This window comes from Burkholderia sp. AU15512, from assembly GCF_002223325.1.
In the GTDB taxonomy this organism is placed as follows: Bacteria; Pseudomonadota; Gammaproteobacteria; order Burkholderiales; family Burkholderiaceae; genus Burkholderia.
The window spans coordinates 57,294-113,181 of sequence record NZ_NKEX01000003.1; the positions used below are offsets into that span (position 1 = coordinate 57,294).

The following is a 55,888-nucleotide window of genomic DNA, read 5'->3' on the forward strand; positions in this document are numbered from 1 at the left end:
GGTAGCGGCGCGAGGTGCGCCGGCTACCGACTTGATTTGGCGCGCGAGGCCGAGTGGCCACGCGCGCCATACCGTATTCATTAGCGTAAGCGCGTGGTATCCGCGTACGCCGATGAATAGCCCGCTTCGAAGCGCACGTCCTGAACAGCGTCCGCGGGAAGCGGGTTTTGACGAAGGGTGTAGTTTGAACTGACTCTCATCTGAACCTGAAGGAGAACAACATGGCACTTGCCAAGAAGAAACCGGCTGCAAAGAAGGCCGCAGTGAAGAAGGTCGCTGCGAAGAAGGCTGCTGCTCCGGCGAAGAAGGCCGCTGCAGTGAAGAAGGTTGCTGCGAAGAAGGTCGCGGTGAAGAAGGTTGCCGCGAAGAAGGCAGCACCGGCGAAGAAGGCAGCAGTGAAGAAGGTTGCTGCGAAGAAGGTCGCAACGAAGAAGGTTGCAGCCAAGAAGGTCGCAGTGAAGAAGGTTGCCGCGAAGAAGGCAGCACCGGCGAAGAAGGCCGCAGCGAAGAAGGTTGCCGCCAAGAAAGTCGCAGTGAAGAAGGTTGCTGCGAAGAAGGCCGCACCGGCTAAGAAGGCTGCTGCGAAGAAGGCCGCGCCGGCGAAGAAGGCTGCTGCGAAGAAGGCTGCGCCTGCGAAGAAGGCTGCCGCGAAGAAGGCTGCGCCTGCTGCGAAGAAGGCTGCCCCTGCGAAGAAGGCCGCTGCTCCGGCGAAGAAGGCTGCCGCTGCTGCTCCGGCTGCCGCTCCGGCTCCGGCGAAGAAGGCCGCGGCTCCGAAGAAGGCTGCTGCTCCGAAGAAGGCCGTCGTGAAGAAGGCTGCGCCGGCAACGACCGCGTCGACCGCATCGGTTGCGCCGGCATCGGGCGTGAAGACCGCGCTCAACCCGGCAGCGGCATGGCCGTTCCCGACCGGCAGCCGTCCGTAATCGAGGCTGACCTGCACCACCCGGACACTCACGTGGTGTCCGTGGGTTGAGTAGCGCTACTCAATCAGTCCCGCCATCTGGCTCAGGTGGCGGGATTTTTTTCGTCCGTCGTTGCCGATGTGCCCGCATCCCGGACACCCACAAGCCAGCTGCGGCGAGCACGGACGAAAAAAAACGCATGTGCAGCTTCGCACATGCGTTCGACCGCGGCTTGCGCCGCGTGCTGAGGTACCTGTTAGTGCGTGACGCGCGTGACGCCGCCGCTCGACAACAGTCGCACGCGTTCGCCGGCGCGGAACGCTTCGCCGCTTGCAGCCTGCGTGATCGAGCGCAGATCGCCGTTGTCGAGGCGCACGGTGATTTCGACACCGTTCGCCGTGCTGAGGTTTTCGCCGACCGCGTTGCCCGCGACCGCGCCGACGAGGCCGCCGGCGATCGCGGTCAGGATCGACCCCTTGCCGCCGCCGATCGCGCTGCCTGCCACTGCGCCGAGCGCGCCGCCGCCGAGCGTGCCGATCGCGCTGCCGCCGCCGTCGGACTGGATGCGCACCGCGCGGACGCTTTCGACGGTGCCCATGCGGACCGTCTGTTCGCGCTGCGCCTGGCCGACGCTATAGACATCCGCCGAACCGGGTGCGGTGAAGCAACCGGTGAGCGTCAGCGAGGCCGTCAGCATGGCCGCGAGCGTGAGGGTCTTTTTCGTCAACATCTTTGCTCTCCCACAAAATTCATTTGAGACTGTAACCGAATGCAGTCTCGAAGCGTGCGTCGATTTCGGCGCGCGTCAGTACGTAAGTCTGGGGCCCCTGGTGGGCGATCTTGATCGAGCCCATCAGGCTCGCGAGGCGGCCCGTGGTTGCCCAGTCGAGGCCATGCTCGATGCCGTACAGCAAGCCACCCCGGAAGGCGTCGCCGCAGCCGGTCGGATCGGAGATCTGCTCGGCCGGCACGACAGGAATCTGCTCCGTGCCCTGTTTGTGGCGGATGGTCGCGCCGTGCTCGCCGCGCGTAATGACGAGGGCATCGACCCGGCTGGCGATTTCATCTTCGGACCATCCCGTCTTGTCGCTCACCAGCTTGGCCTCGTAGTCGTTGACCGCTACAAAGGTCGCAAGTTCAATGCTGCGGCGCAGCGTCGCACCGTCGAACAGCGGCAGGCCCTGGCCCGGATCGAACACGAACGGCACGCCGGCCTTGGCGAGTTCTTCCACGTGCTGCACCATCCCGTCGAAGCCGTCGGGGCCGACGATGGCGAGCTTGATGCCCGGCGCGTCGCCCGCGTGGTTCAGGTGCGACTGCATCATCGCGCCCGGGTGGAACGCCGTGATCTGGTTGTTGTCGAGATCGGTCGTGATCATCGCCTGCGCGGTATACGTGTCGGGCAGCACGCGAACGTGGTCGCGGCGCAGGCCGAGCTGGTCGAGCCGGTCGAGATACGGCTGCGCGTCGAGCGCGCCGATCGTCCCCATGATGCGCGCATCGCCGCCGAGCAGGTGCAGCGCGTACGCGATGTTGCCCGCGCAGCCGCCGAATTCGCGGCGCATCGTCGGCACCAGGAAGCTCAGGTTGATGAGGTGCACCTGGTCGGGCAGGATGTGCTCGCGGAACCGCCCCTCGAAGGTCATGATGGAATCGTAGGCGATCGAGCCGCAAATCAACGTAGCCAAGGTGTGCGTTCCTGTAGAAATGAGGAACCCTGCGCGACAACGCCGCGCGAAAGGCGCGGCGCGGCAGGGGAAAGCGAAAGAAAGCTTACTTCAGTGCGGCGAGCGCGGCATCGTAGTTCGGCTCGTCCTTGATTTCGCCGACGAGTTCCGCGTGGATCACCTTGTCCTGCGCGTCGAGCACGACGACCGCACGTGCGGTCAGGCCGTTCAGCGGGCCGCTCGTCACGTCGACGCCGTACGCGTTCGCGAACGCGCGGCCGGTGCGGAACGTCGAAGCCGTCACGACATTCTCGAGGCCTTCGGTCGTGCAAAAGCGCGTCGCGGCGAACGGCAGGTCGGCGGACACGACGACGACAACCGTGTTGTCGAGCGACGATGCGGCTTGGTTGAACTTGCGGGTCGACGTCGCGCAGGTCGGCGTGTCGAGGCTCGGGACGATGTTCAGCACCTTGCGCTTGCCGGCGAAGCTGGCGAGCGACAGGTCGGCGAGGTCCTTGCCGACCAGCTTGAAATCGGCGCCTTGCGCGCCGACGGCCGGGAACGTGCCGGCGAGATCGATCGGGTTGCCACCCAGCGTAACTTTGCTCATGTTCGTGCTCCGAAATAGCGCGCCGCTCGGGCGCGCGGGTTGAGACGGGCGCGCAGGCGCGCGCCGCGACGCGTCACGGATAGAAAATCTGGACGCGGAAATTCGAGGCGGGTGTGCCGCTCGTTTCGACGCGGACGACCATCGTCTGCGTCGTGCCGGGCGGCAGCCCGGCGTCGATCGGCGTGCCCGGGCGCACGTAGTCGCGCGGCGCGAGTACGCGGCGCACAGTCACGTGGTTGGTGTCGTCGAGCAGCGTCAGCTCGAGCGACGGGTAGGCGAGTGCGACGCGGTAGCGGTTCGTCAGCGGCACCTTCAGCTCGAGCTCGCGCGGGCCGTCGAGCTGGCGCAGGTCGGTCGCGTCGAGCCGCAGGCCGTCGATCGCGCGCGGCGGCGCAACCGTGCAGCCGAGCGGCGCGCAGGCCTGCCGGAACCAGCCCTGCGTGACGGGCCAGTAGATCATCAGCGTTTCGCGCTGCCACCATGCGAGTTGTCCGACGAGCAGCACGGCGAGCGCGGCAGCGACGAGGCCGCCGAAAAAGCCGCCGAGCATGCCGCGCCGCTGCGGCGCGCGCGTTTCGCGCGTGACGGCGAAATGCGGACGATCGTCGTCGGTCAGCGCAGCGGGGAAGGGGGCGGCCGGAGCGTGGGTCGTGGCGGCGGGCGTCTCGTCGTGCCGGGTAGCGCCGGAGTCGGGCTCGGACCCGGCTTCGGTGACGGCTGGCGCAGGCGCGAACGCAAAGCGCGGTTCGCGCGGCGCGCGTTCGTCGTCCTGCACGGCGAAGTGCGCGGTTCCGACGGGGTCGGCGGCGTCGCGAGCGGTCTCTGCGTCCGACGGAAGGTGCGCGACGAAGCGGGGCTCACGCGGATCGTGTTCGACGGGCGCGGCCGATGGTTCGGTATCCTGCGGCGTTTGCGTTTGCGTCCGAAGCGATTCGGCCGGCTGTTCGACGGCAGCGGACGGGGCCAGCTCGGCCGGAGAGGGCGCGAACGGTGCGGGCGTACCCGACAGGTGCACGACGCCGGCTTCGATGGACGGAAGGGCAAGCGGGATCAGCGGCTCGGTGCGCACGGTCCGCACGCTGTGCTGCAGCGACGGGTCGACGCCGGCATCGAGCCACGGCGCCCACATGTCCCAGCCTTCCGGCTTGTAATCGGTGTCGGAAGGTGACCCGGCCGGCGCCTCGGCAGCGAACAGCCGAGGCGGGGCCGGATGATGCGCATCACCGTCATCCTGCGCGGCAGCCGGTTCGGTCAGGACCGGCTCGGGCTGCTGCGCGTACTCGGGAACGAGCGACTCGGATGCGTTGAAGACTTCGTGGCAATGTCCGCAGCGCACGAGCCCTTGATGCAGCGAGAGCTGTTCCTGCTGCAGCCGGAAGACGGTTTCGCAATGAGGGCAGCGCGTCGCAAGAAGCATGTCGAGCCGGGCGGCCTGCTGGCCAGAGTGAAGGACAGCGCTATTCTAATGGCTTTCGCGGCGGGTTCCGGCGAGGCATACCCAACCTTCGTGCTCACGCCAGACCGAGATGTCGACATAGCGTGCGTAGACGGCCGCCACTTCGTCCGCCTGGCGCGCGAGCACGCCTGACAGCGCGATGCGCCCGCCCGGCTTGACCTTCGAGGCGAGCATCGACGCCATCAGCTTCAGCGGATTCGACAGGATGTTCGCGACGACGATGTCGAATTCACCGTCCGGGCACGCATCGGGCAGCCCGTACGTGACTTCCGCATGGTTGCGTTCGCTGTTCTGCCGCGCCGATTCGACTGCCTGCGGATCGATGTCGATGCCGATGACGGGGTTCGCCCCGCATTTCTTCGCGAGGATCGCGAGAATGCCCGAGCCGCAGCCGTAGTCGAGCACCGACTGGCCGGGCTTCACCGACTGCTCGAGCCATTCCATGCACAGGCGCGTGGTCGGGTGGCTACCGGTGCCGAAGGCGAGGCCCGGATCGAGTTCGAGGATGAGCGCGTCGGGATCGGGCGCATCGTGCCACGACGGCACGACCCAGATCCGCTCGCCGATCGGGATCGGCTCGAACTGCGATTGCGTGAGACGCACCCAGTCCTGCTCTTCGACTTCGCGGACGGTGAATGCCGGTGTCTCGGCGACGCCGATCTCGTTCGCGGCCGCCGCGAGCAGCACGGCCGGCTCATGGTCGGCCGCGAGCAGCGCGACCACGCGCGAGTGCTGCCACGCGGTGCGGTCGGGCACGAGGCCCGGCTCGCCGAAGAGCGGCTGTTCGTCGGGCGTGTCGGCGTCGGCATCCTCGACCGACACCGACAGCGCGCCGAGTTCGAGCAGCGCGTCGGACAGCGCCTCCGCATGCTCACGGGCCAGTTCGACGACGAGTTCGCGATAGCTCATGCTTACGCTTCTTCCGGTGCGACCTGCTGCTTCTGGGCGAGCCGGTTTTCGAGGTAGTGGATGCTGGTGCCGCCTTCGACGAACTTCGAGTCGATCATCAGCTCGCGGTGCAGCGGGATGTTGGTCTGGATGCCTTCGACGACCATTTCCGACAGCGCGATGCGCATCCGGCTGATCGCCTGCTCGCGCGTCGCGCCGTAGGTGATCAGCTTGCCGATCATCGAATCATAGTTCGGCGGCACGAAATAGCCATTGTAGGCGTGCGAATCGACGCGCACGCCGGGGCCGCCCGGCGTGTGCCACGACGTGATCCGGCCCGGCGACGGCGTGAACTTGAACGGATCTTCCGCGTTGATCCGGCATTCGATCGCATGACCGCGGAACTGGATGTCGCGCTGGCGCAGCGTGAGCTTCTCGCCGGCCGCGATGCGGATCTGTTCCTGCACGATGTCGACGCCCGTGATCAGCTCCGATACCGGGTGCTCGACCTGCACGCGCGTGTTCATCTCGATGAAGTAGAACTCGCCGTTTTCGTACAGGAATTCGAACGTGCCCGCACCGAGGTAGCCCATCTTCTTGCAGGCGTCCGCGCAGCGGTCGCCGATGCGGTCGATCAGGCGGCGCGGAATGCCGGGTGCCGGCGCTTCCTCGATCACCTTCTGGTGGCGGCGCTGCATCGAGCAATCGCGCTCGCCGAGCCAGATCGCGTTCTTGTACGCGTCGGACAGCACCTGGATTTCGATGTGGCGCGGGTTCTCGAGGAACTTCTCCATGTACACCTGCGGGTTGCCGAACGCACGGCCGGCTTCCTCGCGGGTCATGTTGACCGCGTTGACGAGCGCGGCCTCGGTGTGCACGACGCGCATCCCGCGCCCGCCACCGCCGCCTGCCGCCTTGATGATGACCGGATAGCCGATCGCGCGTGCAATCTTGACGATCTCCTTCGGATCGTCCGGCAACGCGCCTTCCGAGCCCGGCACGCACGGCACGCCGGTCTTGATCATCGTCTGCTTCGCGGTGACCTTGTCACCCATCATGCGGATCGTTTCCGGGCGCGGGCCGATGAACGTGAAGCCCGACTGCTCGACACGTTCCGCGAAATCGGCGTTCTCCGACAGGAAGCCGTAGCCGGGGTGGATCGCCTCGGCATCGGTGACTTCCGCGGCGCTGATCAGCGCCGGCATGTTCAGGTAGCTCAGGTTCGACGGGGCCGGGCCGATACAGACGGCTTCGTCCGCGAGGCGCACGTACTTGGCTTCCTTGTCGGCTTCCGAGTAGACGACCACCGTCTTGACGCCGAGCTCACGGCACGCACGCTGGATGCGCAGCGCGATTTCACCGCGGTTGGCAATGAGGATTTTTTCAAACATAGCGAGTATTCGTCTCTTCGAGGGGCGCGCGAACGGCGCCTGGCGGGCATCGGCGGCGCGCGGCCCGCAGGCCGCGCGGCGGACTTAGCCGATCACGAAAAGCGGCTGGCCGTATTCGACGGCCTGGCCGTTCTCGACGAGGATTTCCTTGATCACGCCGGCCTTGTCCGACTCGATCTCGTTGAGCAGCTTCATCGCTTCGATGATGCAGATCGTCTGGCCTTCCTTGACCGTATCGCCCACCTGGACGAACGGGTCCGCGCCCGGCGACGGTGCGCGATAGAACGTGCCGACCATCGGCGACGTCACGACGTGACCCTGCGGGACAGCCGGAGCGGCTGCGCCGCCTGCGGCCGGCGCGGCGGCGCCTTCGGTCGGCAGCGCGGCCGACGGGGCGGGCGCGCTGACTTGCGGGGCATACCCAGCCGTCGGCTGCACGTAGACCGGCGGCGCGTTCTTGACGATGCGCACCTTGCCTTCGCCTTCCGTCACTTCCAGCTCGGAGATGCCGGATTCGGAAACGAGGTCGATCAGAGTTTTCAGCTTACGAAGATCCATCGGGAATTCCCCTTTCAATACGTGAAAGCGCCGGTTAGGGGCCGGCGCTGAATCTAGATCGCGAAATCAGCCGCGCGACGTGCCTTGCAGCTTGTCCAGCGCGTACTCGAGCGCGTACAGATAACCTTTCCAGCCGAGCCCGCAGATCACGCCTTCGGCCTGGTCGGAAAAGTAGGAGTGGTGCCTGAACGCTTCGCGGCGATGCACGTTCGACAAGTGAACCTCGACGAACGGGATGCCAACGCCGGCGATCGCGTCCCGGATCGCGACACTCGTGTGCGTGTACGCGGCCGGATTGATCAGGATGAAATCGGTCTGTTCCTCCCGCGCGGCCTGGATGCGGTCGACCAGCGCGCCTTCATGGTTGCTCTGGAACGACGACAGTTCGGCGCCGGCTTCCCGGGCACGCGCGGCAAGCGCCTGATCGATCTGGGCGAGCGTGACGCGGCCGTACACCTCCGGTTCCCGGGTGCCGAGAAGGTTCAGGTTGGGGCCGTGCAGCACCAGCAATCGTGTCATGGTCGCTTCTATTTCTGCGGAATTGCGCGAACTTTAGCGCTATTTAGAGAAATTTGTCTAGTTTTGCCGAACGGCCGGGCGCACGCGATCTGCAAGAATTACCGGCGCGCATCCAAAGTGTCGGCGAATTCACGCGAAATTGCGGTGATCGACGGGCAAATTGCCGCCAACGTGCGGGCCGCCGTTCAGGCAGGTTACAGCGCGTCGAGCGTCTTTTTCAGCTCGGCCGGCTGGATTTGTCCCAATTTTGTCTCGCGAATCTTGCCGGTTTCGTCGATGACGACCGTAAACGGCAGCGCACCGGCCGTATTTCCGAAATTGCGGGCCAGATCGGCGCCCGCATATCCGCTGATGAATACCGGGTAATCGACCTTCACCTTCTGCAGAAAGTTCTTCACGTTCTGTTCGGAATCGACGCCGATCCCGATGAAACGGATGCCCTTCTGCTTGTATTGGTGCGACAGCGCGACGAGCTCCGGCATCTCCTCGACGCACGGGCCGCACCAAGACGCCCAGAAATTGACGACGACCTTCTGGCCCTTGAACGCGGACAACGTGGCCGGCTTGCCGTCGGTGCCCGTCAGCGACGCCGCCCACAACTGTTCGACCGGGCTGCCGTGTGCGGCGGGCGCCGCGACGGCGACACCGTCGTCGGCCGGGCCGCGGAACCAATGGCCGGCGGCGAGCCCGCCGGCAACGGCGGCGGCCGCGACCACCGCGAGCGCCAACATGCGTTTCATCATCATCGTTGAATCATTCCGGTTCGGAAGGGGTCTTGCCTGCTTCGACGAGCGCGCGCAGCGCGGCGGCATCGGCACGGGCGACCCGGCCGCGCGCGTCGGCCTTGACCGCGCCGCGCAGGTCGTCGCTCGCATAGAGCGCGAGGTGGATGCCGATTGCATCGACGTCGCGCCGCGGGCGCCACAGGAAACTGAGCGTCTCGACGTCGGCGCGGCCCGCGAAGTGCCGCGTCTCGGAGACGTCGTACTGGACGTTCTGGTTCAGCAGGTAGATCGCGACGTCCTTCGGGTTGTCGGTGAATGCCTGCAAATGGATATCCGAATGCGCGTTCGCGGTGCCGTTCAGCACGGCGCCCGTCACATAAGGATGGAACTCGGCGAGCCGGCGCATCCAGTCGAGCGCGATTTCGCGCAGGCGGCGCAGTTCGTCCGGCTGCGTGTCGCTCTGGAACAGGGCCAGGTACTCGCGCAGTTCTTCCTCGATCTGGTCGTTATCCGGCAGCCATTCGCCGGCAACGCGCGTATCGCCCAGCAACTGGCGCGCGGCCTTGCGCTTTGCGCCGGCATAGTCCAGGCCGTCCTCCGCGATCAGGCGCGCGGCGGACTGGGCGATTTCCTCGCGGACGCGCCGCGGGTCGAGAAGGGTTTTACGAGACATGATCCGGCAATCATACTCGATCGCCGCAGGGCCCGAGCGCGGGTGCGGCGGCCTGCCGCCCGGCGTGCCGGCACCGTCCGCGCGCAGCGTTCGGGCCGCCGGGCACGGCAGGCCGTCAGTTACAATACTGTTCTTTGTGTCGCGGCAAAAGCCGTTGGCCGGTCGCCGGCCGCACGGCCTGTCCGCCGCGCCGCACACGCATCCTTTCCGAATCGACGGCGCCCGGCGGCGCGAAAGCATTCATCTATGCACATCCACATTCTTGGCATCTGTGGCACCTTCATGGGCGGTCTCGCCGTACTCGCGCGCGAGGCGGGCCACACGGTGACGGGTTGCGACGCGGGCGTCTATCCGCCGATGAGCACGCAGCTCGAGGCGCAGGGCATCACGCTGATCGAGGGCTACGGCGCCGAGCAGATCGACCTGAAGCCGGACCTGTTCGTGATCGGCAACGTCGTCACGCGCGGCAATCCGCTGATGGAGGCGATCCTGGATCGCGGCCTGTCGTACGTGTCGGGCCCGCAGTGGCTCGGCGAGCACGTGCTGGCCGGCAAATGGGTGCTCGCGGTGGCGGGCACGCACGGCAAGACGACCACGTCGTCGATGCTCGCATGGCTGCTGGAAGACGCGGGCCTGAATCCGGGCTTCCTGATCGGCGGCGTGCCGCTGAACTTCGGCGTGTCGGCGCGGCTCACCGATTCGAGCTTCTTCGTGATCGAGGCCGACGAATACGACACGGCGTTCTTCGACAAGCGCTCGAAGTTCGTCCACTACCGGCCGCGCACCGCGGTGCTGAACAATCTCGAATTCGATCACGCCGACATCTTCCCGGATCTCGCCGCGATCGAGACGCAATTCCACCATCTCGTGCGTACCGTGCCCGGTGTCGGCCGGATCGTCACGAACGGCCGCTCGGACGCGCTCGAGCGCGTGCTGGCGCGCGGCTGCTGGAGCGAGGTCGAGCGCTTCGGCGTCGACGGCGGCTGGCAGGCGCTGCCGGCCGAGGACGGCGTGCCGGTCGACGAGCGCTTCGCGGTGTATTCGCACGCGGAACGCGTCGGCGAAGTCGCGTGGCAGGTGCAGGGCGATCACAACCGGATGAACGCGCTCGCGGCGATCGCGGCCGCGCGCCACGTCGGCGTGCCGCCCGCGCAGGCGGCCGAATCCCTCGCGTCGTTCCGCAACGTGAAGCGCCGGATGGAAGTGCGCGGCAGCGTGGACGGCGTGACCGTCTACGACGACTTCGCGCACCATCCGACCGCGATCGACACCACGATCGCCGGACTTCGTGCCCGCATCGGCCGTCAGAATGCCCGCATCCTCGCGGTGCTCGAGCCGCGCTCGAACACGATGAAGCTCGGCGTGATGAAGTCGCAATTGCCGGCGAGCCTGGCCGACGCCGATCTCGTGTTCGGCTACGGCGCGCCGACCGGGCGCGACGCACTCGGCTGGAACCTGGTCGAAGCGCTGGCGCCGCTCGGCGAGAAGGCGCACGCATTCGACGATCTGCACCTGCTGGTGAAGTCCGTCGTCGCAGCCGCCCGCCCGGGCGACCACGTGCTCGTGATGAGCAATGGCGGCTTCGGCGGCGTGCACCAGAAACTGCTCGATGCGCTCGGGAGCCGCACGTGATCCTGTACCTGCACGGCTTCCGGTCGTCGCCGGAATCGCAGAAGTCGCGCCAGCTCGCCGCGCGCATGGCCGAACTCGGCCGGATTGACGAGTGGCGGTGCCCGTCACTGTCGGTGTCACCGCTCGAAGCAATTGCAGTCGCGGAAGCCGAGGTGGCCGGTGCGCGCGACGTGACCGTCATCGGTAGCTCGCTCGGCGGCTATTACGCGACGTGGCTAGCCGAAAAGCATGGCTGGAAGGCCGTGCTGCTGAATCCGGCCATCGTGCCGCAGCGCGATCTCGAGCAGCATCTCGGCGAACAGCCGCTGTATCACGGCGGCGGCACGATCGTCGTCGAGCGCCGTCACCTGCATGAGCTCGATGCGCTGCGCGTGCCGGCGATCACGCGTGCCGAACGCTACTATCTGTTCGCGGCGACCGGCGACGAAGTGCTCGATTACCGCGAGATGCTTGCGCATTACCCGGGCGCGAAGACGCGCGTGATCGAAGGCAGCGATCACGGGATCAGCGAATTTGCCGACTATGTCGACGACGTTCTCGCCTTTTGCGACGGAAAGACGTCTTAAACCGGCCATGTGCCGATCGAATTCCCATCATCATGCGGCGCCGCCGATGCGGCGCCCGGCAGTCTGAACGAGAGTACTGAGTGAACGTTTTCTTCGAGGAATCGGGCAGTTTCAAGGCGGGCAGCGTGCTGTCGCGCCAGGGCGACGCGTTTCAGGTCGAGTTGCCCGGCGGGCGGCGGGCGAAGGTGCGCGCGAAAGACGTGCTGATCGAATTCGACAAGCCGGCCGCAAGCGAACTGATGCAGGAGGCCGACACGGCCGCGCAGCAGATCGATCTGGATTTCCTGTGGGAATGCGCGCCGGCCGACGAGTTTGCCTATACGGCGCTGGCCGCGGAATATTTCGGCGCGTCGTACGGCCCGGTCGAGCGCGCGGCGCTCGTGTTGCGCCTGCACGGTTCGCCCGTCTACTTCCGCCGCAAGGGGCGCGGCCAGTACCAACGCGCGCCGGAAGAGCAGCTCAAGATGGCGCTCGCATCGCTCGAGCGCAAGCGCCAGCAGGCGCTCGTCCAGGTGCAGTACGAAGAGGAACTGAAGGCCGGCAAGCTGCCGGAGGCGTTCGCGGGCAAGGTGCTCGGGCTGCTGACGCGGCCGGACAAGAACTCGATCGAATACAAGGCGATGGAAGCGGCGGCCGGTGCGCGCGGCGTGTCGCCGGCGCGGTTGATGCTCGACTGCGGCGGTATCGCGTCGCCGCGTGCGCTGCACGAGGCGCGCTTCCTCGCGGAATTCTTCCCGCACGGCACGGGCTTCCCGGCCGTCACGGTCGGCCCGCTGCCGGACGACCTGCCGCGTGCGGACGTCCAGGCGTTCTCGATCGACGACATCACGACGACCGAAATCGACGACGCGTTCTCGGTCGAGCACCTCGCCGACGGCCGCGTGCGGATCGGCGTGCACATCGCGGCGCCGGCGCTCGGCATCGTGCGCGGCGACCCGGTCGACGCGATCGCGCGCACGCGCCTGTCGACCGTCTACATGCCGGGCGACAAGATCACGATGCTGCCGGACGACGTCGTCGACGTGTTCACGCTGAAGGAAGGCGATTATCGTCCGGCGCTGTCGCTGTACATCATCGTCAATCGCGAAACCCAGGAGATCGTCGCGAACGAGACGCGCGCCGAGCTCGTGTTCGTGAAGAGCAACCTGCGGCACAACCACCTCGACGAGCTCGTCAACGAAGAGACGCTTGCGGCCGGCACCGGCGAGTATCCGCACAAGGACGACATCGCCGTGCTGTGGCCGCTCGCGCAGGCGCTGTTCGAGAAGCGCCAGGTCGCGCGCGCGGGCTACGGCCTGAAGCGCGAGGTGCAGCGCAACACCGATTACAACTTCTACGTCGACGGCGAGCACGTGTCGATCACGCCGCGCCGTCGCGGGTCGCCGCTCGACCTGATCGTGTCGGAGCTTGCGATCCTCGCGAACTCGACCTGGGGCGCCTTCCTGCACGACCACACGGTACCGGGCATCTACCGCTCGCAGCGCGGCTTCGGCGCGCCGGGCCCGAAGCGCACGCGGATGCAGACGACCGCCGCGCCGCACGAAGGCCTCGGCGTCGCGCAGTACGCGTGGAGCACGTCGCCGCTGCGCCGCTACGTCGACCTCGTGAACCAGTGGCAACTGCTTGCATGCGTGCAGCATGGCGTCACCGCGAAGCTCGCCGCGCCGTTCAAGCCGAAGGACGCCGACCTGTACGCGGTCGTGCAGGGCTTCGACGACACCTACACGGCCTACGCCGACTACCAGCGCCGGATGGAGTATTTCTGGTGCCTGCGCTGGCTCGCGCAGGAACAGAAGAAGCAGGTCGTCGCGAGCGTCGTGAAGGGCGACCTCGTGCGCCTCGAGGAAATTCCGCTGCTGCTGCACGTGCCGGGGCTCGGCGTGCATGCGCGCGGTACGCGCGTGCTGCTCGACGTGATGGCGCTCGATGAGCTGACGATCGAGGCGTCGGTGCGGTTGCTGAACGTGCTCGACGCGCCGACCGTGACGAGCGGCGACGCGGCCGAGGAAGAGGATGACGCCGAAGGCGGCGACGACACGCTGATCGACACCGAAGACGCAACCGCCGAAACCGAAGCCGAAGCACTGGCGGAAGCGGATGGCGCGGCGGCCGGTGAAGGCGGCGAAGCCGCGAACGGCAACGTCGGCGAAGAGGGGCGCGCATCATGACCGCGACTGCGTCGACGAGCGGCGCCGACCGCTATGTGGTGTTCGGCAACCCGGTGGCGCACAGCAAGTCGCCGTTCATCCACGCGCAATTCGCCGCGCAAACGGGCGAGCCGGTCGAATACACGCACCGGCTCGCGCCGCTCGACGGTTTCGACGCGGCCGTGCGCGCCTTCGTCGCCGAAGGCGGTCGCGGCGCGAACGTGACGGTGCCGTTCAAGCTCGAAGCGCATGCGCTCGCCGACACGCTGTCGCCGCGCGCGGCGGCGGCGGGTGCCGTGAATACGCTGCGCATCGACGCCGACGGCCGCATCCACGGCGACAACACCGACGGTGTCGGCCTCGTGCGCGACATCGAAGCGAATCTCGGCGTGTCGCTGGCGGGCGCACGCATCCTGCTGCTCGGCGCGGGTGGCGCGGCGCGCGGTGTCGTGCTGCCGCTGCTCGACCGCGCACCGCTGTCGATCGGAATCGTGAACCGCACCGCGAGCAAGGCCGAAGCGCTCGTCGGCCAGTTCATGCAGGCCGCGCACGATGCGGGCTGCACGCTCGCGGGCGGCGGCCCCGACGTCGTGCGCGCGGAGCCGTACGACGTGGTGATCAACGCGACGGCCGGCAGCCTCGATGCCGCGCTGCCGGAGTGCGATGCGGCCGCGTTCGGCGCGGGCACGCTCGCGTACGACATGATGTACGGCGCGCAGCCGACGGTGTTCATGCAGCATGCGGCGTCGCTCGGTGCGCGCACGGCCGACGGCCTCGGCATGCTCGTCGAGCAGGCGGCCGAATCGTTCTTCATCTGGCGCGGTGTGCGGCCGGACGGCGCGCCGGTGCTGGCCGCGCTGCGCCAGGCGCTCGCGGCGAGCTGAACGGAGCGCGGCACGTGGTGGCGGTGAGCGGCACGCAGCCCACGCGCACGGTGAGCCCGACGCGCTGGTTCGTCTATGCGGGATCGGTGTTCGCGGGGGCGTGGCTCGCGACGCAACTGTTCTATCTCGCGCAAATCGCGCTGTGGTCGTTCGTGAACCCCGGGTCGACCGCGTTCATGCGTACCGACGCGTGGTGGCTGTCGCGCGACAAGCCGCCTGCGCAGATCCAGCATCAATGGGTGCCGTACGACCAGATCTCGCGCAACCTGAAGCGCGCGCTGATCGCATCGGAAGACTCGACCTTCGCGACCAACAACGGCTACGACGTCGACGCGATCCTGCAGGCGTGGGAGAAGAACAAGGCGCGCGGCCGGATCGTCGCGGGCGGCTCGACGATCACGCAGCAGCTCGCACGCAACCTGTTCCTGTCGCGCGAGAAGAGCTACATCCGCAAGGGGCAGGAGCTCATCATCACGTGGATGCTCGAAACGTTGCTCGACAAGGAGCGGATCTTCGAGATCTACCTGAATTCCGTCGAGTGGGGGCGCGGCGTGTACGGCGCCGAAGCAGCCGCCCGCTATTACTACAAGATTCCCGCAAGCCGGCTCGGCGCGTGGCAATCGGCGCGTCTCGCGGTGATGCTGCCGAAGCCGCGCTGGTTCGACGCGCATCGCGGCTCGGCGTACCAGGCGCAGCGCGCGGCGATCATCGCTCGCCGGATGGGGGCGGCCGCGCTGCCGCAATCGGAGTGAACGGCGCGCTCGCGCCGTCGCATTGACCGTTTCGTCGCCCGTGCGCCCGCAACGGGCTGGTTGTGCGCTGCAGCGCATTCATGTCGCGATCATTTCGGGCCACATCCTTTAGACGAATCCGTCTATTTCGTTTTGCTGAGCAATACCGGGCGTCGTGTGATTTTGTTGCCCGATATGGCGCGAAATTCGGAGATTTTTAGTCTCCCCGGATAAACACGAAAGTCCGTGAAAGGCGGGTGAAATGTAATGTTTCGCAAACCGAAGCATTCCTGAAAGGTGTGCGCCGCACCGGCTGCTCGCCAAATATTTCAAAATTTTTCAAAGCTGACGGCCTCGCGTATATTGGCCAGCGCCTCGGCCTATCGGCCCCAATCGAGGCGGGGGGTGGCTTACCCGGCTGCTCGACACAAAAAACATCCGAGAGAAGGAAAGCAACGATGCCAGCAAGCAAAGCGAAGCTGTTGTTGGGAGTGGTGTTTTCTTCGCTGATCCTGACGGCCTGCAACGACGACGTGACATCGTCTTCCGCTGCGAGCGCCGACAATTCAGCCGATCCCGCCAGTCAGGTGGACAGGGCGTACAACGATCCGAACAGTTATTCGTCGAGCGCGAACGCGTCGCTCGACGCCTCCGCCGCGGTCGAAAAGGCCGCCGTCACGCATCACCAGATCACCCTCAACGGCAAGACGATCCGCTACACGGCCACGGCCGGCCACCTCGTCGCGCGCAATCCGCAGACCGGCGCGCCCGAAGCATCGTTCTTCTATGTCGCCTATACGGCCGACAACCAGCCCGCGGCGAAGCGGCCCGTCACGTTCCTGTACAACGGCGGCCCCGGCTCGGCATCGGTGTGGCTGCACCTCGGCTCGTTCGGCCCGCGCCGGATCCAGACGGGCGACCCGAACGCGAATACGTCGACGTTCCCGTTCGTGGACAACCAGGAAAGCCTGCTCGACACGACCGACCTCGTGTTCGTCGATGCGATCGGCACCGGCTTCTCGGAAGCGATCGCGCCGAATACGAACCAGACGTTCTGGGGCGTCGACCAGGACGGCGGCGCGTTCCGCGATTTCGTGACGCGCTACCTCACCGTGAACCAGCGCAACGATTCGCCGAAATACCTGTTCGGCGAGTCGTACGGCACGCCGCGCACCGACGTGCTCGCGAACCTGCTCGAGACGGCCGGCGTGAAGCTCGACGGCATCGTGCTGCAGTCGTCGATCCTGAACTACAACGTGAACTGCGACATGGCGAGCGACTACATCGGCAACTCGAACAACGGGTCGAGCCCGGTGAGTTGCGCGGGTTTCGTGCCGTCGTATGGCACCGTCGGCGCGTACTACCAGCTCGACAACCCGAACCCGTCGAGCCTGCCGCAGTATGCGGACCAGATGCGCCTGCTGACGGCCGGCAGCTACGCGCCGGCCGTGAACGCGTATCTGGCGAGCCATACGCCGCCGCCGCCGACCCTCGTCACGACGATGGTGAATTCGACCGGCGTGAAGCAGTCGCTGTGGAATGCGAACTTCAACGTGATCCCGACTTTCTTCGACAACAGCTTCCAGCTGTCGCTGATCCCGGGCACGCTGATCGGCCGCTACGACGCGCGCGTGAACGTGCCGGTGTCGAGCCCGCTGGCGGCCGACGGCGACCCGTCGAGCTCGTTCATCACGAAGCCGTTCACCGACACGATCGGCAAGTACCTGCCGAACGAGCTGAAGTACACCGCGCAGTCGGCCTACTCGGTGAGCAGCAATGCGATCAACACGTGGGACTGGACGCACGACGGCCTCGCGATGCCGGACACGATCCCCGATCTCGCCGCGGCGCTGTCGCTGAATCCGCAGCTGAAGGTGTTGTCGCTGAACGGGTATCACGACATCGCGACGCCGTTCTATCAGACCGAGCTCGACCTCGCGCGGCTCGGGACGCAACCGAACCTGACGATCAAGGACTATCAGGGCGGACACATGGTCTATCTCGACGATACGTCGCGTCCGCAGGAGAAAGCCGACCTCGTGACCTTCTACAACGCGGCCGCGCACTGATGCTGCGCCAGGCAGGCGACGCGCGCCCGCGGTGGCGCCGCGCCTGCCGTCGACGACCTCATTCCAGACTGGAGCCTGATATGAAGAATCGTTTCATCGTCGTTGTCGCGGCGCTCGCCTGTGTCGGCGCCGCAACATCCGTATCCGCGTTCGCGCAGGCGAGCGACGCCGCCGCGCCGGTGCGTGCGCGCCAGGCGCAGCTCGGCGATCCGTACGTACCGCCGGCCGCGCGCAAGCCGACCGCCGGCACGCAGACGACGGGCGCCGCGCTGCACGCGCAGGTGGTGCGCAAGCTCGCGCGGCAGTTCAGCGCGGCCGACGCGCAGAACACGGGTTCGATCACCGAGTCGCAGGCACGCGCGGCCGGCCTCGGCTATGTCGCGAACCACTTCCGGCAGATCGACTCGTCCGGCAACGGCCGCGTGTCGTTCGCGGACGTGCAGCGCTACATGCAGGCACGCAGCACGAGCAGCCAGCAGTAAGCGCGGCGCGCGGTGAACAAACGGGGGCGGAACCTGCTGCACGGCGGGTTCCGCCCCCGTGCACATGAAGCCGCCATGACGTCGAAGACGGGCGGATTCACGCCGAATTCTCATTATCTGGGCAACGCACTCAAATATTGGAGACGAGTGCGTGCGCTCCTACAATCCGAAGCACATCACAGCTTCGGACCCACGCATCGCGCGGCGCCCGACGCACACGGAGACACCTTCCATGAAGTTCGCCGGGCGCTTTATTCGGTGCATCGACCGCCGCCTCGTCGCGACGCCGGACGCCATGCCGGCATCGTGCGAACGGCTTCACCGGTTCCGTTGAAGAAGCCCGCCCCATGACCAAGATGCCCGACATCCTTGCCCTCGACGCCCGGCGTGCGACGCCGGACGATGCGTCGCTGACCGACAGCATCGGCGCGACCAGCACGCCGCTCGATCTCGCCGCGCAGCAGGCCGGTACGCAGACGCTACTGCGCGGCCTTGCGATCCTCGAGGCGATCGCGAACGGCGCGCGCGACATGCGCGCGATCGGCGCGGCGCTCGGCACGACGCGCAGCACCACGCACCGCCTCGTCAGCAGCCTCGTGCAGGCGCGCTACCTGCGCCAGGTGCAAGGCGGCTATCTGCTCGGTCCGAAGCTGATCGAACTCGGCACGATCGCGCTCGAGCAGATGCCGCTCACCGCGGTGGCGCGCCCGCACCTCGAAGCGCTCGCGGAAGCGACGCTCGACACGATCCATCTCGGCGTGCGCGATGGCGACGACGTGCTGTACATCGACAAGATTCCCGGCACGCGCGGCCTCGAGATGCGCTCGCGCGTCGGCCACCGGATGCCGCTCGCGTCGACCGGCATCGGCAAGGCGATGATGCTCGACACGGATCCCGACACGTGGCGCGCGCTGTTCGAGGCCGCGCGGCGGGCGCTTGCCGGCGTCAATTTCAAGCCGGACAACCGGCCCGAGACGAGCGCGTTCCTGCAGCGCATGGCGCATTACGCGGCCGGCGGCTATACGTTCGATCTCGAGGAGAACGAGGCGTCGATCCGCTGCGTGGCCGCGCCGATCCGCGATGCCTCGGGCGCGATCGTCGCGGCCGTGTCGGTCGCGAGCACGATTCCGTACATGCCGCACGACCGGATGGACGAACTGATTCCGCTCGTGCAGCGCGAAGCGCGAGCCATTTCCGCGGAACTGGGCTGGAGCCCGCCGCAGGGTACCCGCAGGATCAAACGATGACGACTTCGACCCGGCCCGTTCCGGATGCCAGTTCCGCCACCCCGTCGCTGATCGCGCTCGACTGGGGCACGACGTCGCTGCGCGCTTACCTGTACGACGCGCGCGGCGCGCTCATCGACACGCGCAGCCGTGCGGCGGGCGTGATGCATGTGCCGGGCGGCGGCGCACGCGCGTTCGACGCGGTGTTCGAGGAAGCGTGCGGCGACTGGCTCGACCGCACGCCGGGCCTGCCGGTGCTCGCCGCCGGAATGGTCGGCAGCGCGCAGGGCTGGCGCGAGGCGCCGTACGTCGCGGTGCCGGCCGGCGCCGACGCGCTCGTCGCGGGCCTCATCACGGTGACGACGGCGCGCGGCACGACGATCTCGATCGTGCCGGGCGTCATCTCCACGGGCGAACTGCCCGACGTGATGCGCGGTGAAGAGACGCAGATATTCGGTGCGCTCGCGAGCGATCCCACGCTTGGCACCGATCGTTCAGGGGTACTGATCGGCTTGCCGGGCACCCATGCGAAATGGGCGTGGGTGAGGGACGGGCTGATCGAGCGCTTCCAGACCTTCATGACGGGTGAGCTGTTCGCGGTGCTGCGCGACCACACGATCCTCGGCCGCACGATGCGCGCCGGCGCGTCGCCCGATCGCGCGGCGTTCGTGCGCGGCGTCTCGGTCGCGCGCGGCGCGCAGCGCACCGGGCTGCTCGCGACGATCTTCAGCACGCGCACGCTCGGCCTGACCGACCGGCTCGCGCCCGATGCGCAGGGCGACTACCTGTCCGGGCTGCTGATCGGCCATGAGCTCAACGCGCTCGACGCGATGCTCGCGGAGCGCGGCATCGCGCTCGCGGACCAGCCGCTGCTGCTGATCGGTGATGACGGCCTATGCGCGCGCTACGCCGACGCGCTCCAGGAATTCGGCCACCCGCCCGCCCGCGTCGTCGCACACGCGACCGACCGCGGCCTGTGGCGGATCGCGTCGCGCGCCGGGCTCGTGCGCGCGGATGGCGAGCCCGTCTGCGCCGACCAATGAACTGATTGCCGAGGAACCTTCGATGCCGTCCGACCTGACCTTGCCCGCACCCTACGCGCCCCACGCCGCGTTGATGCGCGCGTTCGACGCGTGCCCGCTGATCGCGATCATGCGCGGGATCACGCCCGCCGAAGCGGCCGACCACGGCCGTGCGCTCCATGAAGCCGGCTTCCGGATCATCGAGGTGCCGCTCAACTCGCCCGATCCGTTCGACAGCATCGCGGCGCTGCGGCGTGCGCTGCCGGACGACGCGATCGTCGGCGCGGGGACCGTGCTGCGCGCCGAGTATGTCGACCGCGTGCAGGACGCGGGCGGCGCGCTGATCGTGATGCCGCACAGCGACGCGGCCGTGATCCGCCGCGCCCGCGAGCGCGGCCTCGCGAGCGCGCCGGGCGTGGCGACGCCGACCGAAGCGTTTGCGGCACTCGCGAACGGCGCCGACGTGCTGAAGATGTTCCCGGCCGAGCAGCTCGGCGTGCCGGTCGTGAAGGCGTGGCGCGCGGTGATCGACCGCGCGGTGCCGCTGATCCCGGTCGGCGGCATCTCGCCCGACAACATGGCGCCGTTCCTCAATGCCGGCGCGAACGGTTTCGGGCTCGGCTCGGCGCTGTACCGCCCCGGCCAGTCGGCCGACGCGACCGCGGCGAACGCGCGCGCGTTCCAGGCCGGCTTGCGCGTCGCGCGCGGCGGAGCCGCATGATGGGCCGCCTCGCGGACAAGGTCGCGATGGTCACGGGCGCGGGCCGGGGCATCGGCGCCGCGATCGCCCGCGCGTTCGTTCGCGAGGGGGCGGCCGTCGCGCTCGTCGATCTCGACTTCCCGCAGGCGCAGCGCACGGCCGCCGGGATTGCGCACGAGGTCGCCGGTGCGCGCGTGCTGCCGCTGCAGGCGGACGTCGCGCGGCAGGACGCGGTGCGCGACGCACTGGCACGGACCGAGGCGGCGTTCGGCCCGCTCGACGTGCTGGTGAATAACGCGGGCATCAACGTGTTCGCCGATCCGTTGACGATGACCGACGACGACTGGCGGCGCTGCTTCGCGGTCGACCTCGACGGCGTGTGGCACGGCTGCCGCGCGGCGCTGGAGGGGATGGTCGAACGCGGCCGCGGCAGCATCGTGAACATCGCGTCGACGCACGCGTTCAGGATCATCCCGGGCTGCTTTCCGTACCCGGTCGCGAAGCATGGCGTGCTGGGCCTCACGCGCGCGCTCGGCATCGAATACGCGGCGCGCAACGTGCGCGTGAACGCGATCGCGCCGGGCTACATCGAGACGCAGCTCACGCGCGACTGGTGGGACGCACAACCCGACCCGGCTGCCGCGCGCGCCGACACGCTCGCGCTGCAGCCGATGAAGCGGATCGGCCGGCCGGAGGAGGTCGCGATGACGGCCGTGTTCCTGGCGTCCGACGAGGCGCCGTTCATCAATGCCGCGTGCATCACCGTCGATGGCGGGCGCGCGGCGCTGTATCACGACTGACACGATTGACGTAACGATTCGAAAGACCGCACGTGCGACGGCCGCGCGCACGCTGCGTCGAAACCAACAAGCGGCTGCATCCTGTTCGATGAAAACAAGGAGACACTGGAGATGAAACGCAGAACGTTCGTAACGCTGGCGGCCGCGGCCGCGGTGGTGATGGGCAGCCCGGTCGCGCACGCGGCCGATCCGGTCAAGATCGGCTTCCTCGTGAAGCAGCCGGAAGAGCCGTGGTTCCAGGACGAGTGGAAGTTCGCCGAAATCGCGGCGAAGCAGAAGGGCTTCACGCTCGTGAAGATCGGCGCGCCGTCCGGCGAAAAGGTGATGAGCGCGATCGACAACCTGTCCGCGCAGAAGGCGCAGGGCTTCATCATCTGCACGCCCGACGTGAAGCTCGGGCCGGGCATCGTCGCGAAGGCGAAGTCGCACAACCTGAAGATGATGACGGTGGACGACCGCCTCGTCGACGGCGCGGGCAAGCCGATCGAGGCGGTCCCGCACATGGGGATCTCCGCGTACAACATCGGCAAGCAGGTCGGCGACGGCATCGCGGCCGAGATCAAGAAGCGCGGCTGGGACATGAAGGACGTCGGCGCGATCGACATCACCTACGAGCAGCTGCCGACCGCGCATGACCGCACCAGCGGCGCGACCGACGCGCTGGTGGCCGCCGGCTTCCCGAAGGCGAACGTGATCGCGGCGCCGCAGGCGAAGACCGACACCGAGAACGCCTTCAATGCGGCGAACATCGCGCTCACGAAAAACCCGCAGTTCAAGCACTGGGTGGCGTACGGCCTGAACGACGAAGCCGTGCTCGGCGCGGTGCGCGCGGCCGAAGGGCGCGGCTTCAAGGCGGACAACATGATCGGCATCGGCATCGGCGGCTCCGATTCTGCGCTGAACGAGTTCAAGAAGCCGCAGCCGACGGGCTTCTACGGCACCGTGATCATCAGCCCGAAGCGTCACGGCGAGGAGACCTCGGACCTGATGTACACGTGGATCACGCAGGGCAAGGCGCCGCCGGCACTGACGCTGACGACCGGCATGCTCGCGACGCGCGACAACGTGTCGAAGGTGCGCGACGAGATGGGGCTCGCGTCGAAGTAAGCGGCTTGCCGGCTGCGGCGGCCACGCGGCAGCCGGCGATCGATGGATCTGCAAGAGTAGGGAGACGACGTGTCAGCGGCACTGCGTTTTGACAATATCGGCAAGGTCTTTCCCGGCGTGCGCGCACTCGACGGCATCTCGTTCGACGTGCATGCGGGCGAGGTGCATGGCCTGATGGGCGAGAACGGCGCGGGCAAGTCGACGCTGCTGAAGATTCTCGGCGGCGAATACCAGCCCGATGCGGGCAGCGTGCTGGTCGACGGCCGGCCCGTGCAGTTCGCGAGTGCGGCCGCGTCGATCGCGGCCGGCATCGCGGTGATTCACCAGGAGCTGCAGTACGTGCCCGACCTGACGGTCGCGGAAAACCTGCTGCTCGGCCGCCTGCCGAATGCGTTCGGCTGGGTGAGGAAGCGCGAGGCGAAGCGTTTCGTGCGCGAACGGCTCGCCGCGATGGGCGTCGACCTCGATCCCGATGCGCGGCTCGGGCGGCTGTCGATCGCGCAGCGGCAGATGGTCGAGATCTGCAAGGCGCTGATGCGCAATGCGCGCGTGATCGCGCTCGACGAACCGACCAGCTCGCTGTCGCATCGCGAGACCGAAGTGCTGTTCAAGCTCGTCGACGACCTGCGTGCGCAGGGCCGCGCGCTGATCTACATCTCGCACCGGATGGACGAGATCTACCGGCTGTGCGACGCCTGCACGATCTTCCGCGACGGGCGCAAGATCGCGTCGCACGAATCGCTCGCCGACGTGCCGCGCGAACGGCTCGTCGCCGAGATGGTCGGGCGCGAGATTTCGGATATCTATCATTACGCGCCGCGTGCGCTCGGCGACGTGCGCTTCGCGGCCGAAGGCATCGACGGCCCGGCATTGCGCGAACCCGCGAGCTTCTCGGTGCGCGCGGGCGAGATCGTCGGTTTCTTCGGGCTCGTCGGCGCGGGCCGCAGCGAGCTGATGCGGCTCGTGTACGGCGCGGATCACCGGCGTGCGGGCGTGCTGACGCTCGACGGCGCGCGCATCGACGTGAAGCGCACCGGCGACGCGATCCGCCACGGCATCGTGCTGTGTCCCGAGGACCGCAAGGAAGAGGGGATCATCGCGATCGCGTCGGTCGCGGAGAACATCAACATCAGCTGCCGCCGCCATTCGCTGCGCGCGGGGCTCTTCATCAATCGCAAGGCCGAAAGCGAAACGGCCGACCGTTTCATCCAGCGGCTCAAGATCAAGACGCCGAGCCGGCGCCAGAAGATCCGTTTCCTGTCGGGCGGCAACCAGCAGAAGGCGATCCTGTCGCGCTGGCTCGCGGAGCCCGACCTGAAGGTCGTGATCCTCGACGAGCCGACGCGCGGGATCGACGTCGGCGCGAAGCACGAGATCTACGACGTGATCTACCGGCTCGCGGAACGCGGCTGCGCGATCGTGATGGTGTCGTCGGAGCTGCCGGAAGTGCTCGGCGTGTCCGACCGCATCGTCGTGATGCGCGAAGGCCGGATCGCGGGCGAACTGCCGCGCGAGCAGGCGAACGAGCACGCGGTGCTGAACCTGGCGCTGCCGCAGACGAGCGCCGTCGAGGCGGCCTGACGCAGCACACGACAATCGAATCGGACAGGCACGGCGCGGGCCGTGCGATGCAGGAGCAGGAGACTCAATCATGCAAGTCAACGAAAACCTTGGCAGCGCCGCCGTGAAGCCGTCGGCCGACGCGCTGGTGCCGCAGCAGAGCGACCGCCAGAAGTGGTGGCAGCATCTGACCGAATACAGCCTGATCGCGATCTTCGCGGTGATGTTCATCACGATGTCGCTGACCGTCGATCACTTCTTCTCGATCGACAACATGCTCGGCCTCGCGTTGTCGATCTCGCAGATCGGCATGGTCGCGTGCACGATGATGTTCTGTCTCGCGTCGCGCGACTTCGACCTGTCGATCGGCTCGACCGTCGCGTTCTCGGGCGTGCTGTGCGCGATGGTGCTGAACGCGACCGACAACACGTTCGTCGCGATCGTCGCGGCGGTCGTGGCCGGCGCCGCGATCGGCTTCGTGAACGGCGCGGTGATCGCGTACCTGCGCATCAACGCGCTGATCACGACGCTCGCGACGATGGAGATCGTGCGCGGGCTCGGCTTCATCGTGTCGAAGGGGCAGGCGGTCGGCGTGTCGTCGGATACGTTCATCGCGCTCGGCGGGCTCACGCTCTTCGGCGTGTCGCTGCCGATCTGGGTCACGCTGCTGTGCTTCATCGCGTTCGGCGTGCTGCTGAACCAGACGGTCTACGGCCGCAACACGCTCGCGATCGGCGGCAACCCGGAAGCCTCGCGGCTCGCGGGGATCAACGTCGAACGCACGCGCGTGTACATCTTCCTGATCCAGGGCGCGGTGACGGCGCTCGCGGGCGTGATCCTCGCCTCGCGCATCACGTCGGGCCAGCCGAACGCCGCGCAGGGCTTCGAGCTGAACGTGATCTCCGCGTGCGTGCTCGGCGGCGTGTCGCTGATGGGCGGCCGCGCGACGATCTCGGGCGTCGTGATCGGCGTGCTGATCATGGGCACCGTCGAGAACGTGATGAACCTGCTGAACATCGACGCGTTCTACCAGTACCTCGTGCGCGGCGCGATCCTGCTCGCGGCCGTGCTGCTCGACCAGCTGAAGAACCGCGGCGTCCGCGACTGACCCGATCCGCTCTCACGGAGACGAACCGCATGACCATCGACACTTCCGCGCATGACCCGCACACCGCGAGCCACGCGCGCTTTGCACGCTACCCGAGCCTCGAGGATCGCGCGGTGCTGATCACGGGCGGCGCGACCGGCATCGGCGCGGCGTTCGTCGAGCACTTTGCCGAACAGGGGGCGCGCGTCGCGTTCGTCGACCTCGACGCGGCGGCCGGCGCCGCGCTCGCGGAACGCCTCGCGCACGTACGCCATGCGCCGCTGTTCCTCCCGTGCGACCTGACCGACATCGACGCGCTGCGCCATGCGATCGACGCGATCCGCGCGCGCATCGGCGCGATCGCGGTGCTCGTGAACAACGCGGCGAACGACACGCGCCATGCGATCGGCGACGTGACGCCCGCATCGTTCGACGCGGGCATCGCGGTGAACCTGCGCCACCAGTTCTTCGCCGCGCAGGCGGTGATCGACGACATGAAGCGGCAGGGCGGCGGCGCGATCGTCAATCTCGGCTCGATCAGCTGGATGCTGAAGAACGGCGGCTATCCCGTCTACGTGATGGCGAAGGCGGCCGTGCAGGGGCTGACGCGCGGCCTCGCGCGCGACCTCGGCCCGTTCGGCATCCGCGTGAATTCGCTGGTGCCCGGCTGGGTGATGACCGACAAGCAGCGCCGGCTGTGGCTCGACGACGCGGGCCGCGCGGCGATCAAGGCCGGCCAGTGCCTCGATGCCGAACTGCTGCCCGCCGATCTCGCGCGGATGGCGCTGTTCCTCGCGGCCGACGACAGCCGGATGATCACCGCGCAGGACGTGATCGTCGACGGCGGCTGGGCCTGACCGTCCGCACGACCCGCATCGATTCTTCGACGAAGGAAAGGAGTTCACCATGACCGCCACGTCCTCGAGCGCATCGTCGTCCACCAGCCAGTCGCGCCGTGCGCGCCTGGCCGCCGCCGCGCAGCCGGTCAGCGCCGGCCCGCAGACAGCAGCCTTCGCGCAGGGCGTCGGCGCCGCGCATGCGGCGGCCGTCTCGCTGTCGAACGCGTCGCTGCGGCTCGACGTGCTGCCGCATCTCGGCGGCGGCATCGCGCGCTTCGACTGGCGTGGCGACAACGGCGCGCTGATGCCGGTGTTCCGCCGCTGCGAGCACCCGGAGACGGCGACGGACCCGAACGAGCTCGCGTGCTATCCGCTGCTGCCTTACTCGAACCGGATCGGCGACGGGCGGTTCGAGTGCGACGGGCGCAAGGTCGCGGTGCCGCGCAACCGCCGCGACGAGCCGCTGCCGATCCACGGCGACGGCTGGCTCGCGCGGTGGCAGGTGGACGATGCGACCGGCACGTCGCTGCAACTGTCGCTCGATCGCACCGCCGGCGCGCCGTATGCGTTCCGCGCGATCCAGTCGTTCGAGCTCGACGACGCGACGCTGTCGATCGCGCTGACGATCGAGAACGCGGGGCGCGCGCGGCTGCCGTTCGGGCTCGGCGTGCATCCGTTCCTCGTGCGCGATACCGCGACCGAACTGGCAGCGGCTGCCGGCGGGCTGTGGCTGTCGGGCGCGGATTTCCTGCCGGTGCGGCACGTGAGCGTGCCGCCGGCCTGGCAGTTCGGCGTCGCGTATCCGCTGCCGGCCGCGCTCGTCAATCATGCGTTCACCGGCTGGGGCGGCCACGCGACGGTGAGCTGGCCGCGCCGCGGGCTGTCGCTGACGGTGGCGGCCGACGCCGACGCGTACGTGCTCTATACGCCGCCCGGCGAGGATTTCTTCTGCTTCGAGCCGGTCGATCATCCGATCAATGCGGTGAACCTGCCGGGCGGTGCGACCGCGCACGGGATGACGCTGCTCGCGCCCGGCGAGCGGCTCACGCGGCGTTTCGCGTTCACCGTCGAGCGCGCCGATGCGCGCGGCAATGCGGCTTCGCGCGAGGCGCGCCGGCGACGCGGGTAAAATACGCGGTCTACCAACGGTTTGCCGCGAGTACCCGCCATGTCTTCCCCGCTTACTTTCATCGAATCGCTGCGCGCCGCGTGGCAGCGCACCAACTCGCTGCTGTGCGTCGGCCTCGATCCCGAGCCGTCGCGCTTTCCCGTGCAGTTCGACGGCCAGCCCGATGCGATCTTCGAATTCTGCCGGCAGATCGTCGACGCGACCGCGCAATACGCGAGCGCGTTCAAGCCGCAGATCGCCTACTTCGCCGCGCATCGCGCGGAAGACCAGCTCGAACGGCTGATCGCGCACATCCACCTCCAGCATCCGGGCCTGCCGGTGATCCTCGACGCGAAGCGCGGCGACATCGGCAGCACGGCCGAGCAGTACGCGCGCGAAGCGTTCGAGCGCTACCGCGCGGACGCCGTCACGGTGAATCCGTACATGGGCTACGACTCGGTCGAGCCGTACTTCGAGCACGAAGGCAAGGGCGTGATCGTGCTGTGCCGCACGTCGAACCCGGGCGGCTCCGACCTGCAGTTCCTCGACACGAACGGCCGGCCGCTGTACCAGGTCGTCGCGGATCTCGCGGCGAACAAGTGGAACGCGAAGAACGGCCAGCTCGGCCTCGTGGTCGGCGCGACGTTCCCGAAGGAAATCGAGATCGTGCGCGGGATCGTCGGCGACATGCCGCTGCTGATCCCCGGTATCGGCGCGCAGGGCGGCGACGTGCAGGCGACCGTCAACGCGGGCCGCACGGCCGACGGCACCGGCATGATGATCAACTCGTCGCGCGCGATCCTGTACGCGAGCAAGGGCGAGGATTTCGCCGAAGCCGCGGCGCTCGCCGCGCAGAAGACGCGCGACACGATCAACGCGCATCGTTGATGGGTTGCGCCGGTTGCCCGTCCGGGCAGCCGGTTCCGGCGGGCTCCCACGCGCGAGCCCGGCGCTTTCCTCCCGTTTTTCCGCTCTTCCGCCTGCCCGGCCCGCACTGGCGCACGCGGACAACTTCCCGTCGCTTCCGCACCGCATCCCCGCGCGCCAATCGCGCGATGCTGCCGCTTGTCATCGATCCGTCACGAAAATGTCAAGAAAGGAGCGACGCCATGCCCAAGCTGTCCCGACGTCTTCTGAGCGCGCTTGCCGCATCGTTGTGCTTGAGCTTCGCCCATGCGGCGGATCTCTCGCACTGGCCGGCCGATAGCGCGAAGGCGCTGAACGAGATGATCGCCGCGCACGCGCACCGCGGCGACTACGCGGTGTTCGACGCCGACAACACGACCTACCGCTACGACCTCGAGGAGTCGCTGCTGCCGTACCTCGAGCGTCGCGGCGTGCTGACGCGCGACACGCTCGACCCGTCGCTGAAGCTGATCCCGTTCAAGGATTCCGCCGACTACCAGGAATCGCTGACGAGCTATTACTACCGGCTGTGCGAAATCGACGACCTGGTCTGCTACCCGTGGATCGCGCAGGCGTTCGCCGGGCAGTCGCTGGCCGACCTGAAGCGCCACGTCGACGCGATGCTCGCCGACGGCCAGCCGATCCCGATCCGTTACTGGCAGCGCGACAAGGTGGTCGACGGCACGGTGAACCCGCCGCGTTTCTTCCGCGGGATGCAGGAGCTGTACAACGCGCTGCGCGAGAACGGGATCGAGGTCTACGTGATGACGGCCGCCCATGAGGAGCTCGCGCGGCTCGTGCTGTCCGACCCGAAGTACGGCTACAACGTGAAGCCGCAGAACGTGATCGGCGTGACGACGCTGCTGCGCAACCCGGCAACCGGCGCGCTGACCACCTCGCGGCTGCAGATCAAGGCCGGCAAGTACGACGAGGCCGCGAACCGCAGCCTGGTGATCACGCCGTTCCTGATGAACCCGATGACGTGGTACGAGGGCAAGCTCGGCTCGATCGTCGGCTGGATCGACCAGTGGAAGAAGCCGGTGCTCGTCGCGGGCGACACGCCGACGTCCGACGGCTACATGCTGCTGAACGCGACCGACGTCGCGCGCGGCGGCGTGCGCGTGTGGGTGAACAAGAAGGACAAGCAGATGGCGCAGATCCGCGCGTGGTCGGACGAATCGGCCGCGCGGCAGAAGTCGCTCGGCCTGCCGGTGACGGCGGACAAGAACTGGATCGTCGTGAAGCCCGACGCGATCCAGTAAGCGGGCAGGCGGGGGCGCGGCGTGCGCCCCCGGCCCGATCAGCCCTCGCGCTCGTCGAGCAGCTTCAGCAGCCCGCGCAGCGCATGCGCGGCCGCCTGCGTGCGGATCTGTTCGCGGTCGCCCTTGAACACGAGCGTCTCGACGTCGGTATGCAGCCGGTTGCTCCAGCCGAACGACACCGTGCCGACCGGCTTCTTCTCGCTGCCGCCGGCCGGGCCGGCGATCCCGGTGACGGACAGCGCGACCTGCGCGCGGCTGTTGCGCAGCGCGCCTTCGGCCATCGCGCGCGCGACGGGCTCGCTGACGGCGCCGTGCTTGTCGATCAGGTCGGGCGGCACGCCGATCATCTCGATCTTGGCCTGGTTCGAGTACGTGACGAAGCCGCGCTCGAACCACTGGCTGCTGCCGGAGATGTCGGTGATCGCCGCGGCGATCATGCCGCCGGTGCAGGATTCGGCGGTGGCGAGCGTCAGGTGCTCGTCACGCAGCTTGTTGCCTGCGCGGATCGCAAGCTGATGGACGACGGAATCGGTTGGCATGCGCGTCGGGAAACGGGAGTCGGAAAATCGGTCAGCCGACGACGGAGCGCCACAGGGCGATCACGAGCAGCGTCATGAACGCGGCGACCAGGTCGTCGACCATGATGCCGAGCCCGCCTTTCAGGCGGCGCTCGACATAGCGGATCGGCGGCGGCTTGAGCATGTCGAAGAAGCGGAACGCGACGAACGCCCACAACTGGCCGACGAAGGTCGCGGGCGTGACGAACAGCATCACGAGCCAGATCGCGACAATCTCGTCCCAGACGACGGCGCCCGGATCGGCCGAGCCCATCTTCCTCGCGGTGAAACCGGTCAGCCACGTGCCGGCCACGAAGCCGGCCGCGATCAGCGCCCACCATTCGGGCACCGTCAGGTAACGGTTGAGCACGACGAACGTCAGCCAGCCGAACAGCGAGCCGAACGTGCCGGGCATGATCGGCGCGAGCCCGCTGCCGAAGCCGATCGACACGATGTGCGCCGGGTGCGACAGCATGAAGCGCGCGGTCGCGCGCCGCGGCGCGTTGCCGCCGGATGCGGCGCCGGGCTCGGCCGCGGCGTGCGCGGGCGTCGGGTCAGTCTGCATGGAAGTGGTCGAAGCCGTGCAACGTGAGAGCGAGGGGCGCGCCGGCAGCGTCGCGCCAAGTGATCGCGGGCTGCTCCGACGGCGCGGACAACGCGCGTATTGTACCGATTCGGGTAACCGCCACGCCGGCCGTCACGCCCGCCGCCTCGACCGCCGCGCGGGCCGCCGCCGGCGCGGTGAAGCACAGTTCGTAATCGTCGCCGCCGGCCAGCGTGCAGCGGCGCTGCACGTCGGGCGCCAGCGTCGCGAGCGCGGCCGAGCGCGGCACCGCGTCGGCATCGATCTCGGCGCGCACGTTCGAGCGGGCCAGGATGTGCTGCAGGTCGCCGGCGAGGCCGTCCGAGAGATCGAGCGCCGCGTGCGCGATGCCCGCGAGCGCGAGGCCGAGCGCGATGCGCGGTTCGGGGTACTCGAGCGCGCGCCGGAACGCGGCTGATTCGTTTGCGCCGGCCGTCCATTCGCCGCGCGCGACGCCGAGGCCGGCGCGCGCATCGCCGAGCGTGCCGGATACCCAGACATCGTCGCCGTCGCGCGCGGCGTCACGCCGCAGCGCCGCGTCGGGCGCGACTTCGCCGAACACGGTCACGCACAGGTTCAGCGGGCCGCTCGTCGTGTCGCCGCCGATCAGCTCGCAGCGGTAGCGCTCGGCGAGCGCGAACAGCCCGTTGCTGAACGCTTCCAGCCACGCGGCGTCGGCCCGCGGCAGCGCGCACGCGAGCGTGAACGCGCGGGGCTCGGCGCCCATCGCCGCGAGGTCGGACAGGTTGACCGCGAGTGTCTTGTGGCCGAGCGCGTCGGGTGCGACGTCGGGGAAGAAGTGGCGGCCTTCCACCAGCATGTCCGTCGAAATGGCCAGCAATTTCCCGGATCGGGGCGTGATCAACGCGCAGTCGTCGCCGATGCCGAGCGTCGACGCACGGGCGCCCTGCGCGGCGCGGCGCGTGAAGAAGCGTTCGATCAGCGAAAATTCGGAGAGGGCGGCTGGCACGGCGGATGGATCCGAAACGATGGAAGGAACGGCATTGTACGAGGCGAGCGGCGGCGTTCCTGCACCGTTCAGTACAATTTTGTCGCGGCTGTTGCACCCGAATCGCCGGTCTGGCGGCCGATGATTGGCGCTACAATGCCGTCGAAGAGTCATTCTAATCCGCCCGCCAAGAGACACATGTCTACCCAAGCCTCCTCCAAAGCCAAACTTCGCGAAGCCGCGCTCGACTATCACGAATTCCCGACCCCCGGGAAAATCGCGATCGCCCCGACCAAGCAGATGATCAACCAGCGCGACCTCGCGCTCGCGTACTCGCCGGGTGTGGCGTACGCGTGCGAGGAGATCGTCGAGAATCCGCTCAACGCGGCACGCTTCACCGCGCGCAGCAACTTGGTCGGCGTCGTCACGAACGGCACGGCGGTGCTCGGTCTCGGCAACATCGGCCCGCTCGCGTCGAAGCCGGTGATGGAAGGCAAGGCGGTGCTGTTCAAGAAGTTCGCGGGCATCGACGTGTTCGACATCGAGCTGAACGAGTCGGACCCGCACAAGCTGGTGGACGTGATCGCCGCGCTGGAGCCGACCTTCGGCGGGATCAACCTGGAAGACATCAAGGCGCCGGACTGCTTCATCGTCGAGCGCGAAGCGCGCAAGCGGATGAAGATTCCGGTGTTCCACGACGACCAGCACGGCACCGCGATCGTGGTGGCCGCGGCCGTCACGAACGGGCTGAAGGTCGTCAACAAGGACATCAAGAAGGTTAAGCTCGTCGCGTCCGGCGCAGGTGCGGCCGCGCTCGCGTGTCTCGACCTGCTGGTCGACATCGGCCTGCCGCTCGAGAACATCATCGTGACCGACCTGGCGGGCGTGGTCTACAAGGGTCGCACCGAGCTGATGGATCCGGACAAGGAGCGTTTCGCCCGCGAAACGGAAGCGCGGACGCTGGCCGAAGTGATTGACGGCGCGGACATCTTCCTCGGCCTGTCGGCCGCCGGCGTGCTGAAGCAGGAGATGGTGAAGGGCATGGCCGAGCGTCCGCTGATCCTCGCGCTCGCGAACCCGACGCCGGAAATCCTGCCGGAAGCGGCGCTCGAAGTGCGCCCCGACGCGATTCTCGCGACCGGCCGCACCGACTATCCGAACCAGGTCAACAACGTCCTGTGCTTCCCGTTCATCTTCCGCGGCGCGCTCGACGTCGGCGCGACGACGATCACGCGTGAAATGGAGATCGCGGCCGTCAACGCGATCGCCGAGCTCGCGCAGCACGAGCAGAGCGACATCGTCGCGACCGCGTACGGCATCCAGGACCTGTCGTTCGGGCCCGAATACCTGATTCCGAAGCCGTTCGATCCGCGCCTGATCGTGAAGATCGCGCCGGCCGTCGCGCAGGCCGCGATGGACGGCGGCGTCGCGACGCGCCCGATCGAGGACATGGACGCGTACAAGCAGCACCTGCAGCAGTTCGTGTACCACAGCGGCACGACGATGAAGCCGATCTTCCAGATTGCGCGCGCCGCGCCGGAAGAGAAGAAGCGCGTCGTGTTCGCGGAAGGCGAAGAAGAGCGCGTGTTGCGCGCCGTACAGATCATCGTCGACGAAAAACTCGCGAAGCCGATCCTGATCGGCCGCCCGTCGGTGATCGAGCACCGTATCCAGCGCTACGGCCTGCGCCTGACGCCGGGCACCGATTTCACGGTCGTCAACACCGAGCACGACGAGCGCTACCGCGATTTCTGGCAGACGTACTACAAGATGATGGCGCGCAAGGGCATCAGCGAGCAGCTTGCGCGCGTCGAGATGCGCCGCCGCACGACGCTGATCGGCTCGATGCTGGTGAAGAAGGGCGAAGCGGACGGGATGATCTGCGGCACGATCAGCACCACGCACCGCCACCTGCACTTCATCGACCAGGTGATCGGCAAGCGCCCGGGCTGCAGCGTGTACGCGGCGATGAACGGGCTCGTGCTCCCGGGCCGCCAGATTTTCCTCGTCGACACCCACGTGAACGTCGACCCGACCCCGGAAGAGCTGGCCGAGATCACGATCATGGCGGCGGAAGAAGTGCGCCGCTTCGGCATCGAGCCGAAGGTCGCGCTGCTGTCGCACTCGAATTTCGGCACGAGCAACGCCCCTTCGGCGAAGAAGATGCGCGATACGCTCACGATCCTGCAGGAACGTGCGCCGGAGCTGAAGGTGGACGGCGAGATGCACGGCGACGTCGCGCTCGACGCGGCGCTGCGCAAGGAAATCCTGCCGGAGTCGACACTGGAAGGCGAAGCGAACCTGCTGATCCTGCCGAACATCGACGCCGCGAACATCGCGTACAACCTGCTGAAGACGGCCGCGGGCAACAACATCGCGATCGGGCCGATCCTGCTGGGCGCGGCGCAGCCGGTGCACGTGCTGACCGAATCGGCGACCGTTCGCCGCATCGTCAACATGGCGGCGCTGCTGGTCGCCGACGTGAACGCCACGCGCTAACGCCAAAACGAACGCGCCAGGCCGGTCGAACCGGCGTGGCGCGTCGGGAAAATTGTAAACAAAAGCAAAAAGAGGCGTGCCCACAATGGGCACGCCGCCGGGCAGGGCGCATACGCGCTTCCCGCAAGCAACAAGCAGCATCTCTCCACTCCAGACAGCGAGCAAGGCAGGGAGGCAGTTCCCACCATTGGCGAGATGCCGTCCGGATTTTATCCTATGTAAGATAAATGTAGTGTAATTTCGGTAAGAAATGCGCGATTCCGGATATCACGACGCTTTCGATTCCCAAACGGACATTGATTCGCGCGGCCAATAACGCTACGCTAACGCCTTTGTTGGTCGTCAACTACTTGATTTAACAGCGGGAACCCTGGTTCATGGCACGCAAGTGGCTCCGCAACGGCGCGCTCGCGTCCGTCTTCGCGATGTTCGCGATGGGTATCGTCGGCACGCCGACGGGCAGTCTGGTTTCCGCCGCTTACGCACGGGAGGCCGTTCCGGCCGACGTGGCGGCGAGCGGGCTCGATACGATTCCGACCGCCCGTCTTCCGCGCGAGGCCGTGACCACGCTGGGCCTGATCGGCGCTGGCGGTCCCTATCCGTACGAGAAAGACGGCGTCGTGTTTGGCAACCGCGAGCGGATCCTGCCAAAAGCGAAGCGCGGCTACTACCATGAGTACACGGTGCCGACGCCGCGTGCCCGCAATCGCGGTGCGCGCCGGATCGTCTGCGGCGGGCCACTGCGCCGGATCGACAACTGTTATTACACGGGCGACCACTACAACAGTTTTAAACGTATTGTTGAATGACTTCGGGACGAATGGCATGAGCGACTCCATCTACGCGCACGAAACGGCGGCGGCGGAACTGTTCGCGGCCGGCGACGGCAATCTGTTTCAGCGCGTGATCCAACTGCACGCGGCGGCGCAGGCTGGCGGCACGCCGGAGCAACAGGAAGCCGAGCCCGGGCTTTCATCGAACGAGGAGCCTATGAGCCTTTTCACGACCGTGCGACCCAATCTCGTGCAGTCGATCCGCGCGTTCCGCGTGCAGGATCTTGCCGACGAAGCCGGCCGGCTCGGCCAGCATTTCCTGTATGCGTTTTGCGGCGCCGCGCAGTCGAAGCAGGAAGTGATGGAAACGATCGCGACGTCGTTCCTGTTCCCGAAGCATTTCGGGAAGAACTACGACGCGCTGTACGACTCCCTGACCGACCTCGTCGCGAAGGCCGGCGCGCAGCCCGGTTTCGTGATCGTCCTCGAAGGGCTGCCGATCGCGCAGAAGTTCGACAAGGAAGGGCGCGAGACGCTGCTCGACGTGTTCCGCGAGGCGGCCGAATTCTGGGCCGAGCGCAAGGTCGCGTTCCGCGTGTTCTACTCGTTCGCGTAAGCGCACGCCGGCCAGCGGCCGATTTGGCGAATCATCTTTCGGAAGCCCGCCTCGAGCGGGCTTTTTTGCGCCTGCGCGATGCGTGCGGGCCGGAACGGCGTATGGCCGGCTGACACCGGCCTTTCATCCGGCACCTTTTTTCGAGACAATCTCGGTCGGCCCGGCCGCGGCAGCCGCCGCGTCGGGCGCACAAAACAAACCATCGAGAGAGGGCTGTCTTCCCATGAATATTTCCCGTTCCGCACGCGCCGTCGTGCTGCCCCTGGTGGTCGCGGCGGGCGCCGCGCATGCCGCGCCGCTGACGCCTGAGCAGACCGTCGACCTTTACATCGGCGCATTCGTCAACGGCGATGTGTCGAAAGCCCGCGAATTCAACGATGCGGTGCGCGCGAGTTACGGCGGCAAGGACGCGCTCAACGTCGACGTTCTGTCGAAGATGGGCGATTCGATGCGCAAGGAGATGGCTGAAGACTTGCTGGTGCCGATGCCGGCGAAGGCGAGTGCCGCATTGCGTCCGTCGGTTGAGAGCATGGCAGCGGCCTATCAGCGTGCGATCAATCGCTCGGAGTGCAAGGCAACCGGGTCGTCGCAACGACCGAACTCGGCGATTGAGGGCAAAACGATCGCGACGGTGGAATTTGCGTGCCGCGTCCCGGATGTGGGGCCCGGCGCGAAGGCGCTGGAGGCGAAGCTCGGCAACGGCCGCCTGAAGAATGGTGCGGCCCGGATTGTCGCGTTCAATGCGATCTTCTCCGGCATGGCGAAGGTGCTGGACGCAGCGCCGGTCACGTACCCCGTGACGGGCAAGATCGATATCTACAGCCTCGGCGGCGGCTGGACGACCGGTAGCCCGCAAGACGTGCTGACGCCGGTGCTCGATGCGTTGTCAGAAGCGATGCCGCATGGCTCGTCGAGCGACAAGTAAGTTGCGATAGACCGCCGCATCGCCACGGGCCGCATTCCCGCGGCGATGCCGGGCCGCTTGTCGTGCGGCGGCAGGGTGGCGTGCGGTCAGGGCGTGTCGCGCCGTCTTGTGCGGGCACGACTTCCGATCACCATCCCCCCCAGCGCGCCGCAAGCGCCGCAAGCACGGCCGCGCCGGCCGTCTCGGTTCGCAGCACGCGTGGCCCGAGCGACAGCGCGGTGAATCCGCGCGCGCGTGCCGCGTGTTCCTCGTCGGGCGACAGCCCGCCTTCCGGCCCGATCAGCAGCGTGACGGTTGCAGCGGGCGGCGTGTCGGGCAGCGACGCGAACGGGATGCTCGCGCGCGGCGACAGCAGCAGCCGCAGTTCGCCGTCAGCCGGTGCCGCCGGCAGCGTATCGAGCCAGGTGTTGAAGCCGGCGACCGGCGCGACGTCGGGCACGCGGTTGCGCCCGCATTGCTCGCACGACGCGCGCACGACGCCGCGCCAGTGCGCGACGCGCTTGTCCGCGCGCTCGCCGGCGAGCTTCACGACGCCGCGCGCGGTCGACAGCGGCACGACCGCCGTCACGCCGAGCTCGACGGCCTTCTCGATCACCCAGTCCATCTTGTCGCCGCCGGCGATGCCTTGCGCGAGCGTCACGCGATAGGGCGGCTCGGCCTCGGCCGGATCGAACGTGTCGACCTGCGCAAGCGCGCTGCGCTTGTCGATCTCGACGAGCCGCGCGCGGTACTGGCCGCCGGTGCCGTCGAACAGCGCGAGCACGTCACCGGGCTGCAGGCGCAGCACCTGTGCGTGGCGCGCGACCTCGGCCGGCAACGCGAGCGTGGCGTCGGCGCGCAGTGCCGCGTCGACGAAAAAGCGCGGCACGGCCGCGGTGGTGGTGGCTTCGTTCATGCGTGTAACGGTTGGGGTCATGCGTCGAGACGGCGCCCGAGCGCCCATCGGTACCCGTCGAGATCCTCGATCTGCGCGAACCGGTCGCCCCAGAACTGATCCTGCGGCGCGCTCAGCGACTTCGCGCCCGCGTCGAGCGCGCGCTGCCAGGTGGCGTCGACGTCGTCGACATACAGGTAGAACGATTGCGGCGCAGTGGCGTTCGCACTTTTCGGCGTGCGCGCGGTCGAGCCGAACGCGCCTTCGGGCGCGAACATCACGATCAGCTGGCCGCGGTAGGCCATCTCGACGTGCATGATCGCGCCGTCTTCGTCGTGCACGTCGCGCAGTTCGAAGCCGAATGCGGCCTTGAAGAAATCGATGGCCGCGCGCGCGTTGCGTACGGCCAGGTAGGGCGTCAACCAAGGCACGTTGGCCGGACGTGGATCGGTCATGAAAATCTCCTGTGGGGGCGCTTGGGCACGTGTTCTGATTCCATGCCCGGGCGTTCGTTCAGGGGGGCGGCACGGCGTCCAGGACTTTCCGCCCCGGTGCGATGCATCGCGAATCCTGCAGGGACGCGATGGAAAACGGAAGCGGGGCGGCCGCGCGGACGCTCAGCGGCGAACTCCCAGTGTATCGCGCAGCGCGCGCGGCAGGGCAAAGAGGGACGCATGCAGCCGCGCATCGTAGTAGCGCAAGCCCTGGACGCGGCGGGCCGCGAGCCGTTCGTCGATGTCGTGCGCGAACAGCGCGGCCGCGTCGAGCGTGTCGCTCGCGATCGCCATCAGCCACTGCGAGCCATACAGCGGCACGTGCGCGGACAGCGGATCGACGACCGCGAAGCTCGCGCGCAGGTCGTCGAGCAGCGCGGCGATGCGCGCCGCGTGGAACACCGGCGAGCCGAGGTGCATCGAGATCGCGCCGCACGGCGTCAGGATCCGCTTGAGCCGCGCATAGAACGCGCGGGTATAGAGGCCGGCCGCCGGCGAATCGGGCGGCGTGAGGTCGAACACGACGAGATCGAAATGCTCGACGGTCGACTCGACGAAATGCGCGGCGTCGCCGATCACGACCTCGACGCGCGGGTCGTCGAGCGCGCCCTGGTGCACGTCGTCGAGATACCGGCGCGCCATTCCGACCACCTCGTCGTCGAGTTCCGCGATCACGATCCGCGCGATGCACGCATGCTTGAGCAGCTGGCGCGCCGCACCGCCATCGCCGCCGCCGAGCACGAGCGCCTTGCGCGGCGACGGATGCGCGAGCGCGGCCGGGTGCGTCATGCACTCGTGATAGACGTACTCGTCGCCGACCGACGTCATCGGTCGGCCGTCCAGCGTGAACAGGCGGCCGAGCTGGGGCGTTTCCCAGACCTCGATCTGCTGGTGCGGCGACGCGACGTGCGCGAGCCGCCGGGCGTTCGGGAAGCCGTAGGCGGAGTCGGGCGTAGGGTGGAAAAGTAGAGTCGTGCTCACGGGCGGGCCACTCAGGGCTGGCAGTTCCGACGTCTGAATTATAGGAGGCGGGCGGTTTGACGGAAAACCGTGCCGGAACACTACTCGCCGACAAGGGAAATGTCAGCCCATCTGTTAAAATGACGAGCTTTGCAGCCCCGTCCGTAGGCTCCGTCCGCTTCGCGTCCGTCAGGCGCCGCACCGCGCGCCGGGAACGATTGACGCTCGAGCTTCCGGATGCCGCCGTGCCCCCGTTTCCTCGACTCGTTCTCCGGACTCGACATGACGACTTCGTCTCCCGCCTCCACCACCCTGATGGCCAATGCGATCCGTGCGCTCGCAATGGACGCCGTCCAGCAAGCGAACTCCGGCCACCCCGGCATGCCGATGGGCATGGCCGAAATCGGCGTCGCGCTCTGGTCGCGCCATCTGAAGCACAACCCGACGAACCCGCACTGGGCCGACCGCGACCGCTTCGTGCTGTCGAACGGCCATGGCTCGATGCTGCTGTACTCGCTGCTGCACCTGACCGGTTACGACCTGCCGATCGAAGAGCTGAAGAACTTCCGCCAGCTGCACTCGAAGACGCCGGGCCACCCGGAATACGGCATCACGCCGGGCGTCGAGACGACCACCGGCCCGCTCGGCCAGGGCCTCGCGAACGCGGTCGGCATGGCGCTCGGCGAAGCGCTGATGGCCGACGAGTTCAACCGTGACGGCGCGAAGATCGTCGATCACCATACGTACGTGTTCCTCGGCGACGGCTGCCTGATGGAAGGCATCTCGCACGAAGCCTGCTCGCTCGCCGGCACGCTGAAGCTGAACAAGCTGATCGCGCTGTACGACGACAACGGCATCTCGATCGACGGCGACGTCGTGAACTGGTTCCACGACGATACCCCGAAGCGTTTCGAAGCCTACGGCTGGAACGTGATCCCGAACGTGAACGGCCATGACGTCGACGCGGTCGACGCAGCCATCGCGAAGGCGAAGCTGTCGGACAAGCCGACGCTGATCTGCTGCAAGACGGTGATCGGCCAGGGCGCGGCGACCAAGGCCGGCGGCCACGACGTGCACGGCGCGGCGCTCGGCGCGGAAGAAATCGCGAAGACGCGCGCGGCGCTCGGCTGGACCTGGGAGCCGTTCGTGATTCCGCAGGAAGTCTACGCGGCATGGGACGCGAAGGAAGCCGGCAAGCGCGCGGAAACCGAATGGGATGCGACGTTCGCTGCGTATCGCGCGAAGTTCCCGGCAGAAGCCGCTGAATTCGAGCGCCGGATGGCCAACCAGCTGCCGGCCGACTGGGCCGAAAAGGCTGCGGCGATCATCGCCGGCGCGAACGAGCGCGGCGAGACGGTGGCGACCCGCAAGGCGTCGCAGCAGGCGATCGAAGGCCTGGCTGCCGCGCTGCCCGAACTGCTCGGCGGCTCGGCCGACCTGACCGGCTCGAACCTGACCAACTGGAAGGCATCGAAGGCCGTCCGCGCGAATCCGGAAGGCCCGGGCGTCCAGCTGGGCAACCACATCAACTACGGCGTGCGCGAATTCGGCATGAGCGCCGCGATCAACGGCCTCGCGCTGCACGGCGGCCACAAGCCGTTCGGCGGCACGTTCCTGACGTTCTCCGACTACAGCCGCAACGCGCTGCGCGTGGCCGCGCTGATGAAGGTGCCGTCGATCTTCGTGTTCACGCACGACTCGATCGGCCTCGGCGAAGACGGCCCGACGCACCAGTCGATCGAGCACGTGTCGAGCCTGCGCCTGATCCCGAACCACGACGTATGGCGTCCGGCCGACACGGTCGAAACGGCCGTCGCATGGACCCACGCGATCGCCGCCGACCGTCCGTCGAGCCTGATCTTCAGCCGCCAGAACCTGGCGTTCAACCCGCGTACCGATGCGCAGATCGCGAACATCGAGAAGGGCGGCTACGTGCTGAAGGACTGGGACGAAGAGATCGTCGCGCGCAAGATCATCCTGATCGCGACGGGCTCGGAAGTCGAACTCGCGATGAAGGCCGTCGAGCCGCTCGCGCAGCAAGGCATCGCGGCACGCGTCGTGTCGATGCCGTCGACCAACGTGTTCGACCGCCAGGACGCCGAATACCGTGAGCGCGTGCTGCCGCACGGCGTGCGCCGCGTCGCGATCGAAGCGGGCGTGACGAGCTTCTGGCACAAGTACGTCGGCCTCGAAGGCGGCGTCGTCGGGATCGACACGTTCGGCGAATCGGCGCCGGCCGGCGTGCTGTTCAAGTACTTCGGCTTCACCGTCGAGCACGTCGTCGAGACCGCCAAGGCCGTGCTGGCCTAAAGAGACAGACGCGACGCGCGCCACCCCTCGCGCGTCGCACCGTGAAGCTGCACGAAACGAATTTTTTCAGCCATCAGGAGATAGACCATGACGATTCGCGTCGCAATCAACGGCTACGGCCGCATCGGCCGCAACACGCTGCGCGCGTTCTACGAGAACGGCAAGAAGCATGACATCGAGATCGTCGCGATCAACGATCTGGGCGATGCGAAGACCAACGCGCACCTGACCCAGTACGACACCGCGCACGGCAAGTTCCCGGGTGAAGTGTCGGTCGACGGCGACTACCTCGTCGTGAACGGCGACAAGATCCGCGTGCTGGCGAACCGCAACCCGGCCGAACTGCCGTGGGGCGAGCTGGGCGTCGACGTCGTGATGGAATGCACGGGCTTCTTCACGACGAAGGAAAAGGCGAGCGCGCACCTGAAGGGCGGCGCGAAGAAGGTGATCATCTCGGCACCGGGCGGCAAGGATGTCGACGCGACGATCGTCTACGGCGTGAACCACGACGTGCTGAAGGCCGAGCACACCGTCATCTCGAACGCATCGTGCACGACGAACTGCCTCGCGCCGCTCGTCAAGCCGCTGAACGACAAGATCGGCCTCGAAACCGGCCTGATGACGACGATCCACGCGTACACGAACGACCAGGTGCTGACGGACGTCTATCACGAAGACCTGCGCCGCGCGCGTTCGGCCACGCACAGCCAGATCCCGACGAAGACGGGCGCTGCTTCGGCCGTCGGCCTCGTGCTGCCGGAACTGAACGGCAAGCTCGACGGCTACGCGATCCGCGTCCCGACGATCAACGTGTCGATCGTCGACCTGTCGTTCATCGCGAAGCGCGACACGACGGTCGAGGAAGTCAACGCGATCATGAAGGAAGCATCGGAAGGCGCGCTGAAGGGTATCCTCGGCTACAACGACGCACCGCTGGTGTCGATCGACTTCAACCACAACCCGGCTTCGTCGACGTTCGACGCCACGCTGACCAAGGTGTCGGGCCGCCTCGTGAAGGTGTCGAGCTGGTACGACAACGAGTGGGGTTTCTCGAACCGCATGCTGGATACGGCTGTCGCATTCGCGAACGCGAAGTAATCCCGCACGTTGCGCGGCCGCCGCGAGGCGGCTGGCGCGGCGAACGAGCCCGGCCCGGTTTTTCCGGCCGGGCTTTTTTATTACCCGCCGCTATGGCTCGATGCGGCCGTCACCTGCTCGAGCGCCGCGACGAACGCGCGCTTCAGCGGGCTGTCGAGATTGGTCCACGCGAGGCCGATGCCGGTGCGGTGCCCGGCCAGGTCGAGCGGCCGCGCGAGCACGTTCGGCGGCAGTGCGCTGGCGGCCTCCGCCGGAATCAACCCGATGCCCATCCCCGCCGCGACGAGTGCGAGCATCGTCGTGAATTCCCCGAACTCCTGCGCGATCTCGAGCGTCGTGCCCACGCGGCTGAGCGCGAGCAGCATGTCGTCGTGAAAGCCCGGCGCGTAGCGGCGCGCGAGCACGAACGCGGGCTGGCCGCGCAGCGCGGCCGGTGCGATCGCATCGTGCGCGGCGAGCGGATGGTCCAGCGGCAGCGCGACGACGAAACCTTCCTCCAGCACCACGCGCGTGTCGATGCCCGCATACGCGGCCGGCAGCCGGATCATCCCGAAATCGATCCGCCGGTCGCGCAGCGCGGCGATCTGGTCGGGTGTCGGCAGGTCCTTCAGTTCGAGCGTGATCAGCGGATAGCGCTCGCGCATCGTGCGCAGCACGGCCGGCAGCAGCACGGGCAGCACCGACGACACGAACGCGATCCGCAGCGTGCCGATCTCGCCGCGGCTCGACAGCCGTGCCATCTGTTCCGCGCGCGCGGCCTGCTGCAGCGTGGCGCGCGCCTCGGGCAGGAACACGCGCCCCGTATCGCTCAGTTCGACCTTGTGCCGGTCGCGCTCGAACAGGCGCGCGCCGAGCTCTTCCTCGAGCGCCTTGATCTGCATGCTGAGCGCGGGCTGCACGATGAACAGGCGCTGCGCGGCGCGCCCGAAATGCAGCTCTTCCGCGAGCGTGACGAAGGCGCGCAATTGCTTGAGTTCCATGGGCGGCGGACAGGCGAGGGCGGTGATCAAATTTCATGATAACCGGATCAAAAAAGACCATTGGCGCGGCACCCGGCCGGCAGCCGAAGATACCGTCAACGCGAGACCGGCCGCGATGGGCCGCCGGCTCGACTGGCACGAGGAGACACGCATGACCCACGCGCTTGAACGGTTCCGCCTCGACGGCCGCCGCGCATTGATTACCGGTTCCGGACGCGGGATCGGGCTGACGCTCGCCCGCGGGCTGGCCGAGGCGGGAGCGGCGATCGTCATCAACGATCGCAATGAGGAGAAGGCCGCAGCACTCGTGCGGCATCTGCGCGAGAAAGGCTTCACGGCCGACTACGCGGTATTCGACGTCGCCGAGCACGCGCAGGTGCGCGCGGCGATCGACGATTTCGAGGCGCGCGTCGGCGCGATCGACATCCTCGTGAACAACGCGGGCATCCAGCGTCGCGCACCGCTCGATGCGTTCGAACTCGACGACTGGCATGCGCTGATGCGCGTGAACCTCGACGGCGTGTTCAACGTCGCGCAGGCCGTCGCGCGGCACATGATCGCGCGCGGCCGCGGCAAGATCATCAACATCTGCTCGGTGCAGAGCGAGCTCGCACGGCCGACGATCGCACCGTATGCGGCGACCAAGGGCGCGGTGCGGATGCTGACGAAAGGGATGTGCGCCGACTGGGCGCGCCACGGCATCCAGGCGAACGGCCTCGCGCCCGGCTATTTCGAAACCGAACTCAACCGCGCGCTGGTCGACGACGCGGCGTTCTCGGACTGGCTGTGCAAGCGCACGCCGGCCGGCCGCTGGGGGCGCGTCGACGAGCTGTGCGGCGCGGCGATCTTCCTCGCGTCGGCCGCATCCGATTTCGTGAACGGCCAGACGCTGTTCGTCGACGGCGGGCTGACCAGTGCCGTCTGACAAGGAGGCTGTCATGCGTATGCGTTGCATGTGTGTCGTGATCCACGGGCCGAACGACCTGCGGGTCGAAGAGCAGGACGCGGGCGAGATCGGCCCGGGCCAGGTGCGCGTCGATGTCGCGATGGGCGGCATCTGCGGCTCCGATCTCCATTATTTCCGGCACGGCGGCTTCGGTGCGATCCGGCTGCAGCAGCCGATGGTGCTTGGCCACGAGGTGGCCGGCACGGTCGCGGAAGTCGCGCCGGACGTGACCTCGGTGAAGGTCGGCGATCGCGTCGCGGTCAATCCGAGCCGGCCGTGCGGCGCGTGCCGCTATTGCCTCGAAGGGCTGCCGAACCAGTGTCTCGACATGCGCTTCTATGGCAGCGCGATGCGGATGCCGCACGTGCAGGGCGCGTTCCGCAATGCGCTCGTGTGCGACGCGGTGCAGTGCGTGAAGGTCGCCGATCACGTGCCGCTGTCGCTCGCGGCGCTCGCCGAACCGTTCGCGGTCGGGCTGCATGCGGTGTCGCGCGCGGGCCCGCTGATCGGCAAGCGCGTGCTGGTGTCGGGCTGCGGGCCGATCGGCGTGCTGGCGGTGGCGGCGGCGCGCGTGCACGGCGCGGCGGAGATCGTCGCGACCGACGTCGTCGAGGCGCCGCTGGCCGTGGCGAGCGCGCTCGGCGCCGACCGCACGATCAATGCGGTGGTCGATGCCGGCTGGGTCGAGCGCTACGGCGCCGACAAGGGCACGTTCGACGTGATGATCGAGTGTTCGGGCAATGCGCGCGCGCTGCGTGACGGGCTGGACGTGATGCGTCCACGTGGGGTCGTCGTGCAGCTCGGGCTCGGCGGCGATGTCAGCCTGCCGCAGAACGTCGTGGTCGCGAAGGAGCTGTCGATCTGCGGGTCGTTCCGTTTTCATGCGGAATTCGCGCTCGCGGTGCAGTTGATCAACGCGGGGCGCGTCGACCTGCGTCCGGCCGTCACGCGCGTGTTCCCGATGCGCGATGCGAACCTCGCATTCGAACTGGCCGGTGACCGGCAGCGCGCGATGAAAGTGCTGATCGATTTCGCGGACGTGGCGGCGTGACGATCACGCGCTAGCGCGCGACGGACGGACTCGACGTCATCAAAAAGGCACGCCCGCGATTCGCGCGGCGTGCCTTTTTTGTCGTGCTGCGAAAGCGCGCTACTGCATTACTGCGTGACCTGCCGCACGCCGACGCGCTGCGACGCGAGCCACAGCGCGATCAGCACGCCGGCAAGCGCAGCGCCCGCGATGCACACGCCGCGCCAGCCGTCGATCCCGTACGCGACGCTCGCCGCGAACGACCCGAATGCGCCGCCGATGAAGTAGCTCGTCAGGTAGATCGTCGTCACGCGACTGCGCGCGTTGCCGGCCAGCGCATAGATCACGCTCTGGTTCGAGATGTGCATGCCTTGCACGCCGACGTCGAGCAGCAGGATGCCCGCGATCAGCGCCGCGAGCAAATGCGCGCCGGCGGCGATCAGCGCGAACGACGCGAGCACGGCCGCCGCGAACAGCCCCGTTGCCGCATTGCCGTGGCCGCGATCGACGAGCCGGCCGGCTGACGTCGCCGCGAGCGCGCCCACCGCGCCGACGATGCCGAACAGGCCGATCTGCCCTTCGGAATAGCTGTACGGCGGCTGGCTGAGCAGGAACGTGAGGCCCGTCCACAGCAGGCTGAAGCACGCGAACACGAGCGCGCCGTAGGTCGAGCGCAGTGCGATCAGCGGTTGTGCGCGCACCAGCGCGACGAGCGACTTCATCAGCGCCGCATAGTCGAGGCGCGCATCGCGGCGATCCTTCGGCAGCTTCACGGCGAGCACGACGGTCAGCGCCGCCACCATCACCGCCGCGATGCCGTATACCGCACGCCAGCCGAACCCGTCGGCGATCGCACCGGCCGCGACGCGCGCGAGCAGGATGCCGAGCAGCAGCCCGCTCATCACGGTGCCGACCGCGCGGCCGCGCGAGCGCGCATCGGCGAGTGACGCGGCGAACGGCACGAGCAGCTGCGTCGAACAGGTGACGAAGCCGACCGCGACGTTCGCGACGACGAACATCGTGAAGTTCGTGCTGAACGTGACCGCGACCAGCGCGACGACGTTGAGCATCAGCAGCCGCACGATCAGCGTATGACGGTTGACCGCGTCGCCGAGCGGGACGATCAGCAGCAGGCTCGCCGCGTAACCAAGCTGCGTCAGCGTGACGAGATAGCCGAGCTCGGTCGGCGCGCGCCCGAAGCTGCGCGCGATCGCAGCGAGCAGCGGCTGCGCGTAATAGATGTTGCCGATGACGATGCCGCACGCGCAGGCGAACAGCAGCGTCATGGCGCGGGTCAGGGGAGGATGGGTGTCGTGATGCGGTTCCATGGTCGCGAAAAACAGCGGCGCCGGCCGGCGGCACGGAGCCGCCGGATGCGCGGGGTGACGGAAATCGGGGCCGGCGTCGACGGATCGGCGGTGAGCCGATGCGCGCCGGGCGGATCGCGGCCGGGCCCGGATCGGGCGGGCGGCGGATCGTCGTGCGGCGGGCGGAGGCGGGGCGGGCCCGGGCGAGCCGTTCCGGTGCGCTGGCAGCGGCCATGCACGGGAGCGGATGTGCGTATGATGCGGGAATCGAACCATAGCGTCCAAGACTGGATCGTTATGCGCTTCATTGGTAGAACCAATACCTCGGCCGCCATGCTCCTCCGCCACATCCGCTATTTCCTGGCCGTCGCCGAGCAGCGCAGTTTCACGCGCGCGGCCGACGCGCTGCACGTCTCGCAGCCGACGCTGTCGCAGCAGGTGCGCCAGCTCGAGGACACGCTCGGCGTGCCGTTGTTCGACCGCTCGGGCCGCACGGTGCAGCTCACCGAGTTCGGCGAAGTCTATGCGCGCCATGCGCGCGCCGCGCTGCACGAGCTCGATGCGGGGCAGCGCGCGCTGCACGACGTCGCCGATCTCGGCAGCGGGTCGCTGCGGCTCGCGATGATGCCGACCTTCGCGGCCTACCTGAGCGGCTCGCTGATCGACGCGTTCCATGCCGACTATCCGAACGTCGCGCTGACGATCGATGCGATGCCGCAGGCGCGCATCGAGGCGCTGCTCGCCGACGACCGGCTCGACGCCGCCTTCGCGTTCATGCCGCCGCGCGCGCCGGACATCGACGCGCTGCCGCTGTGGGACGAGCCGCTCGCGCTCGTGACGGGCCGCACGCACCGTCTCGCGCGGCGCCGTCGCGCGCTGACGCCGGCCGAGCTCGGCGGCGAGCCGCTGGTGCTGCTGAGCCGCGCGTTCGCGACGCGCGAGCGCATCGACCGGTATTTCATCGAGCACGGCGCGCAGCCGAAGATCGCGATCGAGACGAATACGGTCAGCGCGGTGCTGGAACTCGTGCGGTGCGGCCGGCTCGCGACGGTGCTGCCCGACGCGGTCGCGCGCGAGAGCGCCGACCTGTGCGCGCTGGAGATCGATCCGCCGCTGCCCGCGCGCACGGCCGCGCTGCTCACGCGCAAGGGTGCGTACCGCAGCGTTGCGGCGCGTGCCTTCATCGCGCGTGCGCTCGCGTATCGGGATCCGTCGGGAGGTTGACCGGCAAGACCGGGCGGCGCGCGGGACGGGCGGCCGCCCGCGCCGTCATGTGCGGGGTGTCGGGAAGAAGATGCCCGCGCGCTGCGCGGCGTTCGCGATGTGCGTTTCGATCGCGATGCCGGCGGCGCCCGCATCGCGCGCGATCAGCGCGTCGACGATCGCGCGGTGCTCCTGCCACGTCGACAGCAGTAGCTCGCGCCGGTAGAACGGCATGCGCTGGCTTTCCTTCATGATGTCCGCGCTGCTGCGCAGCACCGATTCGATCGCCGCGTTGCCGGCGAGATGGATGATCCGCATGTGGAAGTCGAAGTCGAGCTGCGACGCCGCGTCGAGTGCGCTTTCGGTGAGCGCGACGTGCAGGTCGGCGAGGTTGTCCTCGAACCATGCGATGTCGTCGTCGCTGACGACGTGCGCGGCCATCCGCGCGGCGAACCCTTCGAGCGCATAGCGCATCTGGTACGTGTCGGGCGGCGACGACTGCTCGGCGAAGCGCCATGCATGCGCGGCCGTGGCCTGCGCGCTTTCGACATACACGCCCTTGCCGGCGCGGATGCGCAGCATCCCGAGCGCCTCGAGCGTCGACAGCGCCTCGCGCAGCGACGCGCGGCTGATCTCCAGCTCCTCGGAGAGCTGGCGCTGGGCCGGCAGCAGGCTGCCGACCGGATAAACGCCTGCCTCGATCCGGTCGCGGATCGTCGCGATGGCGGCGTCGGTCACGGTATGCGGAACGTTTTTCATGATGTGAACTTGGGCCGGTCTGACCGGCATTGTAATCCGCACGCAGGCGGTGCATGGCCGACCTACGGGAAAGCCACGATCCGCCCCTCACGGTGCATCGAAACCAGGGCAAGCAGGGGCGGGAAATCCCTATTTTGTCCGTCCTTGACGCGACTATATCGGCTTCCTACTATCCACCATAACATCACTGGTCTTACCAGTATGAACAGACGAAACTGCAACCGTTGGATCGGGAGAGCGCCGTGTCGAAATTCCTCAATTCGCTGTTTGGCCGGGTAGTCGTCGCATTGATTCTAGGGATCGCGCTCGGCGCGTTCTTCCCGCATTTCGCCGAGTCGTTGCGACCGCTCGGCGACGGCTTCCTGAAGCTGATCAAGATGGTGATCGGGCCGATCGTGTTCTGCGTGGTGGTCAGCGGGATGGCCAACGCGGGCGACCTGAAGAAGGTCGGCCGGGTCGGCCTGAAGGCCGTCATCTACTTCGAGATCATGACGACGCTCGCGCTCGGCATCGGCCTCGTGCTCGCGTGGCTCACGCGCCCGGGCGTCGGGATGAACATCGACCTGCGCTCGCTCGACGCGTCGTCGCTCGCGTCGTACGCGAAGAACGCCGAAAGCCTGAAGGACACGGCCGGCTACCTGATGAAGATCATCCCCGAGACCGCGATCGACGCGTTCGCGAAGGGCGACATCCTGCAGATCCTCGTGTTCGCGGTGCTGTTCGGCTCCGCGCTGTCGCTGCTCGGCGACAAGGCGCAGCGCGTCAACTCGCTGATCGAGGAACTGTCGCACGTGTTCTTCCGGATCATCGGCTTCATCATCAAGCTCGCGCCGCTCGGCGTGCTCGGCGCGATCGCGTTCACGACCGGCAAGTACGGCGTCGCGTCGCTCAAGCAGCTCGGCTACCTGGTCGCGGTGTTCTACCTGAGCTGCTTCGTGTTCGTCACGGTCGTGCTCGGCGCGGTGATGCGGCTCGCGGGCTTCTCGGTGTTCAAGCTGATCCGCTACCTGCGCGAGGAACTGTCGATCGTGCTCGGCACGGCGTCGTCGGACGCGGTGCTGCCGCAGGTGATGCGCAAGCTCGAATACATGGGCGTGAAGGATTCGACGGTCGGCCTCGTGATCCCGACCGGCTATTCGTTCAACCTCGACGGCTTCTCGATCTACCTGACGCTCGCGGTGCTGTTCATCGCACAGGCCACCAACACGCCGCTGTCGACGCATGACCTGATCGTCGTGCTGCTCGTGTCGCTCGTCACGTCGAAGGGCGCGCACGGGATCCCGGGCTCGGCGATCGTGATCCTCGCGGCGACGCTGTCGGCGATCCCCGCGATTCCGGTACTCGGCCTCGTGCTGATCCTGCCGGTCGACTGGTTCGTCGGCATCGCCCGCGCGCTGACCAACCTGATCGGCAACTGCGTCGCGACGGTGGTCGTCGCGGTGTGGGAGAACGACATCGATCGTGCCCGCGCGACCCGCGTGCTGAATCGCGAGCTGCGCTACGTGCCGGCCGAAGAGGAAGGCCGCGCGGCGCCGGTCGCCGGCGACCAGGCTCACGCGCTCTGAGCGCACCCCCGCGCGGGGCGGCTTCCCCTGGTCGTCCCGCGCACCCGAATTCATGCGGCCGGCGCCTCGATGCGCCGGCACGCGATCCAACATCAGGAGACGACATGGCAGCCCCCATCCTCGATCCGAATGCGCCGGCCTTCACGCGGCGTTACATGAACCTCGCCGACCCGCGCCTCGGGGCGCAGGCGCTCTTTGCCAGCGACGAATTCTTCGCGCCGAAGGAGCGCATGCTGAATCCCGAGCCGGCCGTGTTCATCCCCGGCAAGTACGACGACCACGGCAAGTGGATGGACGGCTGGGAAACGCGCCGCAAGCGCACGACCGGCCACGACTTCTGCGTGGTGCGGCTCGCGCGGCCGGGCGTGATCCACGGCGTCGACCTCGATACGAGCCATTTCACCGGCAACTTCCCGCCGGCCGCGTCGATCGACGCGTGCGTCGCCGAAGGCGACACGCCGCCTGATGACGCCGAATGGCGCCCGATCGTCCCGGCGACGACGCTGCAGGGCAATTCGCATCACTACGTGAGTGTCGACGATGCGCGGCCCTATACGCACCTGCGCGTGAACCTGTACCCGGACGGCGGCCTCGCCCGGCTGCGCGTGTACGGCCAGCCGCAGCGCGACTGGCGCCAGGTGCCGGCCGGCGAGCTCGTCGATCTCGCGGCGATCGAGAACGGCGGCTACCTGGTGGCGGCGAACAACCTGCACTTCGGCCCGGCGTCGCAGATGCTGATGCCGGGGCGCGGCGTGAACATGGGCGACGGCTGGGAAACGCGGCGGCGCCGCGAGCCCGGCAACGACTGGGCGATCGTCGCGCTCGCGCGGCCGGGCATCATCCGGCGCGTCGAGGTCGATACCGCGTTCTTCAAGGGCAATTTCCCCGACCGCTGCTCGCTGCAGGCCGCGCGGGTCGCGGGCGGCACCGACGATTCGCTCGTCACGCAGGCGATGTTCTGGGCCGAACTGCTCGGCGAGCAGAAGCTGCAGATGGACCACGTCCACACGTTCGACGTGCTTGCCGCGCTCGGCCCCGTCACGCACGTGCGTTTCAACATCTTCCCGGACGGCGGCGTGTCGCGCCTGCGTCTGTGGGGCGAGCCGGCTTGAAGGAGGGCAACGGCATGAGCGAATCCCGGATCCTGCGCGTCGAGCGCCTGACGCGCGAAGCGTTCGCGCCGTTCGGCGACGTGATCGCGCTCGAAGGCGCGCGGCATTTTCCGATCAACGGCGGCACGACCGAGCGCTTCCACGATCTCGCGACGATCGACGTATGCGCGGACGGCGGCCGTCCGCTCGTCAGCGTGTTCCGCGCCCAGCCGCGCGCGCTGCCGGTCGCGGTCACGCTGATGGAGCGCCATCCGCACGGCAGCCAGGCATTCATCCCGCTCGCGGCCGTGTCGCGCTACGCGATCGTCGTCGCGCCGGCTGGCGCATTCCGGCCGGACGCGATGCGCGCGTTCCTCGCGGAAGGCTGGCAGGGCGTGAACTATGCAAAGGGCGTCTGGCACCATCCGCTGCTCGCGCTCGACGCGGTCAGCGATTTCGTGATCGTCGATCGTGGCGGGCCGCAGCCGAACTGCGACGAGATCCCGCTCGAGCGCGCGTGGGCGCTCGAGTTCGAGCCGGCCTGCGCGGCCTGACGCAACGGCAACGCCCGGCTCCGGCTGCCTGACGGCAGCCCGGGCGGGCGTGTCGAAGGGTTTCCGAAAGCCTGGGCGCACGATCCACGCGGCGGTGCATCGCCGCTATCCCGAAAAGAACACGGCCCGGGCGGCAAGGTGCCGGCCGGGCCGTGCTGCGTGCGCGAGGCGCGCGAATCAGTGCTTGCGGTGCGGGCAGTTCTCGGTCGTGCAGGAACCGTACATCGCGAGCGAATGCTCCTGGAGCTTGAAGCCGCGCTCCTTCGCGATCGCCTGCTGGCGGCCTTCGATCTCGGCGTCGAAGAACTCCTCGACACGGCCGCAATCGAGGCACACGAGGTGATCGTGGTGCGAGCCTTCGTTCAGCTCGAACACGGCCTTGCCGGATTCGAAGTTGCTGCGCGTGAGCAGGCCGGCCTGCTCGAACTGCGTCAGCACGCGGTAGACGGTGGCCAGCCCGATGTCGAGCTGCTCGTTGAGCAGGTTCCGGTAGACGTCTTCAGCCGTCAGGTGGCGCACCGGGCTTTGCTGGAAGATCTCGAGAATCTTGAGGCGCGGTAGGGTGGCCTTTAGCCCGATATTCTTGAGATCCGTCGGATTGGTCATGGCTAGGCATCCCTAGAGTACAATGCAGGGCTTCAATGTTACCGGCTTTTCGCCGTTCCAGAAACACGCGCGGCCTGCACACGGGCCTGCACGGTGAGGGAAATGATTCCAGAATCTCTTTCGCACTTTCAGAGGAGCCGCATGCGGAGTGTCATCATCGCTGCCGCCGCCGTTGCCGCGCTGGCTGGTTGTTCGTCGTACGACAGCGTGACGCAGCGCATCGCGCAGAGCATCACCCCCTACCGGATCACCGTCGTGCAAGGCAACTTCGTGTCGCAGGAGAAGGCCGCGCAGTTGCAGGTCGGCATGTCGCGCGAACAGGTGCGCGCGCTGCTCGGCACCCCGCTGCTGGCCGACATGTTCCACGCCGACCGTTGGGACTACCTCTTTTACTTCAAGCGCGGTTCGACGGCAGTCGTCCAGCAGCGCGATCTCGTCGTGACGTTCTCGGGCGATCGCCTGGCGAGCTGGACGGGGGCGGACAACCTGCCGTCGGAACTCGACCTGCTGGCCGATATCGACGGCGACCGCGGCGGCAAGAAGGCGAAGGCGGCCGCAGCGGCGAAGAAGGCCGCCGAGGCTGCCGCCGCCGCGAGCACCGCGCAAGCGGCCGCGAGCGCGCCGGCGCCGGAGGCTGTCGCCAGCCCGTCCACTGCGCCGGCGGCCGCTGCGGTGGTCGACCAGGATGCGAACGCGCAGGCCGCCCGCGCGGCGAACCGCGCGACCAACCAGGTGTCGGGGCAGGGTTCGGGTTCGCGCCGGTTCACGCCGGCCGCGAAGGCCTCGGGCGGCGCGCCGGTGCCGGGCGGCCAGCCGCCGGGCGCCGCGCCGGCGATCCAGCCGCAGTTCCAGTTCCATCGTCCGCCGCAGCCGAGCGTGTCGAACGAGGCGCCGCCGGTCGGCCCGCAAGGCTCGGACAACCTGCAGAACCAGCCGCTCACCGCACCGGCGCAGTAAGCAGCCGGCGTGCGGAAACCGGGCGGCATGCGCCGCCCGCTTTTATACCTGTCGTGTAGAAAGCCATGAAGATTGCGATTGCCGGGGCATCGGGCCGAATGGGCCGGATGCTGATCGAAGCCGTTCTCAACGATGCCGACGCGCAGCTCGTCGGCGCGCTCGACCGCGCCGATTCGCCGTTCCTCGGCCAGGACGCCGGCGCGTTCCTCGGCAAGGAAACCGGGGTCAAGCTGACCGCCGACCTCGACGCCGTGTTCGCGCAGGCCGACACCCTGATCGATTTCACGCGTCCGGAAGGCACGATGGCCCATATCGAGGCCGCGCTGCGCCACGACGTGAAGCTCGTGATCGGCACGACCGGCTTCACCGCCGAGCAGAAGGCCGAGCTGCAGGCCGCGGCGGGCAAGATCGGCATCGTGTTCGCGGCGAACATGAGCGTCGGCGTGAACGTCACGCTGAAGCTGCTCGAATTCGCGGCGAAGCATTTCTCGCACGGCTACGACATCGAGATCATCGAGGCGCATCACCGCCACAAGGTCGATGCGCCGTCGGGCACCGCGCTGATGATGGGCGAAGCCGTCGCCGGCGCGCTCGGTCGCTCGCTCGACGATTGCGCGGTGTACGGCCGCCACGGCGTGACGGGCGAGCGCGATCCGTCGTCGATCGGCTTCGCCGCGGTGCGCGGCGGCGACATCGTCGGCGATCACACCGTGCTGTTCGCCGGGATCGGCGAGCGCATCGAGATCACGCACAAGTCGTCGAGCCGCGTGTCGTACGCGCAGGGCGCGTTGCGCGCGGTCCACTTCCTGTCGGCGCGCGGCGCCGGCCTGTTCGACATGCAGGACGTGCTCGGCCTGCGCTGACACCACGGGGAAACTCCGATGGCGATACCCACCGGCGTTGTCCACTACCTCGAAAGCGGCGATGCGATCACGCATGCCGTCGCCTATGTGCTGCTGGCGATGTCCGTCGCCAGCTGGTGCTTCCTCCTCATGAAAGCCTGGCTCCTGGTTCGCGCGAAGCGGCAGGGGCCGCGCGCGCTCGCCGCGTTCTGGCGCGCGCCGTCGCTCGACGCGGGCATCGCCGCGCTCGCCGGCGCCGATCGCGAGCGCGTGTTCGTGCCGCTCGCCGAAGCCGCGCGCGATGCGGCCGACGACCACGACCCGGCTGCCCTGGCCGCGCGGGTCGAGCGCAGCGAACGCGTGCTGCGCGCGTTGCGGCACGCGATGCTGCGCTCGCAGCGGCGCCTCGAATTCGGCCAGGTGCTGCTCGCGTCGATCGGCAGCACCGCACCGTTCGTCGGGCTGCTCGGCACCGTGTGGGGCATCTACCATGCGCTCGGCAGCATCGCCGCGAGCGGGCAGGCGCAGATCGAGAACGTCGCGGGGCCGGTCGGCGAGGCGCTGATCATGACCGCGTTCGGGCTCGTCGTCGCGATTCCCGCGGTGCTGGCCTACAACATCCTCGGGCGGCTCGTGCGGCAGCTCGCCGAGGAACTCGACGGCTTCGCGCGCGACCTGCACGTGTTCGTGTGCGCGCAGGAAGCCTGACGCGTCCATTCCGGAGGAGCGACCATGGCATTCGGCGGACTCGAGCACCACAAGACGTCCGCGCCGATGGCGGAGATCAACATGACCCCGCTGATCGACGTGATGCTGGTGCTGCTCGTCATCTTCATCATCACCGCGCCGCTGATGACGCACGCGATCCGGCTCGACTTGCCGAAGGTCGCGGCCAGCGTCGCGCGCGACACGCCGCAATCCGTCACCTTGTCGATCGACGACGCGGGCAAGCTGTACTGGGACGACGCGCCGGTCACGCTCGACGCGCTGCCCGCGCGCTTCCGGGCCGCCGCCGCGGGCGGCGCGCCGCCCGAGCTGCGGCTGCGCGCATCGCGGGCGACCCGCTACGACGTGATCGCGCAGGTGATGGGCGCCGCGCAGGCCGCCGGCCTCACGCGGATCGGCTTCGTGACCGACGTGCCGCCGCAGGCGGGCGGTTCCGCGGCGGCGCCCGCCGTGCCGGCCAACCGCTGAGCGGAGCCGGCGGGCCTGTCCCGGCCGCGGGATCGGGCCGCCCCGCCGCAAGACCGGTCGAATGGGCCGGCGCGGGCGGTATAATCAACGTTTTTCCCGGTTGGCAGGCTTTTTTCAGGTAACCCGGAATTTTCCAGGCTACCCGGGCATGCTGCGGGTTACCCGGAAAATGCCCGGAAACCGCGAACAGGTCCGGCAACAGCGAACCTGCAGGTCCGCCGGGCAAGCACGATTTTCGATCCACTCCTGCGCGCGCGCCGTCGCGTCGCTTAAAGCCTAGTCCGAACCACACCATGCACGAGAGATACGTACCCGCCGACGTCGAAGCCGCCGCCCAGGGCGACTGGCGCGCAGCCGATGCCTACAAGACGAAGGAAGATTCGCAGAAGCCGAAGTTCTACTGCGTGTCGATGCTGCCGTACCCGTCCGGCAAGCTGCACATGGGTCACGTGCGCAACTACACGATCAACGACGTGATGTACCGCTATCTGCGGATGAACGGCTACAACACGCTGATGCCGATGGGCTGGGACGCGTTCGGGATGCCGGCCGAGAACGCCGCGATGGCGAACGGCGTGCCGCCCGCGAAGTGGACGTACGACAACATCGACTACATGAAGCGCCAGATGCAGTCGATGGGCCTCGCGATCGACTGGTCGCGCGAAATCGCGACGTGCAAGCCCGACTACTACAAGTGGA

Annotated in this window: 57 protein-coding genes (2 of these 57 only partly in view); 37 read left to right on the forward strand and 20 right to left on the reverse strand. The window is 67.9% G+C overall.

What is annotated here, in order from left to right; genetic code table 11:
- Together CFB43_RS02790 and CFB43_RS02795 are read left to right on the forward strand one after the other, a co-directional pair.
- Window positions 1-193, forward strand: the 3' portion of a protein-coding gene (locus CFB43_RS02790) for a hypothetical protein (RefSeq protein ID WP_089494058.1). Its footprint begins 134 nt before the window's first position; 193 of the gene's 327 nt are visible here — the last part of the coding sequence; its start codon lies beyond the left edge, outside the window; its stop codon occupies window positions 191-193.
- Between the two features lie 28 nt (window positions 194-221).
- A complete protein-coding gene (locus CFB43_RS02795; RefSeq protein WP_089439185.1) occupies window positions 222-923 on the forward strand; it encodes a histone H1-like DNA-binding protein in 702 nt (233 codons plus the stop codon).
- Between the two features lie 235 nt (window positions 924-1,158).
- Here CFB43_RS02795 and CFB43_RS02800 read toward each other — a convergent pair whose 3' ends face one another.
- The 10 genes from CFB43_RS02800 to CFB43_RS02845 form a co-directional block, all read right to left on the reverse strand.
- Complete coding sequence (locus CFB43_RS02800; protein WP_021161893.1) at window positions 1,159-1,632, reverse strand: glycine zipper 2TM domain-containing protein; 474 nt, start codon at window positions 1,630-1,632, stop codon at window positions 1,159-1,161.
- Window positions 1,633-1,651: 19 nt separating this feature from the next.
- Window positions 1,652-2,590 carry a carbohydrate kinase family protein gene (locus CFB43_RS02805; RefSeq protein ID WP_089439186.1) on the reverse strand — a complete coding sequence of 313 codons (939 nt, stop codon included), beginning with the start codon at window positions 2,588-2,590 and terminating at the stop codon, window positions 1,652-1,654.
- Window positions 2,591-2,675: 85 nt separating this feature from the next.
- Window positions 2,676-3,179, reverse strand: coding sequence for a thiol peroxidase (tpx, locus tag CFB43_RS02810; RefSeq protein WP_089494059.1), 504 nt, complete (start codon window positions 3,177-3,179; stop codon window positions 2,676-2,678).
- 73 nt (window positions 3,180-3,252) lie between these two features.
- A complete protein-coding gene (locus tag CFB43_RS02815) occupies window positions 3,253-4,596 on the reverse strand; it encodes a zinc-ribbon and DUF3426 domain-containing protein (protein ID WP_089494060.1) in 1,344 nt (447 codons plus the stop codon).
- 45 nt (window positions 4,597-4,641) lie between these two features.
- The gene (prmA, locus tag CFB43_RS02820; protein ID WP_039353046.1) at window positions 4,642-5,544 is read right to left on the reverse strand and encodes a 50S ribosomal protein L11 methyltransferase; all 903 of its coding nucleotides are present in this window, start codon (window positions 5,542-5,544) and stop codon (window positions 4,642-4,644) included.
- 2 nt (window positions 5,545-5,546) lie between these two features.
- Window positions 5,547-6,914 carry an acetyl-CoA carboxylase biotin carboxylase subunit gene (accC, locus tag CFB43_RS02825; protein ID WP_021161890.1) on the reverse strand — a complete coding sequence of 456 codons (1,368 nt, stop codon included), beginning with the start codon at window positions 6,912-6,914 and terminating at the stop codon, window positions 5,547-5,549.
- Window positions 6,915-6,998: 84 nt separating this feature from the next.
- Window positions 6,999-7,472 (reverse strand): acetyl-CoA carboxylase biotin carboxyl carrier protein, encoded by a 474-nt coding sequence (accB, locus tag CFB43_RS02830; RefSeq protein WP_046544894.1) that lies wholly within the window; start codon window positions 7,470-7,472, stop codon window positions 6,999-7,001.
- Between the two features lie 66 nt (window positions 7,473-7,538).
- On the reverse strand, window positions 7,539-7,991 hold the full coding sequence (aroQ, locus tag CFB43_RS02835) for a type II 3-dehydroquinate dehydratase (protein ID WP_011350880.1): 453 nt from the start codon (window positions 7,989-7,991) through the stop codon (window positions 7,539-7,541).
- Window positions 7,992-8,185: 194 nt separating this feature from the next.
- Window positions 8,186-8,737 carry a TlpA family protein disulfide reductase gene (locus CFB43_RS02840; protein WP_089494061.1) on the reverse strand — a complete coding sequence of 184 codons (552 nt, stop codon included), beginning with the start codon at window positions 8,735-8,737 and terminating at the stop codon, window positions 8,186-8,188.
- Between the two features lie 7 nt (window positions 8,738-8,744).
- Window positions 8,745-9,389: a hypothetical protein gene (locus CFB43_RS02845; protein WP_039353186.1), complete on the reverse strand. Its 645-nt coding sequence runs from the start codon at window positions 9,387-9,389 to the stop codon at window positions 8,745-8,747.
- Window positions 9,390-9,431: 42 nt separating this feature from the next.
- Here CFB43_RS02845 and mpl point away from each other — a divergent pair, with 42 nt between their 5' ends.
- The 18 genes from mpl (at window position 9,432) to CFB43_RS02940 (ending at window position 29,517) form a co-directional block, all read left to right on the forward strand.
- Window positions 9,432-11,021 (forward strand): UDP-N-acetylmuramate:L-alanyl-gamma-D-glutamyl-meso-diaminopimelate ligase, encoded by a 1,590-nt coding sequence (gene mpl, locus CFB43_RS02850; RefSeq protein ID WP_373452525.1) that lies wholly within the window; start codon window positions 9,432-9,434, stop codon window positions 11,019-11,021.
- Window positions 11,018-11,587: a YqiA/YcfP family alpha/beta fold hydrolase gene (locus tag CFB43_RS02855; protein WP_089424450.1), complete on the forward strand. Its 570-nt coding sequence runs from the start codon at window positions 11,018-11,020 to the stop codon at window positions 11,585-11,587. Before mpl ends, CFB43_RS02855 begins: the two co-directional genes overlap by 4 nt.
- Window positions 11,588-11,667: 80 nt before the next feature.
- Window positions 11,668-13,755, forward strand: coding sequence for a ribonuclease catalytic domain-containing protein (locus tag CFB43_RS02860; protein WP_089494063.1), 2,088 nt, complete (start codon window positions 11,668-11,670; stop codon window positions 13,753-13,755).
- Window positions 13,752-14,618, forward strand: coding sequence for a shikimate dehydrogenase (gene aroE, locus CFB43_RS02865; RefSeq protein ID WP_089494064.1), 867 nt, complete (start codon window positions 13,752-13,754; stop codon window positions 14,616-14,618). The genes CFB43_RS02860 and aroE overlap by 4 nt, the downstream gene beginning before the upstream one ends.
- A gap of 14 nt (window positions 14,619-14,632) precedes the next feature.
- Complete coding sequence (gene mtgA, locus CFB43_RS02870; RefSeq protein ID WP_089494065.1) at window positions 14,633-15,370, forward strand: monofunctional biosynthetic peptidoglycan transglycosylase; 738 nt, start codon at window positions 14,633-14,635, stop codon at window positions 15,368-15,370.
- A 437-nt stretch (window positions 15,371-15,807) separates the two neighbouring features.
- Complete coding sequence (locus tag CFB43_RS02875) at window positions 15,808-17,418, forward strand: S10 family peptidase (RefSeq protein WP_089494066.1); 1,611 nt, start codon at window positions 15,808-15,810, stop codon at window positions 17,416-17,418.
- Between the two features lie 80 nt (window positions 17,419-17,498).
- Window positions 17,499-17,900, forward strand: a complete 402-nt coding sequence (locus CFB43_RS02880) for an EF-hand domain-containing protein (protein WP_089494067.1) — start codon at window positions 17,499-17,501, stop codon at window positions 17,898-17,900.
- 347 nt (window positions 17,901-18,247) lie between these two features.
- Window positions 18,248-19,147, forward strand: coding sequence for an IclR family transcriptional regulator (locus tag CFB43_RS02890; RefSeq protein ID WP_089494068.1), 900 nt, complete (start codon window positions 18,248-18,250; stop codon window positions 19,145-19,147).
- Complete coding sequence (locus CFB43_RS02895) at window positions 19,144-20,169, forward strand: 2-dehydro-3-deoxygalactonokinase (RefSeq protein ID WP_089494069.1); 1,026 nt, start codon at window positions 19,144-19,146, stop codon at window positions 20,167-20,169. The genes CFB43_RS02890 and CFB43_RS02895 overlap by 4 nt, the downstream gene beginning before the upstream one ends.
- Window positions 20,170-20,191: 22 nt before the next feature.
- Entirely contained in the window at window positions 20,192-20,869 is a 678-nt protein-coding gene (locus CFB43_RS02900; RefSeq protein WP_089495230.1) for a 2-dehydro-3-deoxy-6-phosphogalactonate aldolase, read from the forward strand.
- Window positions 20,869-21,648 (forward strand): SDR family oxidoreductase, encoded by a 780-nt coding sequence (locus CFB43_RS02905; RefSeq protein ID WP_089494070.1) that lies wholly within the window; start codon window positions 20,869-20,871, stop codon window positions 21,646-21,648. Before CFB43_RS02900 ends, CFB43_RS02905 begins: the two co-directional genes overlap by 1 nt.
- Before the next feature lie 111 nt (window positions 21,649-21,759).
- A complete protein-coding gene (locus CFB43_RS02910; RefSeq protein WP_039353007.1) occupies window positions 21,760-22,755 on the forward strand; it encodes an arabinose ABC transporter substrate-binding protein in 996 nt (331 codons plus the stop codon).
- Window positions 22,756-22,824: 69 nt separating this feature from the next.
- Window positions 22,825-24,336 (forward strand): L-arabinose ABC transporter ATP-binding protein AraG, encoded by a 1,512-nt coding sequence (gene araG / locus CFB43_RS02915; protein WP_089494071.1) that lies wholly within the window; start codon window positions 22,825-22,827, stop codon window positions 24,334-24,336.
- Window positions 24,337-24,406: 70 nt separating this feature from the next.
- Window positions 24,407-25,423: an L-arabinose ABC transporter permease AraH gene (araH, locus tag CFB43_RS02920; protein WP_089494072.1), complete on the forward strand. Its 1,017-nt coding sequence runs from the start codon at window positions 24,407-24,409 to the stop codon at window positions 25,421-25,423.
- 29 nt (window positions 25,424-25,452) lie between these two features.
- Window positions 25,453-26,259, forward strand: coding sequence for an SDR family NAD(P)-dependent oxidoreductase (locus CFB43_RS02925; RefSeq protein WP_089494073.1), 807 nt, complete (start codon window positions 25,453-25,455; stop codon window positions 26,257-26,259).
- Between the two features lie 49 nt (window positions 26,260-26,308).
- Window positions 26,309-27,370, forward strand: coding sequence for an aldose 1-epimerase (locus tag CFB43_RS02930; protein ID WP_089494074.1), 1,062 nt, complete (start codon window positions 26,309-26,311; stop codon window positions 27,368-27,370).
- Between the two features lie 39 nt (window positions 27,371-27,409).
- Window positions 27,410-28,237 carry an orotidine-5'-phosphate decarboxylase gene (gene pyrF, locus CFB43_RS02935; protein WP_011350899.1) on the forward strand — a complete coding sequence of 276 codons (828 nt, stop codon included), beginning with the start codon at window positions 27,410-27,412 and terminating at the stop codon, window positions 28,235-28,237.
- A gap of 221 nt (window positions 28,238-28,458) precedes the next feature.
- Window positions 28,459-29,517, forward strand: a complete 1,059-nt coding sequence (locus CFB43_RS02940) for a phosphorylcholine phosphatase (protein WP_089494075.1) — start codon at window positions 28,459-28,461, stop codon at window positions 29,515-29,517.
- Between the two features lie 38 nt (window positions 29,518-29,555).
- Here the strand turns inward: CFB43_RS02940 and CFB43_RS02945 are convergent, their stop codons facing one another.
- Genes CFB43_RS02945 through thiL form a run of 3 tightly spaced genes read right to left on the reverse strand, consistent with a single transcriptional unit; the run spans window position 29,556 to window position 31,627 of the window.
- Window positions 29,556-30,056: a CinA family protein gene (locus CFB43_RS02945; protein ID WP_034186407.1), complete on the reverse strand. Its 501-nt coding sequence runs from the start codon at window positions 30,054-30,056 to the stop codon at window positions 29,556-29,558.
- 31 nt (window positions 30,057-30,087) lie between these two features.
- A complete protein-coding gene (locus CFB43_RS02950) occupies window positions 30,088-30,639 on the reverse strand; it encodes a phosphatidylglycerophosphatase A family protein (protein ID WP_089494076.1) in 552 nt (183 codons plus the stop codon).
- Window positions 30,629-31,627, reverse strand: a complete 999-nt coding sequence (gene thiL, locus CFB43_RS02955) for a thiamine-phosphate kinase (RefSeq protein ID WP_089494077.1) — start codon at window positions 31,625-31,627, stop codon at window positions 30,629-30,631. Before thiL ends, CFB43_RS02950 begins: the two co-directional genes overlap by 11 nt.
- Before the next feature lie 135 nt (window positions 31,628-31,762).
- Between thiL and CFB43_RS02960 the strand changes: the two genes are divergently transcribed.
- From CFB43_RS02960 to CFB43_RS02975, 4 genes are all read left to right on the forward strand, one after another.
- On the forward strand, window positions 31,763-34,105 hold the full coding sequence (locus CFB43_RS02960) for an NADP-dependent malic enzyme (protein WP_306427099.1): 2,343 nt from the start codon (window positions 31,763-31,765) through the stop codon (window positions 34,103-34,105).
- Between the two features lie 377 nt (window positions 34,106-34,482).
- Window positions 34,483-34,914 carry a ribonuclease domain-containing protein gene (locus CFB43_RS02965; RefSeq protein ID WP_031398890.1) on the forward strand — a complete coding sequence of 144 codons (432 nt, stop codon included), beginning with the start codon at window positions 34,483-34,485 and terminating at the stop codon, window positions 34,912-34,914.
- Window positions 34,915-34,930: 16 nt separating this feature from the next.
- Window positions 34,931-35,494 (forward strand): barstar family protein, encoded by a 564-nt coding sequence (locus CFB43_RS02970; protein ID WP_089439207.1) that lies wholly within the window; start codon window positions 34,931-34,933, stop codon window positions 35,492-35,494.
- Between the two features lie 82 nt (window positions 35,495-35,576).
- The gene (locus CFB43_RS02975; protein ID WP_256989904.1) at window positions 35,577-36,419 is read left to right on the forward strand and encodes a hypothetical protein; all 843 of its coding nucleotides are present in this window, start codon (window positions 35,577-35,579) and stop codon (window positions 36,417-36,419) included.
- Window positions 36,420-36,546: 127 nt separating this feature from the next.
- Here the strand turns inward: CFB43_RS02975 and CFB43_RS02980 are convergent, their stop codons facing one another.
- The 3 genes from CFB43_RS02980 to speE all read right to left on the reverse strand — a co-directional run bounded on the left by CFB43_RS02980 (window position 36,547) and on the right by speE (window position 38,768).
- A complete protein-coding gene (locus CFB43_RS02980) occupies window positions 36,547-37,314 on the reverse strand; it encodes a 16S rRNA (uracil(1498)-N(3))-methyltransferase (protein ID WP_089494080.1) in 768 nt (255 codons plus the stop codon).
- Between the two features lie 17 nt (window positions 37,315-37,331).
- A complete protein-coding gene (locus CFB43_RS02985; RefSeq protein WP_089455569.1) occupies window positions 37,332-37,748 on the reverse strand; it encodes a VOC family protein in 417 nt (138 codons plus the stop codon).
- 162 nt (window positions 37,749-37,910) lie between these two features.
- Window positions 37,911-38,768 (reverse strand): polyamine aminopropyltransferase, encoded by an 858-nt coding sequence (gene speE / locus CFB43_RS02990; RefSeq protein ID WP_089439211.1) that lies wholly within the window; start codon window positions 38,766-38,768, stop codon window positions 37,911-37,913.
- 216 nt (window positions 38,769-38,984) lie between these two features.
- Here speE and tkt point away from each other — a divergent pair, with 216 nt between their 5' ends.
- Window positions 38,985-41,057 (forward strand): transketolase, encoded by a 2,073-nt coding sequence (gene tkt / locus CFB43_RS02995; protein WP_089494081.1) that lies wholly within the window; start codon window positions 38,985-38,987, stop codon window positions 41,055-41,057.
- An 87-nt stretch (window positions 41,058-41,144) separates the two neighbouring features.
- The gene (gene gap / locus CFB43_RS03000) at window positions 41,145-42,155 is read left to right on the forward strand and encodes a type I glyceraldehyde-3-phosphate dehydrogenase (RefSeq protein ID WP_059500962.1); all 1,011 of its coding nucleotides are present in this window, start codon (window positions 41,145-41,147) and stop codon (window positions 42,153-42,155) included.
- 80 nt (window positions 42,156-42,235) lie between these two features.
- On the opposite strand, the gene CFB43_RS03005 is transcribed toward gap, so the two are convergent.
- A complete protein-coding gene (locus tag CFB43_RS03005; RefSeq protein WP_089494082.1) occupies window positions 42,236-43,135 on the reverse strand; it encodes a LysR substrate-binding domain-containing protein in 900 nt (299 codons plus the stop codon).
- A gap of 151 nt (window positions 43,136-43,286) precedes the next feature.
- On the opposite strand from CFB43_RS03005, the gene CFB43_RS03010 reads away from it, so the two are divergent.
- Both CFB43_RS03010 and CFB43_RS03015 read left to right on the forward strand, forming a co-directional pair.
- Window positions 43,287-44,060 (forward strand): SDR family NAD(P)-dependent oxidoreductase, encoded by a 774-nt coding sequence (locus CFB43_RS03010; protein ID WP_089495231.1) that lies wholly within the window; start codon window positions 43,287-43,289, stop codon window positions 44,058-44,060.
- A gap of 13 nt (window positions 44,061-44,073) precedes the next feature.
- The gene (locus CFB43_RS03015) at window positions 44,074-45,132 is read left to right on the forward strand and encodes an L-idonate 5-dehydrogenase (protein ID WP_089494083.1); all 1,059 of its coding nucleotides are present in this window, start codon (window positions 44,074-44,076) and stop codon (window positions 45,130-45,132) included.
- A 107-nt stretch (window positions 45,133-45,239) separates the two neighbouring features.
- On the opposite strand, the gene CFB43_RS03020 is transcribed toward CFB43_RS03015, so the two are convergent.
- Window positions 45,240-46,439: an MFS transporter gene (locus CFB43_RS03020; protein ID WP_089494084.1), complete on the reverse strand. Its 1,200-nt coding sequence runs from the start codon at window positions 46,437-46,439 to the stop codon at window positions 45,240-45,242.
- 312 nt (window positions 46,440-46,751) lie between these two features.
- Between CFB43_RS03020 and cynR the strand changes: the two genes are divergently transcribed.
- Entirely contained in the window at window positions 46,752-47,642 is an 891-nt protein-coding gene (cynR, locus tag CFB43_RS03025; RefSeq protein ID WP_089494085.1) for a transcriptional regulator CynR, read from the forward strand.
- 45 nt (window positions 47,643-47,687) lie between these two features.
- Here cynR and CFB43_RS03030 read toward each other — a convergent pair whose 3' ends face one another.
- Window positions 47,688-48,410 carry a FadR/GntR family transcriptional regulator gene (locus tag CFB43_RS03030; protein WP_089439216.1) on the reverse strand — a complete coding sequence of 241 codons (723 nt, stop codon included), beginning with the start codon at window positions 48,408-48,410 and terminating at the stop codon, window positions 47,688-47,690.
- A 212-nt stretch (window positions 48,411-48,622) separates the two neighbouring features.
- Between CFB43_RS03030 and CFB43_RS03035 the strand changes: the two genes are divergently transcribed.
- From CFB43_RS03035 to CFB43_RS03045, 3 genes are all read left to right on the forward strand, one after another.
- Window positions 48,623-49,945 (forward strand): C4-dicarboxylate transporter DctA, encoded by a 1,323-nt coding sequence (locus CFB43_RS03035; RefSeq protein WP_046546282.1) that lies wholly within the window; start codon window positions 48,623-48,625, stop codon window positions 49,943-49,945.
- Window positions 49,946-50,049: 104 nt separating this feature from the next.
- Window positions 50,050-51,057 (forward strand): allantoicase, encoded by a 1,008-nt coding sequence (gene alc / locus CFB43_RS03040; RefSeq protein ID WP_089494086.1) that lies wholly within the window; start codon window positions 50,050-50,052, stop codon window positions 51,055-51,057.
- A gap of 14 nt (window positions 51,058-51,071) precedes the next feature.
- Window positions 51,072-51,590, forward strand: a complete 519-nt coding sequence (locus CFB43_RS03045) for an ureidoglycolate lyase (RefSeq protein ID WP_089494087.1) — start codon at window positions 51,072-51,074, stop codon at window positions 51,588-51,590.
- Between the two features lie 177 nt (window positions 51,591-51,767).
- Here the strand turns inward: CFB43_RS03045 and fur are convergent, their stop codons facing one another.
- Window positions 51,768-52,196 carry a ferric iron uptake transcriptional regulator gene (gene fur / locus CFB43_RS03050; RefSeq protein ID WP_043191276.1) on the reverse strand — a complete coding sequence of 143 codons (429 nt, stop codon included), beginning with the start codon at window positions 52,194-52,196 and terminating at the stop codon, window positions 51,768-51,770.
- A gap of 141 nt (window positions 52,197-52,337) precedes the next feature.
- Here fur and CFB43_RS03055 point away from each other — a divergent pair, with 141 nt between their 5' ends.
- The 5 genes from CFB43_RS03055 to leuS form a co-directional block, all read left to right on the forward strand.
- Window positions 52,338-53,153, forward strand: coding sequence for an outer membrane protein assembly factor BamE (locus tag CFB43_RS03055; protein WP_089494088.1), 816 nt, complete (start codon window positions 52,338-52,340; stop codon window positions 53,151-53,153).
- A gap of 65 nt (window positions 53,154-53,218) precedes the next feature.
- Complete coding sequence (gene dapB, locus CFB43_RS03060) at window positions 53,219-54,016, forward strand: 4-hydroxy-tetrahydrodipicolinate reductase (protein ID WP_089424479.1); 798 nt, start codon at window positions 53,219-53,221, stop codon at window positions 54,014-54,016.
- Between the two features lie 18 nt (window positions 54,017-54,034).
- The gene (locus CFB43_RS03065; RefSeq protein WP_059528793.1) at window positions 54,035-54,703 is read left to right on the forward strand and encodes a MotA/TolQ/ExbB proton channel family protein; all 669 of its coding nucleotides are present in this window, start codon (window positions 54,035-54,037) and stop codon (window positions 54,701-54,703) included.
- 24 nt (window positions 54,704-54,727) lie between these two features.
- Entirely contained in the window at window positions 54,728-55,189 is a 462-nt protein-coding gene (locus CFB43_RS03070; RefSeq protein WP_089494089.1) for an ExbD/TolR family protein, read from the forward strand.
- A 293-nt stretch (window positions 55,190-55,482) separates the two neighbouring features.
- Window positions 55,483-55,888, forward strand: the beginning of a protein-coding gene (leuS, locus tag CFB43_RS03075) for a leucine--tRNA ligase (protein ID WP_089494090.1). 2,189 nt of this gene lie beyond the right edge of the window; the window shows 406 of its 2,595 coding nt (coding positions 1-406); its start codon is at window positions 55,483-55,485; its stop codon lies off the right edge, out of view.

Excerpts from the sequence above, each read along its gene's own strand:
- CFB43_RS02795 (WP_089439185.1), top strand. The coding sequence starts at position 222 with ATGGCACTTGCCAAGAAGAAACCGGCTGCAAAGAAGGCCGCAGTGAAG.
- CFB43_RS02800 (WP_021161893.1), bottom strand. The coding sequence starts at position 1,632 with ATGTTGACGAAAAAGACCCTCACGCTCGCGGCCATGCTGACGGCCTCG.
- tpx (WP_089494059.1), bottom strand. The coding sequence starts at position 3,179 with ATGAGCAAAGTTACGCTGGGTGGCAACCCGATCGATCTCGCCGGCACG.
- CFB43_RS02815 (WP_089494060.1), bottom strand. The coding sequence starts at position 4,596 with ATGCTTCTTGCGACGCGCTGCCCTCATTGCGAAACCGTCTTCCGGCTG.
- prmA (WP_039353046.1), bottom strand. The coding sequence starts at position 5,544 with ATGAGCTATCGCGAACTCGTCGTCGAACTGGCCCGTGAGCATGCGGAG.
- accC (WP_021161890.1), bottom strand. The coding sequence starts at position 6,914 with ATGTTTGAAAAAATCCTCATTGCCAACCGCGGTGAAATCGCGCTGCGC.
- accB (WP_046544894.1), bottom strand. The coding sequence starts at position 7,472 with ATGGATCTTCGTAAGCTGAAAACTCTGATCGACCTCGTTTCCGAATCC.
- aroQ (WP_011350880.1), bottom strand. The coding sequence starts at position 7,991 with ATGACACGATTGCTGGTGCTGCACGGCCCCAACCTGAACCTTCTCGGC.
- CFB43_RS02840 (WP_089494061.1), bottom strand. The coding sequence starts at position 8,737 with ATGATGATGAAACGCATGTTGGCGCTCGCGGTGGTCGCGGCCGCCGCC.
- CFB43_RS02845 (WP_039353186.1), bottom strand. The coding sequence starts at position 9,389 with ATGTCTCGTAAAACCCTTCTCGACCCGCGGCGCGTCCGCGAGGAAATC.
- aroE (WP_089494064.1), top strand. The coding sequence starts at position 13,752 with ATGACCGCGACTGCGTCGACGAGCGGCGCCGACCGCTATGTGGTGTTC.
- CFB43_RS02875 (WP_089494066.1), top strand. The coding sequence starts at position 15,808 with ATGCCAGCAAGCAAAGCGAAGCTGTTGTTGGGAGTGGTGTTTTCTTCG.
- CFB43_RS02880 (WP_089494067.1), top strand. The coding sequence starts at position 17,499 with ATGAAGAATCGTTTCATCGTCGTTGTCGCGGCGCTCGCCTGTGTCGGC.
- CFB43_RS02890 (WP_089494068.1), top strand. The coding sequence starts at position 18,248 with ATGACCAAGATGCCCGACATCCTTGCCCTCGACGCCCGGCGTGCGACG.
- CFB43_RS02895 (WP_089494069.1), top strand. The coding sequence starts at position 19,144 with ATGACGACTTCGACCCGGCCCGTTCCGGATGCCAGTTCCGCCACCCCG.
- CFB43_RS02900 (WP_089495230.1), top strand. The coding sequence starts at position 20,192 with ATGCCGTCCGACCTGACCTTGCCCGCACCCTACGCGCCCCACGCCGCG.
- CFB43_RS02905 (WP_089494070.1), top strand. The coding sequence starts at position 20,869 with ATGGGCCGCCTCGCGGACAAGGTCGCGATGGTCACGGGCGCGGGCCGG.
- CFB43_RS02910 (WP_039353007.1), top strand. The coding sequence starts at position 21,760 with ATGAAACGCAGAACGTTCGTAACGCTGGCGGCCGCGGCCGCGGTGGTG.
- araH (WP_089494072.1), top strand. The coding sequence starts at position 24,407 with ATGCAAGTCAACGAAAACCTTGGCAGCGCCGCCGTGAAGCCGTCGGCC.
- CFB43_RS02925 (WP_089494073.1), top strand. The coding sequence starts at position 25,453 with ATGACCATCGACACTTCCGCGCATGACCCGCACACCGCGAGCCACGCG.
- CFB43_RS02930 (WP_089494074.1), top strand. The coding sequence starts at position 26,309 with ATGACCGCCACGTCCTCGAGCGCATCGTCGTCCACCAGCCAGTCGCGC.
- pyrF (WP_011350899.1), top strand. The coding sequence starts at position 27,410 with ATGTCTTCCCCGCTTACTTTCATCGAATCGCTGCGCGCCGCGTGGCAG.
- CFB43_RS02940 (WP_089494075.1), top strand. The coding sequence starts at position 28,459 with ATGCCCAAGCTGTCCCGACGTCTTCTGAGCGCGCTTGCCGCATCGTTG.
- CFB43_RS02945 (WP_034186407.1), bottom strand. The coding sequence starts at position 30,056 with ATGCCAACCGATTCCGTCGTCCATCAGCTTGCGATCCGCGCAGGCAAC.
- CFB43_RS02950 (WP_089494076.1), bottom strand. The coding sequence starts at position 30,639 with ATGCAGACTGACCCGACGCCCGCGCACGCCGCGGCCGAGCCCGGCGCC.
- CFB43_RS02960 (WP_306427099.1), top strand. The coding sequence starts at position 31,763 with ATGCCGTCGAAGAGTCATTCTAATCCGCCCGCCAAGAGACACATGTCT.
- CFB43_RS02965 (WP_031398890.1), top strand. The coding sequence starts at position 34,483 with ATGGCACGCAAGTGGCTCCGCAACGGCGCGCTCGCGTCCGTCTTCGCG.
- CFB43_RS02970 (WP_089439207.1), top strand. The coding sequence starts at position 34,931 with ATGAGCGACTCCATCTACGCGCACGAAACGGCGGCGGCGGAACTGTTC.
- CFB43_RS02980 (WP_089494080.1), bottom strand. The coding sequence starts at position 37,314 with ATGAACGAAGCCACCACCACCGCGGCCGTGCCGCGCTTTTTCGTCGAC.
- CFB43_RS02985 (WP_089455569.1), bottom strand. The coding sequence starts at position 37,748 with ATGACCGATCCACGTCCGGCCAACGTGCCTTGGTTGACGCCCTACCTG.
- tkt (WP_089494081.1), top strand. The coding sequence starts at position 38,985 with ATGCCGCCGTGCCCCCGTTTCCTCGACTCGTTCTCCGGACTCGACATG.
- gap (WP_059500962.1), top strand. The coding sequence starts at position 41,145 with ATGACGATTCGCGTCGCAATCAACGGCTACGGCCGCATCGGCCGCAAC.
- CFB43_RS03005 (WP_089494082.1), bottom strand. The coding sequence starts at position 43,135 with ATGGAACTCAAGCAATTGCGCGCCTTCGTCACGCTCGCGGAAGAGCTG.
- CFB43_RS03010 (WP_089495231.1), top strand. The coding sequence starts at position 43,287 with ATGACCCACGCGCTTGAACGGTTCCGCCTCGACGGCCGCCGCGCATTG.
- CFB43_RS03015 (WP_089494083.1), top strand. The coding sequence starts at position 44,074 with ATGCGTATGCGTTGCATGTGTGTCGTGATCCACGGGCCGAACGACCTG.
- CFB43_RS03020 (WP_089494084.1), bottom strand. The coding sequence starts at position 46,439 with ATGGAACCGCATCACGACACCCATCCTCCCCTGACCCGCGCCATGACG.
- cynR (WP_089494085.1), top strand. The coding sequence starts at position 46,752 with ATGCTCCTCCGCCACATCCGCTATTTCCTGGCCGTCGCCGAGCAGCGC.
- CFB43_RS03030 (WP_089439216.1), bottom strand. The coding sequence starts at position 48,410 with ATGCCGGTCAGACCGGCCCAAGTTCACATCATGAAAAACGTTCCGCAT.
- alc (WP_089494086.1), top strand. The coding sequence starts at position 50,050 with ATGGCAGCCCCCATCCTCGATCCGAATGCGCCGGCCTTCACGCGGCGT.
- CFB43_RS03045 (WP_089494087.1), top strand. The coding sequence starts at position 51,072 with ATGAGCGAATCCCGGATCCTGCGCGTCGAGCGCCTGACGCGCGAAGCG.
- fur (WP_043191276.1), bottom strand. The coding sequence starts at position 52,196 with ATGACCAATCCGACGGATCTCAAGAATATCGGGCTAAAGGCCACCCTA.
- CFB43_RS03055 (WP_089494088.1), top strand. The coding sequence starts at position 52,338 with ATGCGGAGTGTCATCATCGCTGCCGCCGCCGTTGCCGCGCTGGCTGGT.
- dapB (WP_089424479.1), top strand. The coding sequence starts at position 53,219 with ATGAAGATTGCGATTGCCGGGGCATCGGGCCGAATGGGCCGGATGCTG.
- CFB43_RS03065 (WP_059528793.1), top strand. The coding sequence starts at position 54,035 with ATGGCGATACCCACCGGCGTTGTCCACTACCTCGAAAGCGGCGATGCG.
- CFB43_RS03070 (WP_089494089.1), top strand. The coding sequence starts at position 54,728 with ATGGCATTCGGCGGACTCGAGCACCACAAGACGTCCGCGCCGATGGCG.